Below are 50,656 nucleotides of genomic sequence, written 5' to 3'. Positions count from 1 at the left end.
AATAACCAGAGTTTCGTTGGGCTCGAAGAGCCAACAATGAAACTCCTGTTGAACGGAAGCTTCGGGAGCTTTTTCAACACTATGGGTTTATCGTAAAGTTTTTAGAAAATATTTCAAGAGAACAGGACGTTCTCTTTTTTTTAGGCATTCGTTTTTGGCGAGTTTTTCTTGGTTTTATCGTGTTTTCCTTCACGTTGGGGCATAATTTCCCTTACCCAAATCTTTTAAAATGCAGATTTAGGAGCAGGTAAATTTCGGCTCATCTCCAAAAACCATTGTGGCGGACCTCGAAGATCGAACGTGGCAATCGTCACAAGATTTCCAACTTTACAACAACGACATTTCGGCTGAAAAACTTTAGAAAGGGGCTTTTCTTTGGTTTGAATACCTAATTTTTGTTGCAAAATTTTGAGTTTTTCACGCTTCCAGGTAGAGCTCAACAAACCATAATGACGGATTTTCACAAATCTTTTCGGCAAAATATGCATCGCAAAACGGCGGATAAACTCCTCGTGGCTCAAAACCATCTGCTTTTTGATGCCTTTTTGGCGGTAATCTTTGTAAGAAAAAGTGACCGTCTCCGCATCAATTTTTCTGATTCTCTGGTTGCTGACTGCGATTTTGTGGGAATAACGACCCAAATATTCCACCACCGATTTTGGGCTTCCAAAAGGCTTTTTGGCGTAAACTACCCAAGGTTTTTCCCACAGACTTTGCCTGATTTTTTCGTATTCATTTTCTTGATTTTCATTGAATTTATCCTTTAAATTAGCTTTCAGTTTCTCACAAAATTTAGCCCTGAAAACTTTGCTCAAAGCCTTTACAGAAAACAAAAATTTACCGTCACTTCTGATGTTTTTCCAAGCTCCGCTTTCATCCACACCACCGCCCGGAACAATGCAGTGCAAATGTGGATGAAGGCTCAGATTCTGTCCCCAAGTGTGCAAAACAGCAATCATTCCCATTTTTAAACCTCGATTTTCACCAAACGTTTGAAGCGTTTCCCAGGCAGATTCAAATAAAAAATCGTACAACATTTTGGGCTCGTGAAGCGCGGTTTTGTTCAATACATCAGGAAGCGTAAAAACCACGTGGAAATAAGGTACCGGAAGCAGTTCGGTTTCCCGATTTTCAATCCATTGCTCTCGGTTTTTGCTCTGACATTTTGGGCAATGACGGTTTCGGCAGGAGTTGTAACTGATGCTTACATTTCCACATTCATCACAAGCATCGATATGACCGCCCAAAGCCGAAGTTCTGCACTTTTTTAAGGCAAATAAAGTTCTTAACTGCCAAGAATTAAGTCCTAAATCTTCCAATTTTGAACCTAATTTGTTTAAAACATCGGCGACTTCGTATTGAGGTTGAGATTGAGGTTGAACTGACTGTTTTTTTGAGGTTTTAAAACCGCTCATTTCTTCCCAAATTCTGAAAAAAGGGTATCGAGCGGTGAAAAGAGTTTTTGGGTTGAAAGCTGGGCAATTTGAAGATAAACCAGCGTCGTATCAATACTTTCGTGACCGAGAAGATTTTTGATGCTCAAAATATCCATCCCATCTTCCAGAAGATGCGTCGCAAAACTGTGACGAAGCGTATGAACACTCACTTCTTTCAGGATGTTTGCCGTTTTTGATGCCTGTTTTACCGCCCACTGAACGCCGCGCTGGGAGTAACGGGAATCGAAATCGCCACCAGCACGCCCTCCACGAGGTTCTCCAAAGAGATAATCTTCCGGTTTTTCCGCTTCGATATACTTTTTGAGCCCACGAATCAGATGTTCGGAAAGTGGTAAATAGCGGTCTTTTTTGCCTTTTCCCTGAACCACTTTGAGTTGTTTTCGACCAAAATCTAAGTCGCACAAACGGAGATTTCGAACTTCCATACAGCGCAATCCGCAGCCGTAAAGAATGCCGATCAAAATTTTATGTTTTAAAAGTTTACAGCCGGACAACATCTGCCAAACCTCCTGTTTACTAAGCACTACAGGCAGTTTTTTCTCTCTTTTAATTTCCGGAAGACTCAAATAATCATAGCTCAAACCTTCCGATTTAAGCAGAAATCGAAGTCCGTAAACGGTGTGTTTAAAATACGACTGTGAAGGTGATTTTGATTTTTTCTGAAGGTAAAAAAGGTAATCGTGAATTTGCTCGGGATCCAATTCTGTAGGAATTTTTCCGAAATGTAGCGACACCGCAGCGACGTGTCTGGAGTAATTTTGAAAGGTACTTTGGCTTCTTCCCAATACAGAAACCGTACGTTCAAACCTATGCAAAAGCTCCGCAAATCCCGGAACTTCGCGCTTTGCCTGATTGATGATCTTGTTTTCTCTAAGCTCTTCTACACTCTTTTTTTTGTTGCCATTTTACTGATTTTTAATTAGTTTTACAAAGTAACTAAATATAGCGCTGAGAAAGCTACCGAAGGTTTAGTTCAACATTGTATTGGCAAAATGCGGGATGAAGTCTTGAATTGAAAAGCCTAAATATTTAGCCGCATATGCTTTTCAATTCCACTTTTTTTAGTAATTTAGTCATTGGGTGCTACCGAAAAGTTTACGACCTGTTTATCGTTTTTCAAGGTGTTGATTTCTGCATTTTTGGTAATTCTACCTACGATTGTGTTCATAATCTTAAATTTTAAAATGTTAATATTTTGTTAATTTTTGTTTTGTCAAAGGTCAAATGTTGGGAGTGAATTGATTTGGTATCGAGGACACTCGGCATTTTTCTTTTTTTATATTAAGTTAGAAAACAGTATTTTTTGCTGGATTTTTATTGTTTTTCCGTTGATTTCAAAGAACGTCTATGGTTGATTTGATTCGTACAACTGAGGTTCCGGCTTTTTCTTTGCCCATGAACATAGGACGGCACCATCCATACAAAACCCGATTCGGTTCCGCTGGATAAAGGCAGAAAATTCCGAATCGGGCTTGAAATCTTTTTGTCCGAAGGATTTAGGAGTGTCTGGAAAAATTGTTGGAGCTTGTGGAAAGAATTTTTTTAGAAACCCAAAAAGATTTTTTTGTGTGGGTGGTGCCGTCCTACATTTGCAAACGTAAAAGCCCAACCGCAGTTGGGAAACTTAATCAATGGACGTGGTTGTTAATGGAAAACTAAAGGAAATTCATTGGAAAATGGTTTCTCCAATGATTTAAACTGATCAAATATTACAAAACCACTCGTTCAAGTCCTTAAAATTATGATAAATTAAAGAGCAATCCTCTACATTTTTGTATTGACTTTTAATTTTTAATTTAACCGATTTCCCATTCTTATCATTGTCTAGAAAAAGTGAAATTTTCTCATATTGTTTCAGTTTTTCTTCCACCTTGAAAAACATTGCAGTTGAATTTAAAGTCAAGTAATCACAGTTTGAATTATCTGATTTGTCTAAATTTCGGTAGGTCAGATAATCGAAAAAGCCCTCAAATATGAGAATCTCGTTCTTGAGATTGTTATCATTAACAATCAACGTCACATCCTTTTTTCCCAAACATATTTTTGACTGTGGATTGCGAATCTCAAAACCTCCGGACTTATTCTGAAATCCAATTCCGAAATATTTTCTTCCTTTCAATTCGTAGTGAATTTCCTTAACCCTATGCTTTTGCTCAAAAACTCTTCGGGACTTCAGATACTGAATTAATGCAGGATGCTGGATTTCTTTGATTTCTAAAATCTGATTGCATGTTTGACCAGTAGTTTCGTGATATTTTATTTCATTTTGAACTCTAAAATCCAATGTTGAAAGGCATTTCAATGCTTCTGAAACGGAACATTTCTTTATCTGTTGGACAATTGAAATCACATCGTAACTTTTTCCATTTCCAAAATCGAACGCCTTGTTTTTGACAAAATCGACCGCCAGACTTGGAATTTTTTCCTCCCGGTCCAACGCAAAATAAAACGCAGTTTTCGGATTTTCTTTGACCGGAAACAGCCCGAACGACTCCAAAACCGCCCGAATTCCGACGTTTTGCTTGACTTTTTCGCAATTCATTTTTTTTCTTTTAATGCAAATTACTTATCCACATTTCCCTTTTAAATAAAAAAGACTTTTAATTTATTTTTATATTACTTTTAGCAAACGGCATTCTTCTTTTGCCACAAAGGATTTAATGGTGTTTTTCGGTGAGTTCAATTCCGAAAACTAGTGAGTTCAATTCCGAAATTTGGGTGAGTGCAATTCCGAAATAAAGCCTGTTTTGGGGTGAGTGCAATTCCGAATCGATTTTTCCATTTATTCTGATAACCGTAGTTATCCACAAAACAGCTAGGTTATCCACAATTTTTGTGTTTTCTAAATCTTCGGGTGAGTGCAATTCCGAATTCGATGCTGTTATTTTGTTCATTTTTAACATTTCTTTAACTTTAGTGAGTGCAATTCCGAATTGGTGGTGAGTGCAATTCCGAAATCAGACAATCATCGGATAGCCATTAGGGAATATTTCTCCCATTTTTGTATTTCTATACAAATGCTTGATGTGTGCCTGAATTTCAATAAGAAATTTTTGACCTTTAAAGTCGGTCGATGCTATCTTTCTCATTCTGCAGTTCCTAATAAATTCCTTGAAGGCTCTTTCAATCAGTTCCCTTGTCTGCGGTATATTTTCGTATTGATGGAAAAACTGGACTGTTTCGGCTTCGTCTAATCTATATCGTTTTTTGAAATAGAGCAATCTTCGGTTAATTTTATGACTTTGGTTAAAATTCTCTTGGTTTGATTCTATAAGTTTTTTTGCTTCTTCAAATGGATGAGAAAATCCTTTGGTTAAGATAGGAACAATAAATATGGAATCCTTTTCATACCTGTATTGGAAAGAAAAACTATTGTATCTGTCGAGATTGATTTTGATGGGCTTTAGAAATTTGAAGCAGAAATCTTTGGTATTTTTATAATTTAACCCAAACTTTTTATTGAAATTACCCAGCTTCAGCATTGTTCCCGATTCGGGAATTTTTGAAAGCCAGATGGAGAAAATAATGTGTTTGTTGTTTCTGATATTATACACCAGATGATAGAGTACATAATTATATTCGGGAATAACCAATAATTTTTTCAGCCAGTAACTGCTAATTAGAAATGTGGTAAAACCTCTTTGGTCATAGGTTGGCGTAGAAATAAGTCCGCCAAATGTTTTGATTTCTTTCCCTTTTGAATTAAGCGATTTGTACCATCCCATCTTAAATTTGGCGAGAAACTCATAGGCATCCACAACCTGCTTTGTGGAACCACTCGGAGAAATTTTACTGTTCCGGATTTTGATGGAGGCGAAAATGTTATTTTCTGTTTCAAATTCTTCATCAAATAGGGAAAGTTGCTTCGGACGGTCTTCGGGACGAAACTGTTCATTGCCGATAATTGCAACGATATTGAAAATGACTCGAAGCGCATTGATTGGGATGTCCGCCGCTTGTTGGTCATCAAAAATAAAGTCGTCCACGAAATGGTTTCCCAGCCGAATCTTGTCGGGAACTTTTTCTCCCTTGTCCTCAAACTTCTTTCGGACATGGCGCAAATCTTTTTCAGATAAAGACATTTTCTATTCTTAATGTTCCTGATTTCTTATTTCCTGATTTCAGATGGTAATTATTTGGTTCGAACAGTTTTCTTTACTAGTTTTATTTTCTCACTTTTCAGTGTTTTGTCTCCATCAATGAGATTGTAGTGTTTGTAGGAATCAACACCAGTTGCTTTGAACACCCTTTTTTCGGCTTCTCCTATATTGGGGATCCTCACTTTCTGGATACCCAGATATTCGTAAGATATTTTATTGATGGTTACTTTTTGACCAGGTTTTAAGTCAGATATTTTCATTGTTTTAAGTTTTTACGATTTGTTAGAAATGAAATCGACTTTTTATTGATTTCATGATGTTTTCGGTCGTTTGATATTTGGAATGGAATCGACGGAAACTGTATCATCATTTTGACTATTCTTCAAATAGGGCAGGATACTTTTTAATGAGGATTTCCAGTTGGAAATGGGTCTTCCAGAACTATTCCGCCAGTCGTTTTCTAACCACGAATGATATTTTTCTTCAATTACAGAGTCCAAAAGAGGCTGATAATCCTCTAAAGTTGTTGCAAACTGAATAAATTCTTCCAATTCGGGAATAATTTTTGACTTGCTGCTTTTGGAAGTATCAGTAATGGAAACTTTATCACTAGATTTACTGATTTTGGGAACAACTTCCTTGGACGAATCGCTTCTCTTTAAAGTTTCATGTTTTTCAACAATTTCCAAACTTGGTACTTTTTCGATTTTTTCCTTCTCTATTTTCTCCAGTATGGGAATATCAGATAAGTAATTTAACAGAATTCTGTAATTACAAGGAAATCCACTTTTGGACTCAAATTCAACAAGACCCAACTCGCGAAGTTTATCTTTGGTCGGTTTTACGGTTTTTCTAGTTATTCCCAATGCATTACCGAGTGCAACATCGGAAATAACGACCTTATAACTATCGTTGTCCTTTCCTAATTTCAAAAGGTACAGATAGAGCGAAATTGCCGAAGAGCCAAGTCTTGCCTTGTGATTGAAGTCCCAAAATCGGTCGATAAGTTCCAAGTAATACATTTCTAACTGCTTGCAAAAAGTTCTATAGCCTTTTTCTTGTCGATGATGATGATGTTTCCTTTCTGAATGATGGCTTCATCCAAAATTCCTGAAGATTTAATCTTGGATGCTTTTGAAATGGAACAGCCCAGAATTTTTGCCAAACCTTTTAAACCGTATTCATACATATTTTCAGAATTTAAATTTTTAGATATCTCTAAAAATTCTTTTACGGTCAGATTGCAAAGAGGTGTTTGTGGGGTTATGTTTTCCATCAGCTGTTATCTTTAAAAAGTTCTAATGCTTTTTCCGAATCAATGATAATTTTTCTCCCATTTTGAATGATGGCTTCATCAAAAATTCCCTTACTTTTCAATTTTCCTGCATGATTTTTAGAGCATCCCAATATTCTTGCTAATCCAGAAAGACCGTAAACATACTTTTCATTAAATACCTTTTCTTGTGTGGGGTTTTCTGATGATTCTTGTTTTCTGGCATCTAAAATTTCCACAAATTCACCTATGGTCAATTGCCAAATTGGTCTATTATAATCTTCCATTTTGAAATTTTTATTGTAATTTGTTCTAAAAAAATACTTATTTGTATATATTTTACTATATTTGTATTGCAAATATAAAATAAATATTGAAATATATCTATATTTTAATCTCAAAAACAAAAAAAAAATTAAAGATGACTATAACTGAAAGATTGCAAAGTTACATGACCTACAAAGGGTTAAACCCCAATAAAATCACTGTTGAAGCTGGTTTGTCTGTTGGTTTAATTGGCAGAGCTATAAAAAACAACTCGGGACTCAACTCAGATACTATTGAAAAAATACTATACACTTATACCGATTTGAATCCAGAGTGGTTTATTTCGGAATCAGGTGAAATGCTAAAAACCAACAACCAAAACATTAATAATAATGGCTCAGGAAATAATGTAAACAGCAACATTAATGGAAATATTAGTGGAAATGTTACTATTTCGCATAGCGAGTTTTCTAATATGATAGAACTTCAAAAAGGCTATCAAGAAATACAAAAAGAACTAACAGAAAGATTGAAAACCAGTCAAGAGCAACTATCGGATAGCATGAGACAGGTTACTATACTTCTTGAAATTTTAAAAAAATAACTATGAAAAGGATTTTGATAATTAGTGCTATTTTATTTGGGGGAATCGTGATTGCTCAGCAGAAGAAAAATGCTTTGAATAATTGGAAAAGTAGAGATGCAGAAATCGCACAAAAGGTTTTTTCAAAATATCAGGAAAAAGAAAATAAGAAATTAGAAGATGAAAAAGCAGATTTAATAAAAATTCAAAAAAAGTTGAAAATTGAGATAATAAACGAAGGGGACATTGAGAAATACAATCAAAATATATGGCTTCGTATTGTAAAAGTGAATAATGGAAATTTAGAACAGATTGTTGATACGAGAGATAAGGATATTTCAGTTGTTACAAATACAATGGGAACGAACAATTGGAAAGATGAAGCAGGAGGGTTTAATTATACATCTTTCACTGACTTAATGAAGATTTCCCAGGAGCTTACAAGTAATAGAAATGAAACAGGAATATTAGCAAACTCATTAAAGCCCATTGAATCTTTTGAAACCCGCGAACCTGTTTTATATTTTTCTTTAAAAATCTACACACATAAAAACAGTTCAGAACAAACAACTTTACCAACCTTGTCCAAAACAATAAATATTTATGCTGACAACCAACTGATAAAGACTTTAAAATACTCTTTAGATGACTTTATAAAAGCAGAAGGAGTGTCAATACGGGACTTTAAATTGGGTTCTATTGAAAATCGATAATCAATTTTTCTAATATGAATATAAAGTATCACGCTCAATTTCTTCTTGACAGGGAAAAAGACAATCCTACTGCAAAACTGCGATATCGCATTAAGTGGGATGGCAATATTGTGGCTTTCAATTTGGGATATAGAGTAGAAATACAAAAATGGAGCAAGGAAACACAACGCTGTAAGGCCAATACAACTCACGGCGATAAGAAAATTTTCGCAAGCATTATCAACAGGAAAATTCAAGAATTTGAATCGGCTTGTCAAAGAACTTTTCAAAAATTTGAAGTTGATGTAATGTCTCCATGCTCAAAACAATTCCGTGAATCTTTTAATTGCGAAGTTGGGAGAACTTCGAAAACTGAAATTGTAGAAGAAAAGTCTTTTTTTGATGTTTTTGACCTATTTACTCAAGAAGAATCAAGAAACTCATATTGGAAAGATAAAACCTTGATGAAGATGAATACGCTAAAAAACAAGTTAACAGAATTTAATCCCAATTTAAAATTTGACAACTTGGATGAGGAGGGCTATAACAAGTTCCAACATTTTTTGGAATCAAAAAATCATAAAAACTCTACTATTCTGAAAGAGTTTAAGTCTTTAAAGTGGTTTTTAAAATGGGCAAAAAGAAAAGGATATCAAACAAATTCCTATTTCGAACTATTTCAACCAAAACTAAAGAACATTCCGAAAAAAGTTATTTTTCTTTCACAGGATGAATTGAAGAGATTTCGTGAATATGTAATTCCCGAAAACAAAAAACATCTTGAAAAAATTCGGGACGTTTTCTTATTTCAATGCTTTACCGGTCTGCGATATTCTGATGTTTTTAATTTACGGAAATCGGACGTCAAAGAAAAACACATTGAAATAAATTCTATAAAAACATCTGATAATCTCACAATCGACCTTAATGCGCATAGTCGTGAAATTTTGTTAAAATACAAAGATGAAGATTTTGTGCAAAATAGAGCTTTACCCGTTATTAGCAATCAAAAAATGAATGACTACCTAAAGGAGTTGGCAGAGTTAGTAGAAATTGATGAACCTATTACGCAGACTTATTATATGGGAAAAAAAAGAATTGACGAAGTGTTACCGAAATATTCTTTACTTGGAACTCACTGCGGTAGAAGAACATTTATTTGCAATGCATTATCACTTGGGATTCCTCCGCAAGTAGTAATGAAGTGGACTGGACATAGTGATTACAGCGCCATGAAACCCTATATAGATATTGCTGATGAAATAAAAGCAACCGCAATGGAGAAATTTGATTTAATAATTTAAATATTGGGACAAGGGGATTTGGTAATGTTTTTTAATCGGCAAGAATTATATTTTATTGTAACTTTGCAATAAGGTGAAAAATTCTGAACTACATAAACTTCTGATTAAGTTAAACTTGGAAAATACTGTTTTTTATAAAAATGAACAGGATGGCTCTTATGATTTTGATTTTCATCCGGATATCCTAAATAAAATTAAAAGAATTTCTCCCGATGCAGTCTATGTATTCAATAACCAACCTTTATTACTGTTTTTTGATTTAACCAATTCTGATGATTTAAATAAAGAATCTGAGATACATAAAAAAGTTTGGTCTTTTGATAATTCCCCAATCGTTTTTATATTAAAAGACAAAGATATTTCTATCTATAATGCTTTAAATTATATCAAAAATAAAGATGGTAGAGGCGGTTATCTCCAAGAGGTTGAAATATCTGATGAAGAAAGAGACGAGAAATTTTCTTTTTGGAGTTTGCAGTCGGGGGAAACTTGGGCTTGGTTTCAAGATGAATACTTGTCTAAAAAAAACGAAAACCAAACACGGGTTAATCAGAGACTATTTCAAAACATTAAAGATGTACGAAATTATTTAACTGATAAAACAAAATCAAATTTTCTTGATGAGAAATCTGCCAATTCTTTGATTCTAAGATTAATTTTTATTCGATATTTAATTGATAGAGGTATCAAGATTGATGAGGCGTATATTTCAGGCGAATCACTTAATGAAAAAAGAAAAAACTTTATTCTTTTAATTTCAGAACCTGAAAAACTCAATCAATTATTTGAAAGACTTAATGATAATTTCAATGGTGTTCTTTTCAAAGAGACAGATATAAAGTTAAATCAAATTCAAGCAAATTATTTAGCTGATGTTTTTAAAGGAGAGCTTGAGCAACAAGGCTCTTTATTTGAAGGCTCTTTCTTTGAGATTTTTGATTTTTCAATTATTCCTGTTGAAGTAATATCGGGTATTTATGAATCTTTGATTGATGATGAGACTAAAGATTTAGATTCAGCAGTTTATACTCCGTCTTTTTTAGTTGATTATATTTTATCAGATACTGTTGATAAATATCTGAATCAAAATAATGTTTCAGAATGTAAAATTTTTGAGGTTGCAGTTGGCTCGGGAATATTCTTAGTTCAATCTTTGAGAAGAATGATTGAAAAAGAAATTGAACTTAATGGAGATTCAAATAAAAATGAATTTAGTAACAAAATTAGAGAAATTGCTAAAAATAATCTGTTTGGAATTGATATAAATGAAGAGGCTCTAAAAGTTACTTGTTTCTCAATTTATATAGCATTATTGGATTATCAACAGCCAAAAGACATTGATAAGTATCCATTCCCTAATCTTTTAGGGACTAATCTTTTCAAAGCTAATTTCTTTGATAAGTCACATGATTTTAATAAAGTAATAAAAAATAATCCACCAAAATTTATATTGGGGAATCCACCATGGAAAAGCAAAAAAGAAGATGTAGTTCATGTTAAATGGTTAAAGGACAATAAAAAAACAGTTGGCAGATTTGAAATTGCTCAGTCATTTCTTTTGAGAGCTAAAGATTTTATGAGTGATGAAACACAATCGGCACTCATTGTTACTAGTACAATTTTCTATAATGTTTCACAAAAAACTAAAGGATTTAAAAAGGATTTCTTAACTACATTTTGTGTAGAAAAGTTTTTTGATTTATCCCCAGTAAGAAGATTAATTTTTGAGAAGAAAAATAGTCCTGCTAGTATCGTTTATTTTAGACTATCAAAAGATAATGATTGCCAAAAGAATATAATTAATCATCAATCAGTTAAATTTAATCGTTTTATCAAATATTTCAAAATGTTAGTTATTGAAAGGTTTGATCAAAAAGCGTTACCACAGAAATATTTTTTAGAAAATGATTGGATGTTTAAGGTTGCCTTATATGGAAGTTATTTGGATTTTAATTTCTTGAAAGTATTACCTCAAAAAAATATTGGGTCAATTATCAATAATAACACTATCTATAAAGGGGCTGGTATAGAAAGAGGGAAAGATCCGAATTTTTTTCCAGAATTAATTGGAATGAAAATTTTAGAAAACTCTCAGATTGAACAGGGCTACACTAATACCAAAAATTACAAATCTCTAAATAAAGAAGACGTTTATTTGTCGAGGGGGAGAGATAAAAATATTTTTTTGGGCAATAAAGTTTTATTTAAAGAACAGGCTCTTAATGAATCAGAACCACTAATTTCTTTTTCAAGTGAGGATTTTGTTTTTAGAAAAGGGGTGTTTTCTATCTCTTCAAAAACTGAAAATATTATATTATTATTATATTCTTTACTTAAATCTGATTTAAGTCAATACTTTCTTTTTCTAATTTCTGGTGCCTGGGGAGTAGCAACTAGACCCGCTATAAGATTTGATGAAGAATTACTAAGGATGCCATTGCTTGATTTTGATAAATCAGTATTAGAAAAATTGGTTAATAATGCTAAATCAATTATTGAATATTATGCCACTTTTTATGACAAATTTAATCTTGGAAAGCCTTCTGTAAATCATTTTTTGCTCCAAAAAAATAATCAAATAATTAATGACTCTTATGGTGTCAAAGACTACGAGAAGGATTTAATTGATTATGCTTTAAATGTCTCTCGTTATCAGTTTCAACAAAGCAAACAGCATCTTGTTACTAATTTTAATGATTCTGACCACCGTAACCAAAAACAAGTTTTAGAGAAATATGCCGATGTTTACATAAAAGAATTTGAGGAAATATATTATGATGAGTTTGTAAAAGTTGAGATTTTTACAATGAGACATTTCATTGCAATGAATTTCATTATTACAGACAAAAAGCCAAAAGAAAAAATATCATATCCTAAAAATACTGATGAAAAAGATGTTTTGGAGAAACTGGCAAATAATTTGACTATTGAAAGAATAACAGATACCAGCGACCCATCAAAAAATCTATATATTCAAAAGGATATAAAAGGATTTGAAAGTGATTCTTTTTATATTATAAAGCCAAATGAATATAAATGTTGGCATCGTGCAATGGCATGGTATGATGTTGCAGAATTTAAGCAGGCTATTCAAGAAGCAGAATTAAAACGTCTTAATAACATTTCTGCCAATGATTAGTAACGCCGATAATTTTAAAAAGAATAGAAATCGGGTTATAGAATCTCATGTTAGGAAAATAATGAGATATGTAATTGACTGCTATCATCTTATTTTAAAGGATGGAAAGAAATATGATTATGCTACAAGGGGGAAAATAAAGCAAGAAGATTTTTTAAGAAATGGACTTGTTGATGATTATATGAGGGAAAATATCAATCTTTTAAATGACAGCCCCATTAATGAATATTCAATAGAGAATTTTATCAATAAGGAATCTGCTGAATCATATTATGATGCTAAGGATGGTTTAATGCATGACGATAAAATAGATATTAAAATTGATTATCCTTATTTGAAATTAGATTTAGAAGATAAGTTGACTTATTTTGCAATAGAATGTAAAAGAATTAAAACTAATACAGATTCTATTGCTTACATAGGTGATACTATAAAGTTTTCACAGAGAAGCTATGTAAAAGGACGAATACCTTATGAAGGGCAAATCGGATTTATTGAAAACCCCAAAATATCCCATTCTTCAATTTTTCCAATAATAAATAAAAAGTTAAAATCTAATAAAAATTTGACTACTATTAAAGATTTGCAGTCTGAGATTCTTGCACCAAACTTTGAAGGTTCTTACAGGTCTCTACACCAAAAATCAAATGAAACAAAAGACAAGTTTTCAGTCTTTCACTTATTGTTCGATTACTCCAAAATCGTTCTAAATAATTATGACTAAATTAAGAAGGTTGAACTGAATTGATTTTGGTCCCTACTTCAAAAATCAGGGACAAATTCAAGGGATGTTCAATATTGTTTATAACGCTTTAATGTTTCTTAAATATTTGTAAATTATTTAAAATCAACGAAATGAATATTTATTGTGTTTTATTGAAGTATATTAATATTCCCCTACGGGCTACCAAAATCCTCAGAAAATTTCTGAGGATTTTTTTTATTTTAAAAATTTCATACCTTTGAGAATATGAAAATTCTAATATTAAACGGAGCCAATCTCAATCTTCTAGGAACTCGTGAGCCAAATATCTATGGAAGTACTTCAATGGTTGATGTTTTAACGCATTTACAATCTGAGTATTCTCAACACACAATTGAATATTTCCAGTCTAATTTTGAAGGGGAAATCATCGGGAAAATTCAAGAAAATGATTTTGATGCGCTTATCATTAATCCTGGTGCTTTCACTCATTATTCCTATGCCATCGCAGATGCGCTTAAAAACCTTAGGAAACCCAAAATAGAGGTTCACATTAGCAATATTTATCAACGTGAAGAATTCAGGCAGAAATCAGTTACCGCAGCTTATACAGATGCTGTTCTCTCTGGCTTTGGTACAGAAGGTTACAGATTAGCAATTATTCATTTAATTTCTACAATACAATAAAAAAATCCTCAGCGTAAACTGAGGATTTTAAATTTAGGTATTTCTCTTATTTTTATAATTGAGGACCTGCCGCAACTAATCTTTTACCTTCTTCTGTATCACAATATTGTTCGAAGTTTTTAATATATCTAGCTCCTAAATCTCTAGCTTTTGCTTCCCATTCGCTAGCATCAGCATAAGTGTTTCTTGGATCTAGAATTCCTTCAGTTACATTTGGTAAAGAAGTAGGAATTTCTAAATTCATAATTGGAACTACAGTTTTAGGTGCAGATTCTATTGAACCATCAATGATTGAGTCAATAATTGCTCTAGTATCTTTAAGAGAAATTCTCTTTCCAGTACCATTCCAACCTGTATTTACTAAATAAGCTTTCGCTCCGTGTTCTTTCATTTTACCAATTAATGTTTTAGAATACATTGTTGGGTGTAATGTAAGGAAAGCTTCACCGAAAGCTGGAGAGAATGAAGGCTCTGGAGAAGTAATTCCTCTCTCTGTTCCTGCTAATTTAGAGGTATATCCACATAAGAAGTGATATTGCGCTTGATCTTCATTTAAAATTGATACTGGAGGCAATACACCGAAAGCATCTGCTGATAAATAAACGATTTTTTTAGCGTGACCAGCTTTAGAAGGAAGTACAATTTTATTAATATGGTAGATTGGGTAAGAAACTCTAGTGTTTTCTGTGATAGAATTATCTTTATAGTCTATTTCGCCATATTCATTTACCACTACGTTTTCTAATAAAGCATCTCTCTTAATCGCTCTGAAAATGTCTGGTTCTTTTTCTTCAGTAAGGTCAATTACTTTTGCGTAGCAACCACCTTCATAGTTAAACACACCATTATCATCCCATCCGTGTTCGTCATCACCAATTAAATATCTTTTTGGGTCTGCAGAAAGTGTAGTTTTACCTGTACCAGAAAGTCCGAAGAATAATGCTACATCACCTTCTTCTCCTACGTTTGCAGAGCAGTGCATAGAAGCCATTCCTTTTAATGGAAGATAGTAGTTCATCATGGCAAACATACCTTTCTTCATCTCACCTCCATACCAAGTTCCTCCGATAATTTGGATTCTTTCTGTAAGGTTAAACATTACAAAGTTTTCAGAATTTAATCCTTGAGCTTGCCATTCTGGATTTACTGTTTTAGAACCATTCATCACGATGAAATCTGGAGTTCCGAAGTTTTCTAACTCGTATAATGATGGTCTAATAAACATATTCGTTACAAAATGTGCTTGCCATGCTACTTCCATTACAAATCTTACTTTAAGTCTTGTATCTGGATTGGTACCACAGAATGCATCTACTACATATAATTTTTTAGAAGAAGAAAGCTGTTCTAAAACTAATTCTTTACAAGATTTAAAAATCTCTGGAGTTGTAGGGAAATTAACTTTTCCGTCCCAACAAATAGTATCTTTTGTTACATCATCTTTTACGATATATCTATCTTTAGGTGATCTACCTGTGAAAATACCCGTTTTTACAGCAACTGCGCCTGATTCTGTAAGAGCTCCCTTTTCAAAACCTTTATTTTTAGCAGACATTTCTGCTTTAAAAAGTTCTTCATAGGTTGGATTATACACTACTTCGTGATAACCTGTAATACCTAGATCATGTAGCTCTTGAATGATTTTAATGTTTTTCATAACTAAAATATTATTGTTCATATTTTTTTGTATTACAAAATTAGCAAAAGTATATAGTTTTATTAAATCATAAATTATGACTTTAGTCACTGAAATTCGTCATAGATTTTATTTTCAAAATATTGAAAATCAATATATTAAATTTTTCCATTCTATGATATTTCTAAAATTGCGCTCAAAAAAGTAATTTTTGTAATCCCCAAATTTTGAAGCTAGAACGAAATCTCCGCCCCAAGCTCCCAAACTTTTAATGAAACTTGGGCAGTCTTGAAAGTGTTTTTCTTTGGCAGTTTTCATTCCTAAAAATTCACTTAACTTACTCTCATGCAACATCATAAGGTTAGAAAATTCTTCCAAGGTTTTACATTGTAGTACTTTTTGAGTAATTTCTGAAAAGTCAGTTCTTAAATCTAAAGATTTTTTTTGAGACTGAAAAGCTCTTATTCCTTCTCTGCTATCTTGCTTTTGGTTTAAATGAATGAAGATTAAATCATCAGTAAAACTAGGATTGAATTCTACTCTTTCTACTTTTCTAGGGCTATTTTGATAAAGAATGACAGACTTTTCTTGAGCCACAGCTATATCATAACCACTTCCACCCAAAGAAAGTTCATTAAGAAGAAAAGCATCTATATGAGACCACTCTGCTAAATTATTCATCAACGTAGAGCTACTCCCCAATCCATAATTCGCGGGGAACTGTAAATTAGTAGTAATCTTATACGTAGAATCGCTATGAAATTTTTCTGTAGAAAGATTTTGGACGATTTGAAGCACTTTTAGAATAAATGCTGCGCTTTCAGGAAGGTTGGTTTGTACAATTTTCCAATTTTTATAATCTATTTGGATAGAAAGCCAAGGTTTGTTCTCATGTAATGCCTCCCAAAAAACCATGGAAGCACCATCTTTTTCTTCTTCGTAATAAAAATCTTGCCCCAATTGAGTAGGTACTGCTAAAGCTAAAGCTCCATCTAACACAAAGTATTCTGAAGTAATCAGTAATTTGCCTGGTGAAAATATGTGATTTTTCAAAGGATTTTATTTTTAACAAAAATAAAAAAGAAAAAGCCACAAAAAAATTTGTGGCTTACTTTATTTTAAATTGCAGATGCAACTGTTACTTCGGAGTTAATCTTCTTTATCAGTCCTTGCAAAGTTTTTCCTGGCCCTACTTCTACAAAATTTGATGCGCCATCTTTAATCATGTTTTGTACAGACTGTGTCCATTTTACAGGTCCTGTTAATTGAGCAATCAGATTTTTCTTAATTTCATCCGGATCTGTAACAGCAGTCGTTGTAATATTTTGATAAACCGGAATGGTCGCTTTTCTAAATTTTGCATTTTCTATTGCCGCAGCTAATCTTTCTTGAGCAGGTTGCATTAAAGGTGAATGAAACGCACCATTTACTGGCAAAATTAATGCTCTTTTTGCACCAGCTTCTTTCATAGCATTACACGCTTCTTCTACCGCTTTGGTTTCACCAGAAATCACCAATTGTCCCGGACAGTTGTAATTCGCTGGAACTACTACTCCACCAATTGACGCACAAATTTCTTCCACTTTAGCATCATCTAAACCTAGAATTGCTGCCATAGAAGATGGATTAATATCACACGCTTCTTGCATCGCCAAAGCTCTTTCTGAAACCAATTTAAGTCCGTCTTCAAAACTCAAAACTCCATTAGCAACTAAAGCAGAGAACTCTCCTAGAGAATGTCCTGCTACCATTTGAGCTCCTGTTCCGTCAATTGCTTTTACAGCAGCTACAGAATGAATAAATATTGCTGGTTGAGTAACTTTTGTTTTTTTAAGATCTTCATCAGTTCCCTCGAACATGATTTTTAGTATATCAAAACCTAGAATTTCATTACTGAAATCCATGAGGTCTTTAATTTCTTTTCTACTATCATAGAGTTCTTTTCCCATTCCTACGAACTGAGAACCTTGCCCTGGAAATACAAGTGCTTTCATAATTTTTTTCGATAAAATTTGAGTCTTATTCTTCTTTTGTTTAGTATTAGTTTTCGCTATTAAGGAACTAATCTCACTACTCTGTAACCCTGGTTCACGTATGCACCGTTTTTGTTTCGTACAAATTCAAACTTGGTAGCCAATTGAGTCTGAGTTTTATTCATTTGCTTAAACAATTCTCCCTTGCTGTTTTCTCTGGTCAACATATCATTCACTACGTCAAAACCAATTACAGCATACTTAGAAGGTGCTTTGCAATATTTTTTCTTATAATCTGCGAGAACTTCTTTTTCGAAGTCACCGTCTGTGTTTATTTTTCTATCCATCAAATACACCAAGCTCGCATTGCTGAGTTCGGCAATATTTTTTTCAAAAGATGGATGATAATACATACTGAATGATTTCATTCCGCTGGTTTCTTTAGCCAAGTCAATAATTCTTTTTGAAAAATCACTTCCTGCATCATCATTATCATTCGCCAAAATCGCAATTACAGGAGCAGTTTGACCAGTCATCATATTCGTATCTAACTGAATATCTGCAGAAGAATTTACTACGGTGATGTTTGCATTTTTCAATTGACCTTCTAATTGTTTTTTCATATAATTGGCATACGTTTTATCAGAATCTGCCACGATATATATTTTCTGGTCAGAATAAGCCAAAGAAACTTCCTTTACAATTCTGTCTGCAAAAACACTTTGTTCCGTTTCGATAATTACTAAATTGCTATAATTTCTAAGCTCTGGAGAATTTGCAAACGGAGCTACCACAGGAATTTTTTGAGTTTTTACATAGTCTAAAACTTCTAAAACATTTGACTTGAAAAACGGCCCTATGATTAAGTCTGTATTATTTTGATTGATTTGAGTAAGTGAATTTTTAAAACTTGCCTCACTTCCTGCGTCTACTACTTTTACGTCTAGTTTTTGACCTGCTTTAGCATTTCTTTCGATGGCTAGTTTTGCACCCGTTAAGAAATCAGCAGCCATACTTCTGTATTTACTATCACCATCATCAAAACCGAATGGCAACATTAAAACTACATTTAGTTCATCACCAGATTTTTTAACATAACCCGCTTCTAGCTTCTTCACTTTTAGAACCATTCCTGGTTTTAAACCTTCTGAAAGTTTAGGATTAAGTTCTAGCAATTGGTCTAGCGAAACATTAAATTTATTAAGAATTCCGAAAACAGTATCGCCACTCTTAACCGTGTACGTTTGGTATTCGTCTGCAACTACATTTTGAACTTCTGCTTTCTCGGTTTTCTTATCTTCTTGCCAAGTTACGGTTTCTTTAACCTTAGAATTTTGAGGTTTTTTCACATTAATGACTTCGCCGGGTTGCAATCCTTTTTCTTCTAAACCAGGATTGATGGCAAATAATTCCTCTTGAGTAAGGTTAAAACTTTTGGTAATTCTGTAATAATTATCTTTTGGCTGAATTACATAAGTTCCTTCATCTGCTTTTGGCTTTTCTACTGCCTTTTCCACAGGTTTTTCTACTGGAAATTCTGTTTTTACAAATGCATTTTGATCTGCATATTTTTTGATATTTTCAGCAGGCAAAGTTACCTCGTCACCAATTTTCATATGCTGGTCTAAGTTAGGATTCAATTTTCTTAAATCCGTTTCAGAAATATGATATTGTTTGGTAATTCCGTAAATCGTTTGCTTCGGTTGAAGTACAATTTTGCCTAATTTTTGATTGGTAGTAGCCACCGCTTTTTCAGTAGTTTTTACAACTTCTGAGTTTTTCTTAGTGATGATTAAAACATCTCCAATCGCTAATTTACCCTCCTTGATTTGAGGATTTAGCTTCGTGAGTTCGTCCAGTGTTACGCCATATTTTTTAGAAATATTATATGGAGTATCACCTTTTGCTACAGTGTGTGTTTTCTGTGCAAAAGCTACAAAACCTATTAACGTATATATGAATACAAGATATTTTTTCATCCTCGTTATTTAAGTTACAAAATTAATGTTTTTCGGGCTAAAATTCGCTAACAATTAAGACAGAATTTAAAACCTCCATTTCTTGGTAACAATTTTCGAGCCATTTTTCGCCATTTTCTGCGAAAAAGACACTGAAATTGAGGCTTCTTTCTTGCCAATTATTAGCAGGGTGAATTTCTGAATACAAACGCTGAAGATAATCTATTTTATCTGCGTGAAGAATTTTTTCTGCACGTAACAATCTTTTCTTAAATTTCTGATAAGACTTCAATTGTCTCGTTTCTTCTGCTTCTACCATATTCTTAAAGGTAACAGCGGTAAGTGAAGCTTTATTTTTTAAAATTTCAAAATTTTCTTTTAGTAATTGCTCTCGGCTTTCTAAATCAGCATTCAATTCTGATTCTTTCAGCAATTTTTGATTTAAGAATTTCTGAAAATCCCCCAAAAAGTCTTGTAAGGCTACTCCAGATTTTTCTATTTTATCTAAAGTTTTCTTTCTTAGGAACAACATAGAGTTTCTCGGAACCAAAAGAGGAAATTCTACCCCAAATTTTTCAAAAACCTTTGGCATTTCTAACCAATACATGATTTCTGCATTTCCACCAATGTAAGCAATATTGGGCAAAACTTTTTCTTGAAAAACAGGCCTTAACAAAGCATTTGGCGAGATTTTAGACCAATCTTCTGCCAATTCTTCTAAAGTAAACGTGAGATTTTTATCTACAATCTGAAATTGTTCTCCATCAAATTCTATTCTATTTCTGGTATCAGACAAGTAGAAAAGGTTAATTTCTCTAGGGTTTACTTGTACTTTTCCGTATTTCTCGGTTAGGAATTTTACATTTTCTTGAGAAAAATGATGTGTCGTTTGGTTCACCAATTCTTCTTTGAAGATATTTTGCATTTGATTTTTGAGCAAAACATCGTCTCCATCTATCATTAAAAGTCCAAATTCCGCAAAAATTTCTTGAACCAAAATCTGAGTAGCTTCGGTAAAAGTTCTTCCTTTTTGATAAGCTTTTTTGGCAAGAAGAATAAGCTGCGTTCCGAAAACATCATCTTTAAACTCTTTTTCGAATTCTTCTAAAAAACTATTGTCTTCTATAATAATTCTGCCAACTGCACCACCAGAACTTCCTTTGACTTGATAAAATCCATTTGCAGTTTTGAAATGATTAATCTCCTCAAAATCGTGGTCTTCTGTTGCCAACCAAAAGATAGGAACAAAATTTTTATCTGAATTTTGAGTTAAAAAATCAGCTGTTTTTATGGTTTGTAAAATTTTGTAAACAAAAAAAACTGGCCCAGTAAACAAATTCAGTTGATGACCTGTGGTTACAGTAAAAGTATTTTCAGATAAGAGCAAATCTAAATTCTGCAATTGCTTAGTACTTAAATCCCAATGCTGATGCTGCGCTCTAAGAACTTCTACCAATATTTTTCTTTGCTCTAATGTATAATTTTTTATTTTTTTTTCTGCTTGTAACAGTGCGTTTTCTAAGGTAAACTGATATGCAGAAAACTGCGGAATCTCTTGTTGAAGAAAGTCCTTGATTAATTTCGGAATGGTTTCTAAATCTTGAAACGGAAATTTAAACTTCGGCATGAAGCAAATTTAGTGAAATAAATACCAAACAATTCCTAAATTCAATCGAAAATCATAAATAGGATAATTGGGAGCAGCGAATGATTTGTTTTTCATGAAAGTAGTGTTTACATGCTGCGCTTCTGCATAAATAAGCATTCTTTTTACCTTCATGTTAAAATAAGCATCTGCAATCGGTTGACCACCAATAGAAGCCGTATTTGCAGAAACTGCAAATTCATTGAGTACTGGGAAATATTCTCTGGAATTAAATTTCGAGAAATAATACACTTTTATTCCGGTTTGAATTTCTGCAGCATCTTTGAACGCTTTTGCTTGGTAATAAGCATTTAATCTCCCGATAAAACTAGGCATTGGGTAAAGATTTTTCTCAGACAAAGCAGATTGGAAAAGCAATTTGGTGTTGAAATTAAGCTTCCAATAAGAAAAAGTAGCTTCGCCACCGATTTGAGAAATATTGAGTGATGACTCGCTTTGCTTTGGTTGATAATCAGCACCGATATAGGTGTAATTTTCTATTCTAAAATAATTGGCAAAAACTGAACTTTGGAACCAATTCAGATTGACTTTACCTCCGATTTCTAAAGTGCTTTCGTTTTTAGCGTCTAAGAAATTATAATTGAAATTTTGGTAAAAAGATGGATTGATTAAATAGTTGAAACTCGGTTTAGAGGTTTGTAAATTTACATGAGCATCTAAAATATAATCTTTAATAGGTTCTAACTTCAAATTGTTTTCTGAACGAAGGAAGTTGCCAAAAGTACTTCCGTTAGAATATTCTAGATTAGATTTTAAATCCACCTTGTCCCATAATTTGATTTCTAAATTCCCTACTGCTCCAAATCTGTTTTCTTTATTATCTAAAGGAATACTAACACCAACAATGGCTGGAAGTTCTTTGTCCGTTCCTAAATTAATCATTTGGTGACGAACTCCTGCTTCTAATTTGAAAGTAGGTTTATCAAAAAGCAAGGTAAATGTATTGCTTAGATTTTTAGAAAATTTGTAAGCAGACATTCCATAATCTTCTACAACATCTGAATTATAAAACGACTCAGAACCTTGTTGCTTGTACCAATATTTATTGGCTTGATGGAAAATAGTATGTCTTACTTTAAAAGGATATTTCTCTGAATTGACAAACTGAAATTCCTGAGAGAAATAATATCTTCTGTACGAAAATCTAGAATCTGTAGAGGTAAGATTTACCGCAAGGTTTTGCCTGTTATTAAAACGAGTGTCATCTCCCAAGAAGAGACTTAAATCTTCTATTCCACCATTTTCTTCGTTGTTTACATTCTGGTGAATGTAATGTGTGAAAAATCGATAACGATTGTTCTTAGAATTAAAACGAGAAGATAAAACGAAATTATTAGAAGCTGCTAATTCTCTTTGGTAAACACCTTGAGAACGTAATCCCATATATTCTAAAGCTACGTTGAAATTTTTTCCTACGTTTTGAGTATAAGTAGTTTTCAAGGCTGCTCCTTGTTTCATCGCATTATGGTAGATGAAAGATGTGGTAGGCGTTTTTACATCATAATATTTAACATCATCAATTCCTAGAATAAAATGTGACTTTCGAGTAGGTAATAACGCTAAGTTTTGTTCTTTATTGACATGAAACATTAAATCTTGAAATCCAGAACCAATGTTGGCAAATTGGATTTTACCGAAATTGTCTTGGTTATTGTATTGTGTAAATTGATAAGATTTGTCAATAGTAAAAACTGTATCAAAAATTTTCTTTTCAGAAAACTGAGTATAATGCTGGTAGTCATTTATGGTTGGTTTAAAGATTTTCAAAGAATCTTTTCTTCCTTTGTCAACAATCAATGTATCCGTAGGGACATTGCTATCTGTTTTATTGACAATTTGCGCTCCAAAAAAATGTACTGCAAAAAATATGATGAATAAGATGTATTTCATTTTAATATTTTGAAGTACAAAAGTAAGGAAATTAAAAGAATAAAGTTACCCGATTTTATTTTCAAATTTTAGTCTCTACAAATTAACTCTTTTAAAATAATTTATTTTTGAAATAATCTTTATTTTTTTTTTATTATTAATAAATAGAATTTACATTTGTAATGGTAATAAAAAAAATTAATATGAAAATAACATTTTTTATGCTATTTATAGCAAATACGGCTTTTTCACAAACAGATGCTCTAGGCATTATAAGTAATGACGCTAATTACAGTAGAGTTATTAATCAAAATAATCTAGTTGACAAAAAAAACGAAGTTAAAATAGAGGGTTCACCTTATTTATTTAATGAGTATAATTTATCTAAAATAGGAGATTACAAAGATGAAATCAATATAAAATACAACATTTTCAGTGATGAAGTCGAATTTGTAAAAAATGGTCAACTTCTAGCCCTTAATAAAACACCAGACCTATCTAAGATAAGATTTATTAATTATAATACCATCCTCGTTTTAAAGGAAATAAATGGTAATAATGGTTATTACCTCGAACTTTTTAATAATAATGGAAGACAATTACTTAAAAAACTGAAAATACGCTTAGAGAAAGGGAGAACTTCACAAAATTCTTATGATCTGGATAGAAATTCTAGATATATTGAAGATGAGCCAATTTATTACTTTTTTATAGAAAATAATTTAATTGCATCCAATAAATTAAAAAAAATAGAAGGAGATTTAGAAAAAAAAGGATATAATATCAAAGAAATATTAAAAAAAGAAAAACTAAGTATTAAAAAAGATCAAGATTTAATAAAACTAATAAATTTAATTAATAAATAAAAAAAACCACTAGATTTCTCTAGTGGTTTTTTTTATTTATTAATTATTTATAACCAGGATTTTGAGTAATAGTTGGATTACCTTGTACCTCATTTCTAGGAATTGGTAGTGTAAACCTGTAATCAGTAACTGGTAAAGTTGTAGGTACAGTAGATACATCATCCGTAGGATGTCTATCAATAGATTTATTGGCCAAAGCTCCTAATCTCTTTAAATCAATATATCTATGACCTTCAAAAGCTAACTCTACTCTTCTCTCAAGCAATATATCAGAATATGCCTGAGCAGCAGAAGTATATGTAGGCAAAGTCACAGGACCTAAATAATTTCTCTTGTCTCTAATCTGCTTAATGTATCCTGCTGCTGTTACAAAGTCATTTTCAACTACAGCACATTCTGCAAGAATTAAGTACATTTCAGAGAGTCTGAAAACTTTTTCATCATTTCTTAATGGGTTAGTTCCTTGATATTTACCTGGATATTTATCAATAACCAAAACATCTGAATTTTTATAGTCAGGATTTGTAGCATAATTAGCGTCAATTTTAGATGTAGGATCTACATATATATATCTTCTAATATCTCCAGGGGTTGAATCTAAAATATTAAATAAGTTTCTTCCCATATCATAAAGAGGACTACCTCCCAGAGTTGAATTATTGGTATTAAAAATAGTTCCAATGTTAGTCCATGAACCTGAAGTTGGTCTACTTAAAGCAAAAATAATTTCTCCTCTTTCTTTATCATTATACATTTTTGCAATAGCGCTTGTAGATGCATAAGAATTCAAGCTGGCATGCCATGCAGAAGATCCTGGTGTAGAGGTTGGTAAAGTATTAACACCTACTAAGCTTAATCCAGACTCATTAATTACTTTAGTAGCGAATTGCTTTGCAAGTGCATGTTTTCCTCTGTAAAGGTAATATCTTGCTTTAAATGCATTAATGAAATTTTTTGAAATATAAAAATAATTAGTATTATCTACTAAGTTAGTATCAGCAAAACTTAAATCACTATCAATTAAAGCAAAAATTTCAGAGTTTTTTACTCTAGGTAATTTTTCATCATTGACTGGTACCTTTGTAGTTAATATAACGCCTAATGCGTCATCATTTTTCAAATCAGTAGAGAAATAAGTTTCTAAAGTAAAATAGGCAAAAGCTCTAATAACTCTAGCTTGGGCAATTACAGAATTATATGTAATTTGTTCTGCACTTGTTGCTGGCGTAATAAGTTCAGCTGCAGCTAATAATCTGTTTACTCTATTAATAGTTGCATAATTAGACAGCCATAAGCTACTAGACGTAGCATCCGAAGGATCTAAGAAAAACTGATGCATCCCTGGTGTTAAAGTAGAATTCGCCGATCCCAAACCAGTTTCGTCTGTAAGGAAAGCAGAAACTGTAACTGGTCCTGTATTACTCATAGTTGTATAAACATCACCGAACAAATATTTTTGCAAATCAGTAACACTTTTGAAAGTTTGTTGATTATTAATTTCTCCATCTTGTACTATATCAATTGCGTCTCTACATGAGTTAAAAAAAGATAATGTTATCAAAGAAATTAATGATATTTTGATTATATTTTTCATAATTTAAAAGTTAATTAGAATTCAATATTTGTTCCTATAGATACTGTCCTAGGGTTAGGATAAACACTCAAAGGGAAAGTACCTAAACCTTCGGGATCGAATCCTTTCCATTTAGTCCAAACTGCAAGATTTTCTCCTTGAACATACACTTTAAGTGATTTAACAAAATTCCCTTTTAATAATTCTTTAGGTACAGAATATCCAAAAGAAAGAGTTTTAAATCTTAGGAAAGAGGCATCATATAAAAATCTATCTGATGTAGAAGATCTTAAAGGAGCAGTCAATGATGGAATATCTGTAATAGTGTTAGTAGGAGTCCATGCATTTAATAAATCTGCAGAAACATTAAAGCCAGATGCCATATATGATGGATTATACGCCCAAATCATCTGGTTATCAATTCTCCATAAATCAGCTTGGAATGCGAAAATCGCATCTAAGAAAAATCCTTTATATTCAGAATTTAATCCAAATCCTCCTGTATATTTAGGGAAATAGTTTTTACCCGTTTTAACTCTATCCGCATCAACTGGATTTTCAGTAAGGTTTCCATTTGCATCTAAGAATTGTTCATTACCATTTGCCGGATTTACACCTACATATCTCACTAAATTCCATTGGTTAAGAGTACCTCCAACTTCATTAATCAATGACCCAGTTAATACTGGAACAGCTAAGTCAGTAAGGGTATTTTTATTATAAGCCCCATTTACAAATAAACTAAATCTTAAATCTTTTGTATTTGCTATGTTATATCTTAGAGCAACTTCTACACCTTCATTTTTCAATCCTCCTAAATTACCTCTATAATCATAGAAACTTGTAATTGCAGAAGATTTAATGTCGTTATAAAGCTTATCTGTTTGCTTTCTATACACATCTACGTTACCTTCTAATTTATTAGAAAAAACTTTAAAATCAAGACCAATATTTGCCTGTGTTACCTCTTCCCACTGAAGTGAAAGGTTTCCAATACTTGAAACAGCATATCCTACATTATTATCATACCCATTATTAACAGTATTAAGATCTCTAACAATTTGGGTTCCTAATAGCATAGCATTTGAACCAGCTGCAGGTGCAACTACGTTAGCATTTCCTTGAGTACCATAAGAGGCTCTTAGTTTTAATAAATTAAAAACAGAACCTTCCATGAAATTTTCTTTATCTATATTCCATCTACCAGCTACTGACCAGAATGTTGCCCATTTATTATTCTCTGCAAATCTATAACTTGCATCTCTTCTCAAAACCGCACCAAAACCATATTTAGATTTATAATCATAATCTAAAGTTCCGAAGAAAGCTAAAGCTCCTGCATTAACTTTTTGAGCTGATACAGAAGGAACATATTTATTTGGATCAGCTGCATTATAAGGGACATATCCCGTACCCGCACCTAAAGCCCAGTTAAGTGGATTTAACCCATTTTGGGTTCTAGAAGAGAATAGATAATGAACCTTTGTATATTCTAAATAAGCCCCTAAATCTATTTGGTGATCTCCAAATGTTTTAGAATAGTTAGCACTTGTTACAGAATTAAAGTTAAACTCTTTACTATTACTTATAGTTTCAAAACCACCATATTGAGTAGAATTACTAGCAGCTACTACTTGCGCTAAATAAGACCAAGGTGCTCTAGCGTTCCATTGATCTGTATTCTTAAAATCCATACCCGATCTATTTGTTAAAGAAAGATCGTCTGTAATTTTGTAAGTAGTAGTTGTACTTGTAAATATATTTGTATCAAAAATTCTGTTTGGAATATGCCCTGTTTTTAAAACATCTTCTAAAATATAAACAAAGTTACCTACGCCTCCAGAATTTGTTCCAATAGTATTAAATAAATCTCCTGGGTTCTTGAATCTATTTGCCTCTAAATAAGGAAGTGCCATCAAAGAACCTAATAATGGATTCTGAACTGTGTTACCATTAATTCCAGAATTAGTTTCTTGATTTAATTGATTTCTTTTAGAAAAAGCTAATCCTACTTGTGCATTAAAAGTTAACTTATTATTAGAAGACTTTGCATTAATATTATTTCTCAAAGTAAATCTTTGAAAATTTGTATTTGGAACTAAGCCTCCTTGCTGGAAATAACCTAATGAAGTATAATTGCTCAAATTTTCTCCACCACTGGAAATTGTAAGATTATGCTGCTGAGTAAGGTCCGCATTAAAAAAAACATCTTTCCAATTAGTATCTATTGGATAGTCTGCAATTTGAGCATCTGTTAAAGTCCTACCTAACAAAACATTTCTTCTCTTTTGAATTGTCAGCAACTCTCTAGCATCCGCAATGTTGTATCTATTATCTGGCATGAAGCTTACCCCTGTAGTTCCCGAATAAGTAAATCTAAACCCTGAACCGAATTTGGCTTGTTTTGTTTTTACAACCAAAACTCCATTTGCGCCTCTGTTACCATAGATAGATGTTGCAGCAGCATCCCTCAAAATAGAAACAGATTCTATGTCTTCAGGATTTAAGTTTCGAAATTGATTTGCGTTAGTAGGAACCCCATCAATTACTACTAACGGCTCTGTACTTGCATTAATAGAAGAAATACCTCTAATAATAACATCAATCCTTGCACTACCTGGAGAGCCAGAGTTAGATGCAATTGTTACACCAGGAGCAGAACCTTGAATGGAATTGAGAAACGAAACATTTGGACGACTATCTAATACATCCGCAGTGATCGTAGTATTCGCAGATACATCCTTAGGTTTAGTTGAACTTTTGTTATAACCTAATATTACAACTTCGTCAATCTTTTTTTCTCCTAAAGAATCTTTTTTCTTTTGCGCCATAACAGTTTGTCCTCCTATAAAAAATAGAGCACCAACTGTTAAAACTTTTAATTTTACATTCATATTAACAATATTTAATATTTTAATAAACAAAAATGTTAATAAATTTTAACATAGCCAAATTTTAAGTTAAATAAATAATATTATATTTTATCATTTTAAACAACATATTTATCTTTTATTAAAAAGTGTTCATAAAAATTTTATATAATTAATGATTTTTAAATTTATGTTTTTTTAAATGTTAATTTTTTCAAAAAAAAATAAAAAAATGAATTTTATTTAGAATTAATATAAATAACAGGGTTGGCAATAAAAAATCCCGATTTTACTCGGGATTTGCTATTGTAAATAAACTATTTAAGTTTTTTCTTTACTTCTATTTCTTCATAGACTTCTAAGATATCACCTACCTCTATGTCATTATAGCCTTTAATGTTAAGACCACACTCATAGCCCTTGGTAACTTCTTTTACATCATCTTTGAAACGTTTTAGAGATTCTAATTCACCATCGAATTTTACAATTCCATCGCGTAGAAGTCTAATTTTAGAATTACGGGTTACTTTTCCGTTTAGAACCATACAACCAGCAATAGTACCCACTTTAGAAATCTTGAATGTCTCTCTGATTTCTACATTTCCTATTACTTGTTCTCTGATTTCTGGAGAAAGCATACCTTCCATCGCTTCTTTTACATCGTCTATTGCTGCATAGATAATAGAATAAGTTCTGATTTCTATTTCTTCTCTGTCTGCCAATTCTTTTGCGTTAGCACCAGCTCTTACATTAAATCCTATCATAATAGCATCTGATGCTGCAGCTAATAATACGTCTGACTCAGTGATTTGACCAACACCTTTGTGAATAATATTCACGCTGATTTCAGCAGTAGAAAGTCTTTGTAACTGATCAGAAAGCGCTTCCACAGAACCATCCACGTCTCCTTTTAGGATAATGTTCAATTCTTTGAAGTCTCCTAGAGCAATTCTTCTTCCTAATTCATCTAAAGTAAGGTGTTTCTTAGTTCTGATGGTTTGTTCTCTCTGTAATTGTTCACGTTTGTTCGCAATAGATTTCGCTTCTCTTTCGTCTTCGTAAACTTTAAATTTATCACCAGCAGTTGGCGCTCCATCTAAACCTAGAATCGTTACAGGAATAGAAGGGCCAGCTTCAGTAAGTTGTCTTCCTCTTTCATCTAACATGGCTTTAATCTTACCATGGTTTTTACCCGCTACTACATAATCTCCTACTCTAAGTGTACCAGCTTGTACCAATACTGTAGAAACATAACCTCTTCCTTTATCTAAAGATGCTTCAATGATTGCACCACTTGCATTTTTATTAGGATTAGCTTTTAGCTCTAACATTTCTGCTTGAAGCAATACTTTTTCTAATAATAAATCTACATTATTACCAAATTTCGCAGAAATCTCTTGAGCTTGTACACTTCCTCCCCATTCTTCAACTAGAATATTCATTCCAGAAAGTTGTTGACGAATGTTGTCTGGATTTGCATTCGGCTTATCTACTTTATTGATTGCAATAATCATAGGAACACCAGCAGCTTGTGCGTGAGCAATCGCTTCTTTGGTTTGTGGCATTACATCATCATCCGCAGCTACTACAATAATTACGATGTCGGTAACTTGTGCACCTCTCGCTCTCATCGCTGTAAAGGCTTCGTGACCAGGTGTATCTAAGAATGTAATTCTTTGTCCTCCCTCTAATTTCACATTATATGCACCGATATGCTGCGTAATACCTCCAGATTCCCCAGCAATTACATTGGTTTTTCTGATGTAGTCTAATAATGAAGTTTTACCGTGGTCTACGTGTCCCATTACGGTCACAATCGGAGCTCTTGGCAATAAATCTTCTTCGGTATCTTGTACTTCCTCTTCAGATTCTGCTTCTAAATCTGCATCTGCAAATTCTATTTTGTAACCAAATTCATCAGCCACCAAAGTAAGAGTGTCTGCTTCTAATCTTTGGTTCATGGTAACCATTACACCTAAAGAGAAACATGCAGAAATTACTTCTGTAGCACTTACATCCATTAAAGATGCCAACTCTGAAACAGTGATAAATTCAGTAACACGAAGTGTTCTGTCTGCTGCTTCTAGTTCTTGCTGTAATTCATCCTGCTCTCTACGGTAGGTTCTCTTTTCTTTTCTATATTTAGAACCCTTAGATTTACCTCCTTTATTCGTTAGTTTTTCTAAAGTTTCTTTGATTTGGTTTTTAATTTGTTCATCAGAAAGTTCTACAGGCATCACTTTTTCTCTGCCTTTATTAGCACCTCCTTTATAATTAGGGCTATGAGGTCTGTTTCTGTTCGCTCCGCCTTGGTTATTGTTTCCTCCACCTTGGTTCGGACGATTGTTATTATCTCTGTTAAAAGGTTTTTTATCGCCTCCTTGTTGGTTATTGTTACCACCACCTTGACCTTGTTGGTTCTGTCCTTGTGTAGGAGCCGGACCATTATTAATTCTCTTTCTCTGCTTCTTCTTATTTGGGTCTGGTTTAGAAGGTCTAGTTTGGAACTGAGAAAGGTCTATTTTCTCTGTAGAGACAATTTTTGGACCATCTAGTTTTTGATAAACCGTTTTAATTTTTTCAGGCTCATCAAATTTAACAGAAGTAGTTTCTTCTTTTACTGGAGCTTTTGGTTGCTCTTTTTTCACTTCTGGCTTTGGAAGTTCTTTTTTCTCAAATTTCTGAGCCTCTTGTTTAGGTTTTTCTTCTTTTTTAGGAGAAGGTTTTGGTTTATTAGATTCTATTTTACTTAAATCAATTTTATCCAAAACTTTAAGTTCCACAGGTTCCTCTTTTTTAGGCTCTTCTTTTTTAACTTCTTCCTTTTTAGATTCCTCTGGAGCGATTACTGGCTCTACAGCAGGAACTTCTGCCTTAGGTTTTTCTAATTCTATTTTACCCAAAACTCTAGCCTCACCGATAGATGGAGCTTTCGCTTTGATCACTTCTGGTTTTTTAGGTTCAATTTCTAATTTTTCTTCTGGAACTTTAGAAATCACTACCTCATGAGAAGCTTTACGCTGTTCACTATCTCTAGCAAACTCCGCTTCTAATGCTGCATATGCCGCTTCTTCTAATTGAGCGTTTGGATTGCTTTCTACTTCGAAGCCTCTTGATTGTAGAAACTCTACTAATCTAGACATCGAGATATTAAATTCCTTTACCGCTTTATTTAATCTAATTTTTGGCATTGATTGTAAATTGCTTTTAGGCTATTAAGCCAAATTATTTTTGTTATAAAATTAAAGATATTAATCTTCGAATTCTGCTTTTAGAATTCTTTTTACTTCTTCTATCGTTTCTTCCTCTAAGTCGGTCATGTTTACTAGCGCTTCTGTATCTTTATCTAAAACACTTTTCGCCGTTTCTAATCCTACTTTCTTAAACTCAGCAATAATCCAAGCTTCGATTTCATCATCAAATTCTGTTAATTCCACATCATCATCTGCTTGTTTTTCTCTGTAAACATCTATTTCAAAACCAGATAACCAAGATGCCAATCTAATGTTTTGCCCTTGTTTACCGATTACTTTAGAAATTTCTTCTACTGGCGTGTAAACGAGTGCGTAGTTTTCATCTTCATTGATTTCTACTTTATTAATCGTCACATTACCAAGTGCTCTCTTCACAAGAATTTCTGAATTTTTAGACCATTGAATAACGTCTATATTTTCATTTCTCAATTCTCTTACTACACCATGAATTCTAGAACCTTTCACCCCTACACAAGCTCCAACCGGATCTATTCTATCATCATAAGCATCTACAGCGATTTTCGCTTTTTCACCAGGAATTCTCACTACTTTTTTCAAAATAATAGTACCATCTTGAATTTCTGGAATCTCAAGTTCTAATAACTTTTCTAGGAATTTAGGAGCTGTTCTAGAAACAATAATTTGAGGCTTAGAACCTTTGAAATCTACCGTTTCAATTATCGCTCTTACATTATCTCCTTTTCTGAAAAAGTCAGAAGGAATTTGGTTTTCTTTTGGTAAAATGTATTCATTTCCTTCATCATCCAACAAAATTACATGTTTGTGACGAATATGATGTACTTCACCAATAGCCAATTCACCAATTCTATCTTTAAATTGCTCATAAAGCATTGCATTGTTATGCTCTTGCAATTTAGTTGCTAGAATTTGCTTAAGGGTTAATATATTTCTTCTTCCCAGTTGTGCTACAGGAATTTCTTGAGTATATTCTTCACCTACTTCGAAAGTAGGGTCTATTTTTTTCGCTTCTGAAATTTCTATTTCTAAATCATCATCTTCTGACATTTCATCTTCCACAATTGTTTTATTTAGAAATATCTGAAAATCTCCTTTATCAGGGTTTACAATCACGTCAAAATGGTCATCAGAATCATATCTTTTTCTCAAAAGAGTTTTCAATGAATCTTCAATGATGGCCATTAAATCAATCTTACTAATCCCTTTTTCGTCTTTAAAATCACCAAAGGATTCAATCAACGCTAAATTGTCCATTTTAATTTTTTTATATTAATTTTAATGTTATTTAAATCAGTTTTAGCCCTAAAAAGACTAAAATTTAATGACTACAAGAGCCTTTTTTATCTCAGTGTAAGGAATTTCTTTATTCTCTACCACATCTTCTTTTCCCTTCCCTATTAATTTAGGCCTTCTGTATCTTAATACAACGGTTACTTTTTCATCATCTACCGCTACTACTTCACCTTGTATTTTTTCATCAGAATTCAGAAGCAGCTCTATCTCTCTGCCCATGTTTTTCTTAAACTGACGAGGAAGTTTCAACGGCTCACTTAATCCAGGACTCATGACTTGCAAAGAAAAATCATGCTCTTCTCTGTCAAGATTAAATTCTACTGCTCTACTTGCATCAAGACAATCCTGAAGACTTAAACCTTCATCTCCATCTAAAATTACCGCAATATCATCTCCTGCAGAAATCTTTAAATCAACGAGATACAGGTCTTTTCTAGTTTCTAAAAACTCATGAACGAGTTGCTCTACTTTTGCTCTAAAATCCATAATCACATTTGAGGTTACGCTACGAAAAAAGGCTTTCTTTCGAAGCCTTCTCATTTCTTTTCCGTAAATCCGAGGCAAATATACATAATAATTTTGAATTTTGCAAAGATTGTTGGTTTTCAAAAGATTAAGAATTTACCCTAGAACTCAAAAATTCATTAACTTTGCATAAATTTTAAATACCAATATCTACAATTCAAACAAAAGTTTAAGACAAATTATTTATCCCCCAAAAAAACATACAATTTATATTTAAATAAGAATAAACATCAATATAAACCATGAAAAACATCATCATAACAGGAGGTGCGGGATTTATTGGTTCACACGTAGTTCGTGAATTTGTAAAAAACAATCCAGAATATAATATCATTAACCTAGATGCTTTAACGTATGCTGGAAACCTCGAGAATTTAAAGGATATAGAAAACGAACCCAATTATTTTTTTGAGAAAGCAGATATTACCAAACCTGAAGAACTCAGAAAAGTTTTTGAAAAACATCATCCTGATGCAGTTATTCATTTGGCTGCAGAATCTCACGTAGACAGAAGCATTACAGACCCGAACGCATTTATCAACACCAATGTTTTTGGAACAGCAAATCTTCTGAATTTATGTAAAGAATTTTGGGCGCTCAATCCAGAACATACCCACGGAAACTTTCCTGAAGGAAAAAGAGAAAACCTTTTTTACCACGTTTCCACTGATGAAGTTTATGGCGCTCTTGGTGAAACTGGTTTTTTCACAGAAGAAACTTCTTACGACCCGAAATCTCCGTATTCTGCAAGCAAAGCAGCTTCTGACCATTTCGTGCGTTCTTATGGAAACACTTACGGTTTGCCTTTTGTAATTTCTAATTGTTCTAACAATTACGGCCCGAATCATTTTCCAGAAAAATTGATTCCGCTTTGTATTCATAATATCATCAATGAAAAACCATTACCAATTTATGGCGATGGAAAATACACCAGAGACTGGTTATATGTAGTAGATCATGCTAGAGCAATTCACCAAATCTTCCATGAAGCGAAAACGGGAGAAACTTACAATATTGGTGGCTGGAATGAATGGCAAAACATAGATTTGATTAAAGAACTCATCAAACAAATGGATGCAAAATTAGGAAAACCAGCCGGTTATAGTGAAAAATTGATTACATTCGTAAAAGATAGACCAGGTCACGATAAACGTTATGCGATTGATGCAACAAAATTGAACAAAGATTTAGGCTGGAAACCAAGTGTAACTTTCGAAGAAGGATTAGCGAAAACCATCGATTGGTTTTTAGAAAATGAAGAATGGCTAAATAATGTAACTTCTGGAGATTATCAAAAATATTACGAAAAACAATATCACTAAAATGAAAGGCATTATCCTCGCGGGAGGTTCAGGAACCAGACTCTACCCACTTACCATTGCAGTAAGCAAGCAACTTATGCCTGTTTATGACAAACCCATGATTTATTATCCGCTTTCTGTATTGCTTTTGGCAGGGATTCGTGAGATTTTAATCATCACCACACCTCAAGATCAAGAAAGTTTCAAAAAATTATTGGGAGATGGTTCTTCTATTGGCTGTAAGTTTGAATATAAAGTTCAGCCTTCTCCAGATGGTTTAGCTCAAGCTTTTATTTTAGGAGAAGAATTCATCGGCGAAGAATCTGTTGCCTTAGTTTTGGGAGATAATATTTTCTACGGAAGTGGTTTACCTCAACTTTTAGAAAGCAAAACAGACGTAAAAGGCGGTTGCGTTTTCGCATATCAAGTTTCTGACCCAGAAAGATATGGTGTAGTAGAATTTGATGAAAATTATAAAGCTGTTTCTATTGAAGAAAAACCTCAACAACCGAAATCTAATTACGCAGTTCCAGGTTTATATTTCTATGATAATCAAGTGGTAGAAATTGCCAAAAATCTGAAACCTTCACGAAGAGGAGAATTAGAAATTACCGATGTTAATAGAATTTATCTAGAAAAAGGAGAATTAGAAGTGGGCGTAATGTCTCGCGGAACAGCTTGGCTAGATACGGGAACTTTTGACTCGCTACACGAAGCTTCAGAATTTGTAAAAGTTCTAGAAAAAAGACAAGGTTTCAAAATTTCTTGTATAGAAGAAATTGCCTACAAGAAAGGCTTTATCAATAAAGAACAACTCTTAGCTGCTGCCGAAAAATATGGCAAAAGTGGTTATGGTGATTATTTAAAAAAAATATAAACCCTTTTTTAACAACAGTAAATGTTAAAAAGTCTTAAAGTCCTTATTTTGGAATAAAAATTGATGCTATCTATCGGAATTTAGATGTATTTAAAAATTTTTTATTCTACATTTGTAAATGAAAAATTATGGGTAAAAGCTACGAAACTATTTTCGAAAATAATAGAAAATGGGTTGAAGAAAAACTCGGCCAAGATGCTGATTTTTTTAAAAAATTAGCAGAAGGTCAAAGTCCAGAATATCTTTACATAGGTTGCAGCGACAGTCGTGCAACCGCCGAAGAATTAATGGGCATGAAACCCGGCGAAGTTTTTGTGCATAGAAATATTGCCAACTTAGTGAATACCCTAGATATGAGTTCTACTGCTGTCATTCAGTATGCAGTACAACATTTAAAAGTAAAACACATTATTGTTTGTGGCCATTATGGTTGCGGTGGTGTAAAAGCAGCGATGACGCCTCAAGATTTTGGATTAATGAATCCTTGGCTCAGAACCATCAGAGATGTTTACAGATTGCACCAAGAAGAATTAGACGCAATAAAAGACGAGCAATTGCGCTATGATAGATTGATTGAACTGAATGTTCAAGAGCAATGCATCAACGTTATTAAAATGGCTTGTGTACAAGAAAGATATATTTTAGACCAATATCCTATAGTTCACGGTTGGGTTTTCGACCTCAAAACAGGGAAATTAATTGACTTAAATATAGATTTCGAAGAAATATTGAAAAATATTCAAAAAGTTTATGACCTAACCAATTCTGATTGGGTGATGAGCAGAAAAAATAATAAAAACTTCTAAGAAAGTTTACGATATGAAGTATTTGAGCATTTTTGTTCTGGCAGTTTTCATCAATTTTACAGCTTTACCAAGTATCGCTGTGATTTTTGATTGGGAAATTCCTACGCTCAATAATAATATTTCAGAAGAAGAGGTTAAAAATAATCTCGCCAATTACAATGAAAAGTTTCCCCCAAAACCTTATAATTCTAAAGATTTTATTGGCGTTTTCTTTTCTGATAAAAAAATCAGCAAATACATCCTTAAGGACGATTCTATTCATCTAAGTCCTTTTAAATCGATATTTTCTCCGCCTCCAGAAGTTTAATTTTTAAAATTTCATAGGAAAGTTATGCCCTTTTTTCAAAAAAATGGGCTGTTCCTTGACGCTTTTTAACAAATTAAATTTTCAAACATTAGAATTGATTACTTACATCTAAGTAATTGATTGTAAATACATATCGATATTCATACAATGAAAAAAACAAACACTTTATTCGGCGGAATAAAAGAAAATATTCCTTCGGGAATTGTAGTATTTCTCGTAGCATTACCACTCTGTTTAGGTATTGCATTAGCATCTGGTGCACCACCACTTTCTGGAATTTTAGCAGGAATTGTAGGCGGACTCGTGATAGGATTCATCAGCAACTCTCCTATTTCCGTTTCTGGACCTGCTGCAGGTTTAGCAGCCATCGTTTTAGGAGCCATCACTGATTTAGGGAGTTTCGAATTATTTTTAACTGCAGGTTTAATTGCAGGTTTTATACAATTGGCACTTGGTTTTCTAAGAGCAGGAAGTATTTCTAACTATTTCCCCAATAACGTTATCGAAGGAATGTTAGCCGGAATTGGAGTTATTATCATTTTAAAACAAATTCCACACGCTTTAGGTTACGACAAAGATTTTGAAGGAAATCTTCAGATTTTTGACGGCTTTAATCTATCTGAATATTTATCAGGATTAGCAAATGCTGTTACACCAGGAGCGGTTTTAGTGACGATTATTTCCCTAGCTATTCTTATTACTTGGGAAAAAGTAAGTTTCCTCAAAAAAATTAAACTTTTACCAGGAGCCTTAGTAGCGGTAATTGTTGGGATTTTATTCAATGAAGTTTTCAGAGGAAGCGCGCTAGAAATTTCTAGAGAACATTTGGTAACACTTCCGGTTCCTCAATCAGTTGAAGATTTTAAAAACTTAATCACTTTTCCAGATTTCTCAGGATTTCTTAATCCACAAGTTTGGATTATTGGTGCAACTATAGCAGTTGTAGCTTCCATAGAAACATTATTATGTATAGAAGCTGCAGATAGAATGGACGTACACAAAAGAATAACAGATACTAACTTAGAGTTGAAAGCACAAGGTATTGGCAACTTAGTTTCTTCTTTTATTGGAGGTTTACCTATGACTTCGGTGGTAGTAAGAACTTCTGCAAATGCTAATGCTGGTGCAACAAGTAAAATTTCGGCTATTGTTCATGGTTTTTTATTGTTAGTATCTGTTTTATCTATTCCATTTTTATTGAACAAAATTCCTTTGGCGACTTTAGCAGCAGTTTTACTAATGGTAGGTTATAAATTAGCAAGCCCTGCAAAACTTAGCCATTTCTGGAGCAAAGGAAAATATCAATTTATCCCTTTCATCGCTACTATTATTGCAGTGGTAGCATTAGATTTATTAAAAGGAGTAGGAATTGGTTTAGCCATCAGTATTCTTTTCTTGCTACTTGGAAACATGAAACGTGCTTATTATTTGAGTAGAGAAGATCTAGAAAGCGCTGATGAAATCACCATAGATTTGGCAGAAGAAGTTTCATTTTTAAACAAAGCAGCCATCAAAAAAACGCTTAAAAATATTAAGCCAAATTCTAAAGTGATTATTAATGCTAAGAAAACTTCTTATGTCTCTGATGATATTATAGACTTAATCTCGGATTTTGCTAACGTAAGAGCCAGAGAAGAAGATATAGAAGTGGTTTTAGAAGGATTTAAAACTTCTTACAAAGAATATGAAAAGGACCAACATTCACACATTACCATCTCACACAGAAGAGTAATTTAAAAAAATATCATAACTTCATACCTATTAAATTAACATTGTGTCCTTTTCGGAACCAAACTTCAGCGTTCCGAAAAGGTTTTTAAAAAATTAAAAGAAAAAATTATGAAAGCACATACTTCAGAAACTCAATCTACGATTACCCCAGAAAAAGCACTTCTTTTTTTACAAGAAGGAAACCAAAGATTTGTAAACAATCTTAAAGTAAACAGAAACCTACTAGAGCAAGTAAACGATACCAGAGAAGGACAATGGCCTTTTGCAACGGTACTCAGTTGTATCGACAGTAGAACTTCTGCAGAACTTATTTTCGACCAAGGTTTAGGTGATATTTTCAGCATCAGAATTGCAGGAAATTTTGCCAATCAAGATATTTTAGGCTCTATGGAATTTGCTTGTAATGTAGCAGGTTCTAAATTGGTAGTGGTTTTAGGACACACCAAATGTGGCGCTCTAAAAGGTGGATTAGATGCTCCGCAAATTGAAGGACTTGGAATGGATAATCTTAATCACCTTATCTATCATTTCGAGCCTTGCATACACGAAATCATCAAAGAAGGAGAAGAACGTTCTTCTAAAAATGATGATTTATTAGATAGATTAACGCTTTGTAATATCAAAAAAACCATCGAAGATATTCGTCACCAAAGTTCTACTTTAAGAAATTTAGAGAAAGAAGGAAAGATAAAAATTGTAGGTGCAAATTACGATGTGGAAACTGGAGTTGTAACATGGCTCTAGTTTTTGCGACTAATATATAACACAAGCGAGAATTTCTTCATATAACTTTGATTTTTAATTAACACTTTCTCGCTATAGCCCCTTAATTAGGGGCTTTTTTTGTACTTTTGATGAAATTTTCACCCTCTTGAAAAACATATCTATAATTTGGTTCTCCCTACTTTTCTATTTCTGCGGAATAGAATTGGTAGTACTTTTTACACAACCAAGCCTTTTTCTAGACCTCATTTTTTTTGGAGTCCGACTTTTATTTTTAATTATTTTTCTAGCATTTCTCTTTTTGAAAAATAAAATTTCTTCTAAGTTTTTTTACTTAGCCGAAGGAATTACGATTTACGCTTTGATGACTTTTCTATACAAAGAAACTGCGATTTTAAATACTTTAATTTTCCCAAAAATTGATGGTTTTCTATCTCATTTAGACCAAAAAATATTCGGTTTTCAGCCCTCAGTAAGATTTTCTGAAACTTTTGATTCTTGGTATTTCAGTGAATTATTTTACTTCGGGTATTTTTCATATTACCTTTTACCATTAGCTGCTTTTTTGATAATTTATCTCAAAATTCCACAGAAAATAGAACAATTTAGCTTCATTTTAATCACTTCATTTTTACTGTATTATTTCACTTTTATATTGATTCCAGCAGAAGGTCCTCAGTTTTATTTTTCGTTTCCAGATAACACGATTGAAGCCCAAGGAATTTTCGGGAATATGGTCAAACTCATTCAAAAAAACGGCGAAGTTCCCACCGCTGCTTTCCCAAGTTCACATGTAGGGATTTCTTGGATTGTTATTTTTTGGTTGTATCAAAATTTTAGAAAATCAGTAAAATATTTCATTCCATTTGTTGTTTTATTGATGTTTTCTACGGTTTACATTAAGGCACATTATTTTGTAGATGTAGTTGCGGGATTTCTTTCTGCGCCGATTGTATTTTTTCTTACCTTTAAGTTTTACAAATTTTTAAACCATAAATTGGATGTCCGTTTCAATTAAAGAAGTCAAGACCAGAGAAGACTTAAAAACGTTTATTTATCTTCCCGAAAAAATTCATAAAAACCATAAAAATTGGCTTCATCCGTTGTATATGGATGATGAAAAATTCTTTGATAAAGACAAAAATTCTCTTTTCAAACACAACGAAGCGGTACTTTTCCTTGCACACGAAAAAGGAAAAGCTGTTGGCAGAATTATGGGTGTAATTCCTACAGATTACAATAAATTTCACGGGAAAAATGACGCCAGATTTTCTTTTTTTGAATGTTTTGAGAATAAAGAAGTTTTCAATGCTTTAATTAATGCAGTGGAAACTTGGGCAAAATCTAAAAACTGTACAGAAATCATCGGACCAATGGCATTTTCAGACAAAGAACCTCAAGGTTTTCTTACCAAAGGTTTCGAAGAAAAAGCAATGCTCGTCACCAATCACAGTTTTCCGTTTATGGTAGATTTCATTAAGGAAAATCACTACGAAAACTTTGTAGATTTAGTGCAATATGACGTTCCGATTACTGCGCAAATTCTGAACAGATATAAAAATTTCAACGAAAGAGTTTCTAAAAATTTAAAGATAAAAACGGTAGAATTTACCTCAACAAAAGCGGTAAAACCTTATGTAAAACCTGTTTTTGACCTCATCAACAAAACCTACACCGAAATTTACGGCTTCACAAAACTCACCGAAGACGAAATGACGGAATTTGCGGAACGTTTTTTGCCACTTCTCAACCCAAAACTCATCAAAATGATTACCGATGAAAACGGCGAATTGCTCGCTTTCATCATTGCAATGGCAGATTTAAGCGAAGCGATAAAAAATTCAAGAGGAAGAATTTTACCTTTTGGTTGGGCAAGAATTTTATGGGCAATGAAAACTTCAAAAAGGCTTCAACTTTTGTTGGGCGCGATTCATCCCAATTATCAAAACAAAGGTCTGGATGCGGTTTTAGCAACCATGCTTTTCGGTTCTGCATTGAAATTAGGCTTTAAAACTGTTGATTCTCATCTCATTATGAAAGACAACCTGAAAATGCGTGGCGAAATTGAGAAATTGGATGGTTTTAATTTGTATAAAGAGTATTGTATTTTTAGGAAGAATTTGGTTGTTGGTTGATGGTTGTTGGTTGTCGGCATTTTCTATCAACTGACAACCAACAACTGACAACTATTTTCCATTAAAAGTATTCATCGTATTATTAACTCCTGCGAAAACAAAAGACAAACTGGCTTTTGTAAATAACTCTATCCTATCTTGCAACGTTTTTTGCTCTTCTTCGTTCCATTTTCCGAGAACATAATCTACTTGTTTTCCTTCGGAAAAATCTGCAGAAATCCCGAAACGCAATCTTGCGTAATTTTGTGTTTGTAAAACCTCTTGAATGTTCTTCAAACCGTTATGACCAGCGTCTGAACCTTTTTTTCTCATTCTTAAAGTACCAAAAGGAAGCGCCAAATCATCGGTAATTACCAATACATTTTCTAACGGAATATTTTCTTTTTGCATCCAAAATCTTACTGCATTTCCCGAAAGATTCATATATGTATCTGGTTTTAGCACAAAAACTTTTCTTCCTTTGTATTTCCCTTCTGAAACCCAGCCGAAATTGGCAGATTTAAAAGGTGCTTCTAAAGTTTGTGCAATTTTTTCAGCTACTTTAAAACCAATATTATGACGCGTTTCTGCGTATTCTTCACCTTTGTTTCCTAAACCTACGATTAAGTATTTCACGTTTTTTGAATATTTATTAATGCTCGTTGAGCGCAAATTTAATTTTTTAATTTTTAATGTGACAAAATTCTATTTAAAAGAACATTCACCTCATCTACATTTTTCACGGCATCTTTTCTCATCATCAATTGATTGCCTTCTTTTCCCGATTTTTCTTTCAGTTGAGCTTCTCTAGGATTTTGAGAAAGATAAGCGATAATATTTCTGAACTTTTGGCTTTGGTAGAATTTATCTTGAGGATTATCAGGAAAATACCCGAGGAAAACTCCGTTTTTCATGACGATTTTATCGAAACCAATTTCCGCTGCGAGCCATTTCAGTTCTACAGATTTCAACAAATTAACGGCTTCTTTCGGTAAATTCCCGAATCTATCAACCAATTCATTTTCAAATTTCTGCAATTCTTCTTTGGTTGGGATTTCTGCTAATTTTTGGTATAATGAAAGTCTTTCTTCCGTAGAATTCACGTAAGAATCTGGCAACATCAACTCAAAATCAGTGTCAATGTTGACTTCTTTCTGAGATTTGAATAATTTTTTACGGTCTTCTTCATTCTCAAATAAATCTTGGAAATCATCTTCATTTTGCAATTCTTCCAATGCTTCTTGCATTAATTTTTGATAGGTTTCAAAGCCCATTTCATTGATAAAACCACTTTGTTCTGCTCCCAATAAATCTCCAGCTCCTCTGATTTCTAAATCTTTCATCGCAATTTGGAAACCGCTTCCTAAATCCGAAAACTGTTCTATCGCTTCGAGACGTTTTCTGGCATCCGAAGTCATCATATCAAACGGTGGCGTAATCAGATAACAAAACGCTTTTCGATTGCTTCGTCCAACTCTACCTCGCATTTGGTGCAAATCTGCCATCCCGAATTTTTGCGCATCATTAATAAAAATCGTGTTCGCATTCGGAACGTCTACTCCAGATTCTACAATCGTGGTAGAAACCAAAACATCATATTTCCCTTCCATAAAATCGAGAATTCTGGCTTCCAATTCTTTTCCGTCCATTTGTCCGTGACCTGTAATCACTCTCGCATCAGGTACCAAACGCTGAATTAAGCCTGCAATATCTTTCAGATTTTCTATTCTATTATTGATGAAATAAACCTGTCCATCTCTTTGAATTTCGTAAGAAATCGCATCTCTTAGAATTTCTTCATTAAATCCAACGATTTGTGTATCAACTGGTTGACGATTTGGCGGTGGCGTTTTAATGACCGATAAATCTCTTGCAGCCATCAAAGAAAACTGAAGCGTTCTTGGAATGGGCGTTGCGGTTAAAGTCAAGGTATCAATATTCGCTTTTAACGTTTTGAGTTTATCTTTTACATTTACGCCGAATTTATGCTCTTCATCAATAATTAAAAGGCCTAAATCTTTGAATTCTATATCTTTTCCTACCAATTGATGCGTTCCGATAACGATATCAATTTTACCATTTTTGAGACCTTCTTTGGTTTCATTTTTTTGTTTGGCAGAACGGAAACGGTTCAAATAAGAAATATTTACTGGAAAATCTTTCAATCTTTCTTTGAAACTTCGGTAATGTTGAAACGCCAAAATCGTGGTAGGAACCAAAACCGCGACTTGTTTTCCATCGGTTGCCGCTTTGAACGCTGCACGAATTGCGACTTCCGTTTTTCCGAAACCAACGTCACCACAAATCAATCTGTCCATTACACCATCATTTTCCATATCATTTTTCACATCTTGCGTTGCTTTTTCCTGATCTGGAGTATCTTCGTAAATGAAACTCGCCTCTAATTCATTCTGCAAATAAGAATCTGGCGAAAACGAAAAACCTTTTGTAGTCTTTCTCTGAGCATATAATTTGATGAGGTCAAATGCAATTTGTTTAACTTTTGCTTTGGTTTTTTGCTTTAAAGTTTTCCAAGTTGGAGAACCGAGTTTATTGAGAACAATTTCTCTTCCATCTGGTCCGTTATATTTTGAAATTTTATGCAGCGAATGGATGGAAACGTAGAGCAAATCGTTGTTTTTATACGTCAATTTGAAACATTCTTGTGTTTTTCCGTCATTGGTAACTTTCACCAAACCCATAAATTTCCCAATTCCGTGGTCAATATGCGTGATGTAATCTCCCACTTTTAGAGACATTAAATCTTTCAGCGTTAATTGCTCAGATTTGGCAAAAGAATTTTTGGCTTTATATCTTTGGTAACGGTCAAAAATCTGATGATCTGTATACACCGAAACTTTTAGTTCGTAATCTACAAAACCTTCATGAAGCTCTGATTTGAAAGATTTAAACGGTAAATCATGGTTCAATTCCTCAAAAATACTCTCTAATCTTTCCTTTTGTTTTTCCCCTGAAAAAGAAATCCAAGTTTCATAACCTTCTTCTTTTTTTTCTTTTAAATCTTCGGCGAGAAGCTCAAAATTTTTGTGGAAGGTAGGTTGTGCGGTTTGATTTAATTGTAAAGTCGTAAAATCGTTAAGTTGTTGAGACGTAAAATCGATGACTTTAAATTTTTCTAAATTTTGCAGGAAAACTTCATCAGAAACGAAAAGAATTTCTGGTTTTTGATGCTTGATTTCTTTACTTAGCGTTTCAAATTTTTGCTCTGCTTTTTCGTAAAAATCTTTGAGCTTTTTTACGGTGAGATAAGCATTTTTAGTCACAATAAAACTATCTTTTGGCAATAAATCCAATAGAGAAACCTTGCTTCCTGAAACCGCAAAATTCATATTAGAAACCAATTCAAAGTCATTGACTTTTCCTGTGGAAAGTTGAGTTTCGATGTCAAATTCCTTAATACTTTCTACTTCATTCCCAAAAAAAGTAATTCTGAACGGTTTCTCATAAGCGTAAGAAAAAACATCTACAATTCCGCCACGAACCGAAAACTCTCCAGGTTCAGAAACAAAATCGGTATAATTAAAATTGAACTGATTCAATAATTCTTCAGTAAAATCAAAATCCAGTTGGTCGCCAACTTTTATCGTGTGAGAAATCGCTTTGAAATCTTCCTTTTTCAACACTTTTTCTGAAAGTGAAGAAGCGGTGGCAACGATAATTTTTTTCTTTTTATCAAAATTCAAACGATTGAGAACTTCGGTTCGTAAAACGATGTTTGCATTTTGAGTTTTCTCAACTTGATAAGGTTCTAAATGTGTTTCAGGAAAATACAAAATGTTTTCTTCGCCTATCATTTCCTCTAATTCCGAAGTGATATAATTAGAAGATTCTTTATCGTCAATGATAAAAAGAACATCTTTTTTCTGTGTAAGAAATAATTCTGCCACCAAAATAGACGGAACAGAACCAGCAAAACCCTTCACAGAAATATGTTGGTTTTGGTCTAAATTCTCAAAAAGTTCTTTTCCAAAATTCTTTCTTAAAAACTCGGGAATAAGCGTTTGACTAATGTTTTTTAGCATTGTAATATCGTAAAGTTGTAATTTTTTTCATCGTTTTTCAAAAATTGATAAAACGACAAAAGCGATTTCGGGTTGCTCCGAAATCGTTTGACGGTGCAAAGATAGTTTTTTCAAAACTTATTTTTAACTTTGGCAAATGATAAATTTCTTAAAGAAAAGCATCGCCAAAATTTGGGCGAAAAACCATGTTGCCAAAACGGAAGACTTCAAAAATAACGCCGAAGTTCTTCAGGAAAAATTGTTATTAGACTTGGTCAAAAAATCCGAAAAAACACTTTTCGGACTTCAGCATAACTTTTTGGAAATAAAATCGGTAGAAGATTTTCAGAAAAACGTGAAAATCTCTGACTACGAAGACCTAAAACCTTTTGTAGAAAAAGTAAAACACGGCGACAAAAATATTCTTTGGCCAGAAAAACCAGAATATTTTGCCAAAACTTCTGGAACCACTTCTGGGACCAAATATATTCCTTTGACCAAAGAAGGAATGGATTTTCAGGTAAAAGCAGCACAATCTGCATTGTTCCACTACATTGCTCAAAAAAATAATGCCGATTTTGTAAACGGAAAAATGATTTTCTTGCAAGGTTCGCCAGAACTGGAAGATATTAACGATATAAAAACAGGCAGACTTTCAGGAATTGTAGCGCATCACATCCCAAAATATTTGCAAAAAAACAGATTGCCGAGCTACGAAACCAATTGCATAGAAGATTGGGAAACTAAAGTGGACAAAATTGTAGAAGAAACCGAAAAAGAGAACATGACTTTGATTTCGGGAATTCCACCTTGGTTAATTATGTATTTTGAAAAATTGATTGAAAGAAATGGCAAAAAAATAAAACAATTGTTTCCAAATCTTCAACTCATTGTAACAGGCGGTGTAAACTACGAACCTTATCGTGAGAAAATGGAAGAATTATTGGGCGGAAAAGTAGATATTATTCAAACATTTCCTGCAAGTGAAGGCTTTTTTGCTTTTCAAGATGATTATGAAAAAGAAGGACTTTTACTACAATCGAATCACGGAATTTTCTACGAATTTATTCCGCTGGAATTATATGGTAAACCAGACGCTCCAAGATTGACGTTAAAAGATGTTGAACTCAATAAAGATTATGCATTGATTTTGACAACAAATTCTGGACTTTGGGCTTATTCTATTGGTGATGTGGTACGTTTTATTTCTAAAAATCCACATAGAATTTTAGTTTCTGGAAGAACCAAACATTTCACCTCAGCTTTTGGTGAACATGTGATTGCTTTTGAAGTAGAAGAAGCAATGAAAGCAACCGTAGAGAAATTCCCAGCGCAAATTACGGAGTTTCATCTCGCTCCACAGGTAAATCCCGAAAATGGAGAATTGCCACACCATGAATGGTTTATAGAATTTGAAAAAGAGCCAGAAAATTTAGAAGATTTCCGTCAAAACCTTGATGCAGAAATGCGCAAAAGAAACACGTATTATGATGATTTGATTGCTGGAAATATTTTGCAAGTTTTAAAAATCACCAAATTGCAGAAAAACGCCTTCCAAGAATACGCAAAATCTGAAGGAAAACTGGGCGGACAAAACAAAATTCCACGTTTGGCAAATGATAGAAAGATTGGCGATTTTTTAAAGAATTTTAAAATCTAACTACTCACTCACAAACTTCAATCCTACAATTGAAATGATTAAAGTTGACACAAAAAAGATGCGCCAAAAAGTGGCTGGTTCGTTAAAGAAAAAGATTCCCATCAAAACGCTTCCTACCGCTCCAATTCCCGTCCAAACTGCGTAAGCTGTACCGATTGGCAAACCGTTTTCGCCAGCAATAGCTTTGTACATGAGAAACATAGAAAGAAAAAGGCAAACTGCAAATCCAGACCACCAATAGAGGTTTTCTTTGCCTGTGGTTTCTTGTGCTTTTCCTAAACAAAACGCAAATGCAGTTTCGAATAATCCTGCGATGATGAGTATTAACCAATTCATAGCACAAATATAGACTTTAACTATTAAAAAAATATTTCTAATTCTTTTATATTTGCTCAATGATTTCTCTTGAGCCCATTAAAACTCTAAAAAATAAAGAGTTCCGAAACTTACTTACCGGAAGATTTTTTCTAATTCTAGCGTTTAGAATGCTCGCCACTTTATTAGGATGGTGGGTTTATCAACTCACCAAAGATCCATTTTCGATAGGTTTAATAGGACTTTCGGAAGTTATTCCTGCCGTTTCTACAGCATTGTACGCTGGTCATGTTATCGACATGAACGAGAAAAAAAGAATGCTTCTTTTGTGCACTTCGGGATATTTTGTGCTGATTGCGTTGTTATTGATTCCTGCATTTTATGCTTCTAATCTTCATTTTACAGGTCTCGAAATCACGTATTACATCTACGGAATTATATTTTTTACAGGAATTTGTAGAGCTTTCATCGGCCCGATTGTTCCGGTAATGATTCCCAAAATTGTAGGTCAAGAAAAATTAGCTAACGCTATTACCTTAAACCAAGCTACTTTTCTTACTGCATCTGTTTCAGGACACGCAATTGGCGGATTTCTCATCGCGCTCATCACGATAAAATGGACTCTTGTCGTTATTTTATTTTTAATTTTATTGGCTTCCTTATTTTTCTTTCAAATCAAAAAACAACAGTCAGAATATCATAAAAATGAGTTGCAAGTTTGGACTTCTATGAAAGAAGGAATCACTTACATTTATAGAACGAAAGAAATTCTAGGAGCATTGTGTTTAGATATGTTTGCCGTACTTTTTGGCGGAGCAGTTGCCATGATTCCTGTTTTTGCCAGTGATATTTTAAAAGTGGGAGCTGATGGTTTCGGACTTCTCAACGCAGCATCAGATATTGGCTCTATGATGATTATTGTAACGCTTTCTTTCATTCCATTAAGAAAAAATCAGGGCAAAATTTTAATCGGTGTAGTGGCTGGATTTGGTTTATGCATCGTTGGTTTCGGCTTGTCAAAACTCTACTGGTTATCTTTCTTATTCCTTATGTTGAGCGGAATTTTTGACGGAATTTCAGTCGTGATAAGAGGAACCATCGTACAGTTGAAAACTCCAGATCATATCAGAGGAAGAGTGATGAGTGCAAATTCAATCTTCATTATGTCGAGTAACGAAATGGGACAATTTGAAAGCGGTGTAGCTGCTAAACTTTTAGGCGTAGTAAGGTCAGTCGTTTTTGGCGGAACCATGACCGTTCTTATTGCACTTTTTGTAGGGAAATTTGTTCCAAAATTGAGAAAAATGGAATATTAAAAAAGCCCAGAATTATTTTCAAAAAAGTTTAAATATCAATAAGTCAAAAACTTATCAACATTCGGAATTTCGCTTCATCTTCCATTAACAAAGCATTTGCAGATTATTATCCGCAAAAAGCAGATTTAACCTCAAAAAAAATTTAAAAATTCTATCTTTGTGCAATGGCACAGAAGGAAACATTATCAAGTTTAACACATGGTAATTTCGCGAAGGAACTTTCTATTTCAGCAGGCAAAATGCCGCCTAATGCAGTTGAATTCGAGAAATTGGTTATTGGAACTTTTTTGATTGACAAAAAAGGATTAGATTATTCTATAGACTTATTAACTCCCGAGGTTTTTTACGACCCGAGACATCAAGTTATTTTTTCTGCAATTTTAAAATTGTACGAAAAAAACGAACCTGTAGATTTAATGACCGTAATCCAAGAGCTCAAAAAAGAAGAAAAACTAGGTTTTGCTGGAGGTGACCATTACATTATAGACCTTACCATGGGCGTTTCTTCGAGCGCTCACATAGAATATCACGTTCGTGTAATTCTAGAAAAATTCATTCTCAGAAGTTTGATTAATGTTTCTGCGAATGTAATCGACAGTTCTTATAAGGAATCTACAGACGTTTTTGAATTGCTGGACAAAGCAGAACAATCTTTTTTCGAAATTACCAATGGAACCATCAAAAAAGGTTTTGATACCGCAAATTCCTTGGTAAAAGAAGCGATTGATAAAATTAAGTCTTTAAAAGACAAAGAAGGACTGTCTGGTATTCCATCAGGATTTAGAGATGTAGACAAAGAAACAGGAGGATGGCAAAGTTCTGACTTAATCATCATCGCGGCACGTCCTGCAATGGGAAAAACCGCATTTCTCCTTTCTATGGCGAGAAACATCACTGTAGAACACAATATTCCGATGGCGCTATTCTCTCTGGAGATGGCATCTGTACAGCTCATCACAAGGATGATTGCCTCAGAAACAGGAATTTCTTCTGAAAAATTGAGAAAAGGACAAATGTCTGAAGAAGAATGGCAAAGACTATTTTCAAACGTTGCCGCTCTTGAAAACGCACCGCTTTATATAGACGAAACACCTGCACTTTCGGTGTTTGATTTCCGTGCAAAATGTAGAAGATTGGTAATGCAACATGGCGTAAGAATCATCATGGTGGATTATTTACAGTTGATGACCGCTAATTCTGGCGGAAAAGGAGCAGGAAACAGAGAGCAAGAAATTGCGACGATTTCTCGTTCACTAAAAGCCATTGCAAAAGAATTAAACGTTCCAGTTATTGCACTTTCTCAGTTATCCAGAACCGTAGAAACCCGTCCAAATAAGAGACCTCAACTTTCGGATTTGAGAGAATCTGGAGCAATTGAGCAAGATGCAGATATCGTTTCTTTCATCTACAGACCAGAATATTATAAAATTGACACTTGGGAAGACGAAACACCTTCTGCGAACCAAGCAGAACTTATCATTGCGAAGCACAGAAACGGTTCTATTGCAGATGTAAGATTAAGTTTCCATGGAAGCTTAGCCAAATTCTCAGATTTAGACGTTTTCGGAAGCTATCATTCTTCTGGTTTTGCGCAACAGGATGAACCAAGCGGTTTTGATAAATTGCGAGTTTCCATAGATCCAGGTGCAGCATTTGGTTTACCAGACAACGGAAATATTTCTGGTTCTGCCATGAATGATGATGACGATGATGCTGAAATGCCGTTCTAAATAATGTAAAATCGAAGATTCGTAAAATTGTAAAAATATATTTTTGCTCACGATTTTACGAATTTTCAGTTTCACGAATTTACTTAC

General features: G+C 33.3%; 42 protein-coding genes. 18 read left to right on the top strand and 24 right to left on the bottom strand.

All coding sequences use genetic code 11. The features are described from left to right. Positions 1 to 224: 224 nt before the first annotated feature. The 10 genes from C3729_RS05425 to C3729_RS05375 form a co-directional block, all read right to left on the bottom strand. Positions 225 to 1,415 (bottom strand): IS91 family transposase, encoded by a 1,191-nt coding sequence (locus C3729_RS05425; protein WP_104793198.1) that lies wholly within the window; start codon positions 1,413 to 1,415, stop codon positions 225 to 227. Continuing rightward, positions 1,412 to 2,242 (bottom strand): tyrosine-type recombinase/integrase, encoded by an 831-nt coding sequence (locus C3729_RS05420; protein WP_024564048.1) that lies wholly within the window; start codon positions 2,240 to 2,242, stop codon positions 1,412 to 1,414. Before C3729_RS05420 ends, C3729_RS05425 begins: the two co-directional genes overlap by 4 nt. A 284-nt stretch (positions 2,243 to 2,526) precedes the next feature. Further along, positions 2,527 to 2,625 carry a single-stranded DNA-binding protein gene (locus C3729_RS05415; protein ID WP_228460372.1) on the bottom strand — a complete coding sequence of 33 codons (99 nt, stop codon included), beginning with the start codon at positions 2,623 to 2,625 and terminating at the stop codon, positions 2,527 to 2,529. A gap of 534 nt (positions 2,626 to 3,159) precedes the next feature. Continuing rightward, positions 3,160 to 3,999 carry a toprim domain-containing protein gene (locus C3729_RS05405; RefSeq protein WP_024564046.1) on the bottom strand — a complete coding sequence of 280 codons (840 nt, stop codon included), beginning with the start codon at positions 3,997 to 3,999 and terminating at the stop codon, positions 3,160 to 3,162. Between the two features lie 115 nt (positions 4,000 to 4,114). Continuing rightward, complete coding sequence (locus C3729_RS05400; protein WP_123903502.1) at positions 4,115 to 4,351, bottom strand: hypothetical protein; 237 nt, start codon at positions 4,349 to 4,351, stop codon at positions 4,115 to 4,117. Between the two features lie 63 nt (positions 4,352 to 4,414). After that, on the bottom strand, positions 4,415 to 5,539 hold the full coding sequence (locus tag C3729_RS05395) for a hypothetical protein (RefSeq protein WP_024564044.1): 1,125 nt from the start codon (positions 5,537 to 5,539) through the stop codon (positions 4,415 to 4,417). A 50-nt stretch (positions 5,540 to 5,589) separates the two neighbouring features. Beyond that, on the bottom strand, positions 5,590 to 5,817 hold the full coding sequence (locus C3729_RS05390) for a hypothetical protein (protein WP_024564043.1): 228 nt from the start codon (positions 5,815 to 5,817) through the stop codon (positions 5,590 to 5,592). 51 nt (positions 5,818 to 5,868) lie between these two features. Continuing rightward, positions 5,869 to 6,570, bottom strand: coding sequence for a hypothetical protein (locus C3729_RS05385; protein ID WP_133159944.1), 702 nt, complete (start codon positions 6,568 to 6,570; stop codon positions 5,869 to 5,871). A gap of 11 nt (positions 6,571 to 6,581) precedes the next feature. After that, complete coding sequence (locus tag C3729_RS05380; protein WP_024564041.1) at positions 6,582 to 6,833, bottom strand: DUF3853 family protein; 252 nt, start codon at positions 6,831 to 6,833, stop codon at positions 6,582 to 6,584. Next, positions 6,833 to 7,117 carry a DUF3853 family protein gene (locus C3729_RS05375; protein ID WP_024564040.1) on the bottom strand — a complete coding sequence of 95 codons (285 nt, stop codon included), beginning with the start codon at positions 7,115 to 7,117 and terminating at the stop codon, positions 6,833 to 6,835. Before C3729_RS05375 ends, C3729_RS05380 begins: the two co-directional genes overlap by 1 nt. A gap of 134 nt (positions 7,118 to 7,251) precedes the next feature. On the opposite strand from C3729_RS05375, the gene C3729_RS05370 reads away from it, so the two are divergent. The 6 genes from C3729_RS05370 to aroQ all read left to right on the top strand — a co-directional run bounded on the left by C3729_RS05370 (position 7,252) and on the right by aroQ (position 14,205). After that, entirely contained in the window at positions 7,252 to 7,701 is a 450-nt protein-coding gene (locus tag C3729_RS05370; RefSeq protein ID WP_133159943.1) for a hypothetical protein, read from the top strand. A gap of 2 nt (positions 7,702 to 7,703) precedes the next feature. Continuing rightward, complete coding sequence (locus tag C3729_RS05365) at positions 7,704 to 8,393, top strand: hypothetical protein (protein WP_024564038.1); 690 nt, start codon at positions 7,704 to 7,706, stop codon at positions 8,391 to 8,393. A gap of 14 nt (positions 8,394 to 8,407) precedes the next feature. Continuing rightward, positions 8,408 to 9,676 (top strand): site-specific integrase, encoded by a 1,269-nt coding sequence (locus tag C3729_RS05360; RefSeq protein ID WP_024564037.1) that lies wholly within the window; start codon positions 8,408 to 8,410, stop codon positions 9,674 to 9,676. A gap of 115 nt (positions 9,677 to 9,791) precedes the next feature. Continuing rightward, on the top strand, positions 9,792 to 12,815 hold the full coding sequence (locus tag C3729_RS05355) for an Eco57I restriction-modification methylase domain-containing protein (RefSeq protein WP_228050545.1): 3,024 nt from the start codon (positions 9,792 to 9,794) through the stop codon (positions 12,813 to 12,815). Between the two features lie 61 nt (positions 12,816 to 12,876). Further along, positions 12,877 to 13,539, top strand: a complete 663-nt coding sequence (locus tag C3729_RS05350) for a hypothetical protein (protein ID WP_139351752.1) — start codon at positions 12,877 to 12,879, stop codon at positions 13,537 to 13,539. A 246-nt stretch (positions 13,540 to 13,785) separates the two neighbouring features. Then, the gene (gene aroQ / locus C3729_RS05345; RefSeq protein ID WP_104793197.1) at positions 13,786 to 14,205 is read left to right on the top strand and encodes a type II 3-dehydroquinate dehydratase; all 420 of its coding nucleotides are present in this window, start codon (positions 13,786 to 13,788) and stop codon (positions 14,203 to 14,205) included. 52 nt (positions 14,206 to 14,257) lie between these two features. Here aroQ and pckA read toward each other — a convergent pair whose 3' ends face one another. From pckA to C3729_RS05315, 6 genes are all read right to left on the bottom strand, one after another. Then, positions 14,258 to 15,862: a phosphoenolpyruvate carboxykinase (ATP) gene (gene pckA / locus C3729_RS05340; RefSeq protein ID WP_104793234.1), complete on the bottom strand. Its 1,605-nt coding sequence runs from the start codon at positions 15,860 to 15,862 to the stop codon at positions 14,258 to 14,260. 129 nt (positions 15,863 to 15,991) lie between these two features. Beyond that, the gene (locus C3729_RS05335; protein WP_104793196.1) at positions 15,992 to 16,894 is read right to left on the bottom strand and encodes a GYDIA family GHMP kinase; all 903 of its coding nucleotides are present in this window, start codon (positions 16,892 to 16,894) and stop codon (positions 15,992 to 15,994) included. 65 nt (positions 16,895 to 16,959) lie between these two features. Then, positions 16,960 to 17,835, bottom strand: coding sequence for an ACP S-malonyltransferase (gene fabD / locus C3729_RS05330; protein WP_104793195.1), 876 nt, complete (start codon positions 17,833 to 17,835; stop codon positions 16,960 to 16,962). A 59-nt stretch (positions 17,836 to 17,894) separates the two neighbouring features. Then, positions 17,895 to 19,793, bottom strand: a complete 1,899-nt coding sequence (locus C3729_RS05325) for a LysM peptidoglycan-binding domain-containing protein (protein ID WP_104793194.1) — start codon at positions 19,791 to 19,793, stop codon at positions 17,895 to 17,897. A gap of 37 nt (positions 19,794 to 19,830) precedes the next feature. After that, entirely contained in the window at positions 19,831 to 21,399 is a 1,569-nt protein-coding gene (bshC, locus tag C3729_RS05320; protein WP_104793193.1) for a bacillithiol biosynthesis cysteine-adding enzyme BshC, read from the bottom strand. A gap of 9 nt (positions 21,400 to 21,408) precedes the next feature. Further along, entirely contained in the window at positions 21,409 to 23,328 is a 1,920-nt protein-coding gene (locus C3729_RS05315; RefSeq protein WP_104793192.1) for a putative porin, read from the bottom strand. A gap of 182 nt (positions 23,329 to 23,510) precedes the next feature. Between C3729_RS05315 and C3729_RS05310 the strand changes: the two genes are divergently transcribed. After that, complete coding sequence (locus C3729_RS05310; protein ID WP_133159942.1) at positions 23,511 to 24,173, top strand: hypothetical protein; 663 nt, start codon at positions 23,511 to 23,513, stop codon at positions 24,171 to 24,173. Positions 24,174 to 24,216: 43 nt separating this feature from the next. Here the strand turns inward: C3729_RS05310 and C3729_RS05305 are convergent, their stop codons facing one another. The 5 genes from C3729_RS05305 to rimP all read right to left on the bottom strand — a co-directional run bounded on the left by C3729_RS05305 (position 24,217) and on the right by rimP (position 33,628). Then, complete coding sequence (locus C3729_RS05305) at positions 24,217 to 25,599, bottom strand: RagB/SusD family nutrient uptake outer membrane protein (RefSeq protein WP_411266651.1); 1,383 nt, start codon at positions 25,597 to 25,599, stop codon at positions 24,217 to 24,219. Between the two features lie 182 nt (positions 25,600 to 25,781). Beyond that, positions 25,782 to 28,640 carry a SusC/RagA family TonB-linked outer membrane protein gene (locus C3729_RS05300; protein WP_104793189.1) on the bottom strand — a complete coding sequence of 953 codons (2,859 nt, stop codon included), beginning with the start codon at positions 28,638 to 28,640 and terminating at the stop codon, positions 25,782 to 25,784. A 293-nt stretch (positions 28,641 to 28,933) separates the two neighbouring features. Then, entirely contained in the window at positions 28,934 to 31,807 is a 2,874-nt protein-coding gene (gene infB / locus C3729_RS05295; RefSeq protein ID WP_104793188.1) for a translation initiation factor IF-2, read from the bottom strand. A gap of 60 nt (positions 31,808 to 31,867) precedes the next feature. After that, entirely contained in the window at positions 31,868 to 33,103 is a 1,236-nt protein-coding gene (gene nusA / locus C3729_RS05290) for a transcription termination factor NusA (RefSeq protein ID WP_104793187.1), read from the bottom strand. 57 nt (positions 33,104 to 33,160) lie between these two features. Next, positions 33,161 to 33,628, bottom strand: a complete 468-nt coding sequence (gene rimP / locus C3729_RS05285; RefSeq protein WP_104793186.1) for a ribosome assembly cofactor RimP — start codon at positions 33,626 to 33,628, stop codon at positions 33,161 to 33,163. Positions 33,629 to 33,909: 281 nt separating this feature from the next. Between rimP and rfbB the strand changes: the two genes are divergently transcribed. The 8 genes from rfbB (at position 33,910) to C3729_RS05245 (ending at position 41,547) form a co-directional block, all read left to right on the top strand. Beyond that, on the top strand, positions 33,910 to 34,989 hold the full coding sequence (gene rfbB, locus C3729_RS05280) for a dTDP-glucose 4,6-dehydratase (RefSeq protein ID WP_104793185.1): 1,080 nt from the start codon (positions 33,910 to 33,912) through the stop codon (positions 34,987 to 34,989). Position 34,990: 1 nt separating this feature from the next. Next, complete coding sequence (gene rfbA / locus C3729_RS05275) at positions 34,991 to 35,845, top strand: glucose-1-phosphate thymidylyltransferase RfbA (RefSeq protein ID WP_104793184.1); 855 nt, start codon at positions 34,991 to 34,993, stop codon at positions 35,843 to 35,845. 128 nt (positions 35,846 to 35,973) lie between these two features. Beyond that, positions 35,974 to 36,651, top strand: coding sequence for a carbonic anhydrase (locus tag C3729_RS05270; RefSeq protein WP_104793183.1), 678 nt, complete (start codon positions 35,974 to 35,976; stop codon positions 36,649 to 36,651). A 13-nt stretch (positions 36,652 to 36,664) separates the two neighbouring features. Further along, positions 36,665 to 36,958, top strand: a complete 294-nt coding sequence (locus tag C3729_RS05265) for a hypothetical protein (RefSeq protein WP_069800120.1) — start codon at positions 36,665 to 36,667, stop codon at positions 36,956 to 36,958. 147 nt (positions 36,959 to 37,105) lie between these two features. Further along, entirely contained in the window at positions 37,106 to 38,695 is a 1,590-nt protein-coding gene (locus C3729_RS05260; RefSeq protein ID WP_104793182.1) for a SulP family inorganic anion transporter, read from the top strand. A gap of 102 nt (positions 38,696 to 38,797) precedes the next feature. Then, entirely contained in the window at positions 38,798 to 39,433 is a 636-nt protein-coding gene (locus C3729_RS05255; protein ID WP_069800117.1) for a carbonic anhydrase, read from the top strand. 280 nt (positions 39,434 to 39,713) lie between these two features. After that, positions 39,714 to 40,430 (top strand): phosphatase PAP2 family protein, encoded by a 717-nt coding sequence (locus C3729_RS05250; protein ID WP_133159941.1) that lies wholly within the window; start codon positions 39,714 to 39,716, stop codon positions 40,428 to 40,430. Beyond that, positions 40,414 to 41,547, top strand: a complete 1,134-nt coding sequence (locus C3729_RS05245) for a hypothetical protein (protein WP_104793180.1) — start codon at positions 40,414 to 40,416, stop codon at positions 41,545 to 41,547. Before C3729_RS05250 ends, C3729_RS05245 begins: the two co-directional genes overlap by 17 nt. A 51-nt stretch (positions 41,548 to 41,598) precedes the next feature. Here C3729_RS05245 and pth read toward each other — a convergent pair whose 3' ends face one another. Together pth and mfd are read right to left on the bottom strand one after the other, a co-directional pair. Next, complete coding sequence (gene pth / locus C3729_RS05240) at positions 41,599 to 42,162, bottom strand: aminoacyl-tRNA hydrolase (protein WP_104793179.1); 564 nt, start codon at positions 42,160 to 42,162, stop codon at positions 41,599 to 41,601. Positions 42,163 to 42,215: 53 nt separating this feature from the next. Further along, positions 42,216 to 45,569, bottom strand: a complete 3,354-nt coding sequence (gene mfd / locus C3729_RS05235; protein WP_104793178.1) for a transcription-repair coupling factor — start codon at positions 45,567 to 45,569, stop codon at positions 42,216 to 42,218. Between the two features lie 136 nt (positions 45,570 to 45,705). Here mfd and C3729_RS05230 point away from each other — a divergent pair, with 136 nt between their 5' ends. Then, positions 45,706 to 47,208, top strand: a complete 1,503-nt coding sequence (locus tag C3729_RS05230) for a GH3 auxin-responsive promoter family protein (RefSeq protein WP_104793177.1) — start codon at positions 45,706 to 45,708, stop codon at positions 47,206 to 47,208. Here the strand turns inward: C3729_RS05230 and C3729_RS05225 are convergent, their stop codons facing one another. Then, positions 47,209 to 47,544, bottom strand: a complete 336-nt coding sequence (locus C3729_RS05225; RefSeq protein WP_104793176.1) for a DMT family transporter — start codon at positions 47,542 to 47,544, stop codon at positions 47,209 to 47,211. 59 nt (positions 47,545 to 47,603) lie between these two features. On the opposite strand from C3729_RS05225, the gene C3729_RS05220 reads away from it, so the two are divergent. Both C3729_RS05220 and dnaB read left to right on the top strand, forming a co-directional pair. Then, entirely contained in the window at positions 47,604 to 48,839 is a 1,236-nt protein-coding gene (locus C3729_RS05220; protein ID WP_104793175.1) for an MFS transporter, read from the top strand. A gap of 164 nt (positions 48,840 to 49,003) precedes the next feature. Beyond that, positions 49,004 to 50,569, top strand: a complete 1,566-nt coding sequence (gene dnaB / locus C3729_RS05215; protein WP_104793174.1) for a replicative DNA helicase — start codon at positions 49,004 to 49,006, stop codon at positions 50,567 to 50,569. The last annotated feature ends 87 nt before the right edge of the window (positions 50,570 to 50,656 follow it).

The sequence above is a fragment of the Cloacibacterium normanense genome (assembly GCF_002943105.1).
Lineage (GTDB): Bacteria > Bacteroidota > Bacteroidia > Flavobacteriales > Weeksellaceae > Cloacibacterium.
This window is presented reverse-complemented; position numbering and strand designations above follow the sequence as displayed.

What these genes read in the sequence shown, in the direction of transcription:
- aroQ (WP_104793197.1), top strand. Translation starts at nt 13,786, where the DNA reads ATGAAAATTCTAATATTAAACGGAGCCAATCTCAATCTTCTAGGAACT.
- C3729_RS05360 (WP_024564037.1), top strand. Translation starts at nt 8,408, where the DNA reads ATGAATATAAAGTATCACGCTCAATTTCTTCTTGACAGGGAAAAAGAC.
- C3729_RS05350 (WP_139351752.1), top strand. Translation starts at nt 12,877, where the DNA reads ATGAGATATGTAATTGACTGCTATCATCTTATTTTAAAGGATGGAAAG.
- pckA (WP_104793234.1), bottom strand. Translation starts at nt 15,862, where the DNA reads ATGAAAAACATTAAAATCATTCAAGAGCTACATGATCTAGGTATTACA.
- rfbA (WP_104793184.1), top strand. Translation starts at nt 34,991, where the DNA reads ATGAAAGGCATTATCCTCGCGGGAGGTTCAGGAACCAGACTCTACCCA.
- C3729_RS05390 (WP_024564043.1), bottom strand. Translation starts at nt 5,817, where the DNA reads ATGAAAATATCTGACTTAAAACCTGGTCAAAAAGTAACCATCAATAAA.
- C3729_RS05315 (WP_104793192.1), bottom strand. Translation starts at nt 23,328, where the DNA reads ATGAAATACATCTTATTCATCATATTTTTTGCAGTACATTTTTTTGGA.
- C3729_RS05260 (WP_104793182.1), top strand. Translation starts at nt 37,106, where the DNA reads ATGAAAAAAACAAACACTTTATTCGGCGGAATAAAAGAAAATATTCCT.
- C3729_RS05265 (WP_069800120.1), top strand. Translation starts at nt 36,665, where the DNA reads ATGAAGTATTTGAGCATTTTTGTTCTGGCAGTTTTCATCAATTTTACA.
- mfd (WP_104793178.1), bottom strand. Translation starts at nt 45,569, where the DNA reads ATGCTAAAAAACATTAGTCAAACGCTTATTCCCGAGTTTTTAAGAAAG.
- C3729_RS05370 (WP_133159943.1), top strand. Translation starts at nt 7,252, where the DNA reads ATGACTATAACTGAAAGATTGCAAAGTTACATGACCTACAAAGGGTTA.
- rimP (WP_104793186.1), bottom strand. Translation starts at nt 33,628, where the DNA reads ATGGATTTTAGAGCAAAAGTAGAGCAACTCGTTCATGAGTTTTTAGAA.
- C3729_RS05220 (WP_104793175.1), top strand. Translation starts at nt 47,604, where the DNA reads ATGATTTCTCTTGAGCCCATTAAAACTCTAAAAAATAAAGAGTTCCGA.
- C3729_RS05310 (WP_133159942.1), top strand. Translation starts at nt 23,511, where the DNA reads ATGAAAATAACATTTTTTATGCTATTTATAGCAAATACGGCTTTTTCA.
- C3729_RS05300 (WP_104793189.1), bottom strand. Translation starts at nt 28,640, where the DNA reads ATGAATGTAAAATTAAAAGTTTTAACAGTTGGTGCTCTATTTTTTATA.
- C3729_RS05415 (WP_228460372.1), bottom strand. Translation starts at nt 2,625, where the DNA reads ATGAACACAATCGTAGGTAGAATTACCAAAAATGCAGAAATCAACACC.
- infB (WP_104793188.1), bottom strand. Translation starts at nt 31,807, where the DNA reads ATGCCAAAAATTAGATTAAATAAAGCGGTAAAGGAATTTAATATCTCG.
- C3729_RS05365 (WP_024564038.1), top strand. Translation starts at nt 7,704, where the DNA reads ATGAAAAGGATTTTGATAATTAGTGCTATTTTATTTGGGGGAATCGTG.
- C3729_RS05395 (WP_024564044.1), bottom strand. Translation starts at nt 5,539, where the DNA reads ATGTCTTTATCTGAAAAAGATTTGCGCCATGTCCGAAAGAAGTTTGAG.
- C3729_RS05405 (WP_024564046.1), bottom strand. Translation starts at nt 3,999, where the DNA reads ATGAATTGCGAAAAAGTCAAGCAAAACGTCGGAATTCGGGCGGTTTTG.
- C3729_RS05325 (WP_104793194.1), bottom strand. Translation starts at nt 19,793, where the DNA reads ATGAAAAAATATCTTGTATTCATATATACGTTAATAGGTTTTGTAGCT.
- C3729_RS05375 (WP_024564040.1), bottom strand. Translation starts at nt 7,117, where the DNA reads ATGGAAGATTATAATAGACCAATTTGGCAATTGACCATAGGTGAATTT.
- rfbB (WP_104793185.1), top strand. Translation starts at nt 33,910, where the DNA reads ATGAAAAACATCATCATAACAGGAGGTGCGGGATTTATTGGTTCACAC.
- C3729_RS05255 (WP_069800117.1), top strand. Translation starts at nt 38,798, where the DNA reads ATGAAAGCACATACTTCAGAAACTCAATCTACGATTACCCCAGAAAAA.
- C3729_RS05245 (WP_104793180.1), top strand. Translation starts at nt 40,414, where the DNA reads ATGTCCGTTTCAATTAAAGAAGTCAAGACCAGAGAAGACTTAAAAACG.
- nusA (WP_104793187.1), bottom strand. Translation starts at nt 33,103, where the DNA reads ATGGACAATTTAGCGTTGATTGAATCCTTTGGTGATTTTAAAGACGAA.
- C3729_RS05305 (WP_411266651.1), bottom strand. Translation starts at nt 25,599, where the DNA reads ATGAGTAATACAGGACCAGTTACAGTTTCTGCTTTCCTTACAGACGAA.
- C3729_RS05380 (WP_024564041.1), bottom strand. Translation starts at nt 6,833, where the DNA reads ATGGAAAACATAACCCCACAAACACCTCTTTGCAATCTGACCGTAAAA.
- C3729_RS05225 (WP_104793176.1), bottom strand. Translation starts at nt 47,544, where the DNA reads ATGAATTGGTTAATACTCATCATCGCAGGATTATTCGAAACTGCATTT.
- dnaB (WP_104793174.1), top strand. Translation starts at nt 49,004, where the DNA reads ATGGCACAGAAGGAAACATTATCAAGTTTAACACATGGTAATTTCGCG.
- C3729_RS05425 (WP_104793198.1), bottom strand. Translation starts at nt 1,415, where the DNA reads ATGAGCGGTTTTAAAACCTCAAAAAAACAGTCAGTTCAACCTCAATCT.
- C3729_RS05400 (WP_123903502.1), bottom strand. Translation starts at nt 4,351, where the DNA reads ATGAACAAAATAACAGCATCGAATTCGGAATTGCACTCACCCGAAGAT.
- C3729_RS05270 (WP_104793183.1), top strand. Translation starts at nt 35,974, where the DNA reads ATGGGTAAAAGCTACGAAACTATTTTCGAAAATAATAGAAAATGGGTT.
- fabD (WP_104793195.1), bottom strand. Translation starts at nt 17,835, where the DNA reads ATGAAAGCACTTGTATTTCCAGGGCAAGGTTCTCAGTTCGTAGGAATG.
- C3729_RS05230 (WP_104793177.1), top strand. Translation starts at nt 45,706, where the DNA reads ATGATAAATTTCTTAAAGAAAAGCATCGCCAAAATTTGGGCGAAAAAC.
- bshC (WP_104793193.1), bottom strand. Translation starts at nt 21,399, where the DNA reads ATGCCGAAGTTTAAATTTCCGTTTCAAGATTTAGAAACCATTCCGAAA.